The sequence below is a fragment of the Pseudarthrobacter sp. 01T43 genome, from assembly GCF_056398665.1.
Genome location: NZ_JBFTPV010000013.1, coordinates 1 through 56582, shown reverse-complemented (window position 1 = coordinate 56582; position 56582 = coordinate 1). Strand labels below are relative to the sequence as shown.

The following is a 56582-nucleotide window of genomic DNA, read 5'->3' as shown; positions in this document are numbered from 1 at the left end:
GCCTCGGCAGCCCCCGGCACCTGCATCAGAGCCGCCTCCGTGAAAGTTCCCTCGGGTCCGAGGAATGTGTAGATAGCGGCTGACGCGGGCATGGCAAATTCCTCTATGGCGATGGGTGCAGGACGAGTCTCGGCTTAGAGGACCAGCGGCTTGAGACCGTTGTCGGACACCAGCGGCTTGCCCGACTCCAGCCACTGGTCCATGCCGCCAGCAACATTGATCGCCGCGTAGCCCTGTCCGGTGAGCCACTGCGCAGCGCGGAAGGACCGTCCGCCGGTGCGGCAAATGATGTAAAGGTCCTGATCCGGGTCCAGTTCGTCCAGCCGTGCGGGGAGCTGATCCAGCGGAATGTGGAGGGCGCCCTCGGCGTGGCCGGCCACCCACTCGTAATCCTCGCGCACGTCCAGGATGGCCGCGCCCTCCGGAACGTCGTTGACAGGCACGGACTCGAAATCGCTCACGGGATCCCCTTTCGGATGACTATGGTCTCTTCCCAGCCTAACGCCGGCCGCCAGCCAACCCGGCAGGGAACTGGCAGGTTACGCTTCTACATGATCCCGAGGAGGACCCTTGCCTGCTGAGAAGCCCGCCGACTCCCTGAGCGACCTGCACAATATGTCCGCCGTCCAACTGCGGGACTCCCTTCGCTCCGGAGAGCTCTCGGCCCGTGAAACGACGGCGCACTTCCTGGACCGCATCGCCCGGCGGAACCCTCTGCTGGGTGCCTTTATTACCGTCACCGCCGAACAGGCCATGGCCGATGCGGCCGCTGCCGATGCCCGGTACGCCCGGCTTCGGACGAGGTCTTTGGCAGCCGCTGCCGGCGCCGCTGGGAACGGTCTGCCGCTCCTGCACGCCATGCCGCTCGCCTTCAAGGACCTGACCGATGTGGCCGGCGTGGTGACCACCCACGGGAGCGCAGCGCTGGACCACAAGCCTGCGCCCACGGACGGGGCGATTGCTGCAGTCCTGAAGGCAGCGGGCGTGATCTCGCTGGGTAAGACGCAGGTTCCGGAGTTCGGGCTGACGGCCTACAGCGAAAACCGCATCGCCCCGCCGTCGCGCAACCCTCACGCCCCCAGCCGCAGTTCCGGCGGTTCCTCTGGCGGCAGCGCCGCCGCGGTGGCCGCCGGATTGATCCCATTTGCGCCCGGGAGCGACGGCGGCGGCTCCATCCGGATCCCGGCGGCGGCCTGCGGACTGGTGGGGCTCAAGCCGGGCCGTGGGCTGGTGCCATCAGGCGAGAGCTCGGCTGATCCCGCCGGGCTGGTGGTGGCGGGCCCCCTGGCCAGGAGCGCCGCCGATGCTGCCCTGCTCATGGACGCACTGGTGCCCTCCCAGAAAAGCGGCTACCTCGAGGCCGTGGCACAGGACCCGCGTCCGCTGCGGATCGGCCTCAGCCTGGACAGCCCCTGGTCTTCTGCCTTCCCGTTCACGACCGGGCAGGAGGCCCTGACGGCATTGCAGGTGGCCCGCGAGATGCTGGAACATGCCGGGCATGCCGTGACCGACGCCAGCGTCCGCTACGACAACCGTTACCCGGACGCTTTCACCACGGCCTGGACAGCGGCCGTCGGAACCGCCCGGATCAGTCCGCACCGTGAGGCCTTGCTGACCCCGCTCACCAGGACCTTCAGGCGCAGGGCCCAACAACGCAGCGCATCCAAGCTGAACGAATCCCTGGCGTTCCTCCGGCAGTTCACACATGACACCATCACCCAGTACGGGGCCTGGGATCTCATGCTGATGCCTGCCTTGGCGCAGACGCCTCGTCCGGTGGGCTGGTTTACCGGCGCCACCCATGGTGACGAGCGCTGGCCCGCCGCGGCCTGGGCGGGCGACGCCGACGACGACTACCGCAGGCAGTGCGAATTCGCGCCGTGGTCCTCGATGGTGAACGTTTGCGGCCTACCGGCCGTGACCATTCCCGTGCACTGGACCGGCGGCCAACCGGGCGAGGGACTCCCGATGGGCGTCCAGCTGGTTGGTCCGGCGGGGTCGGAGTTACTCCTGCTGCAGATCGCGGCACAGCTGGGTTTCTGAAGTTGGCTTGAACGGCTTGGGGGTGTCGACTCTACGGCCAATCGGGTGGACCATTAAAGGGCAGTCACCTAAAGGAGGCCTGTGATGTGCTATTCATCAAGCAAGGATTTCGGGTGGGGCATCAAGAAGGACGCATCCCGCGAACCCGAGGCGTGCCAGCAGACACCGCCGGACCGTACCGAGCCGCATTACACGGCTCAGGACTTCACCTTCTGGGCTTTCCCGCGTCGGCGGAAGACCCATGAAGCGGAGGAACCTGCTGCTGAGCGCACCAGCGAGAGGGTCTGACCCGTTGGCCACGCCCGCTTGAAGAAAGGCCCCGCCCGGGGCCTTTCCCCTGCCCTGGCCCCCGTCATAGCGCCGCATGGCATCGCCGCAGCGACCACGGCCGGGACCGGCTTACAGAACGCCACGTCAGTGAATTTTGGAGGGAAACTCACACATGCGCGGACAGTACGTACACCAGGCCTCCCTGCTGATGGCCACCGGATCCGATCCCGGGGCACCAGGCGCGGCCATCACCCTTGAACTGTGCGGAAGCTGGGAGCATAAGCCGCCGTGCCCTTTGGCTCCACACCACACAGGCCACGCCCGGGACGGCAACGAGGTCAGGATCAGGGTCGTCTTTGCCGCCGAACCGGCTAAGGAAAATGAGGTCCGCCGCCGGATCGAAAAGGCCCTGGCTGGCGGGTCCCTCACCGGGCCAGGCGGAGTGAAAACGAACTGGACTTTCCGTGACAGCGGGCCCGCTGTGCTCAGCGAGGCGGAGCGGGAGCAGGCGAGGCGGATCGCGGCCCATGCCCCGTCACCGGAAACCTAGTTCTGCTGAACCGAGTCCTGCTGAGCCTGCACTGCTGCAACCTGGTCCGGAAGCCTAATAGCCGTACGAGGAGGTGCGGTAGGCCGACAACCCGAGGATGAGAAGCAGCCAGAATGCGCCATAGCCGAGCAGGCACAGATACCCCAGGACCAGGCCGGTGATGGACATGGCCTTGCCGGAGGGTTCGCGGCCGAGGGCCAGGTGGCCGGTGATGATCGCTGCGAGCTGCGGGATGAGGAACCACCCCAGCAGGACCGAGGAAATACCGCACACCATACTCGCGATGCTCAGGCCCCTGGGCTCGGCCGCCGGCATGCCGTAGTACGCCGGCTGGCCGTATGGGTTGGGCTGGGCGTAGGTGCTCGGCGGACCGTAGGGGCTGCCCTGCTGGGCGTAGGGCGCACCGTACTGCTCTGCAGGCTGGGTGTACGCGCCCGCCCCGGGCTGGCTGTAGGCGCCCGGTCCCGGCTGGCCGCTGCCGTACTGTCCCCCGCTCTTTCCCCAGTCGTAAAGAGGCGGTGCAGGAATCTCCGGGCCCTGCGGCGGCACAAACTGTGGCGGCTCATAGCCGGCCGGTGAATCGCCTGCTCCATGGGCGCCGGGTCCCTGGGAATCCGGGCGCGGTGTGGTCTGGTCACTCATGGTTTTCCCCGTTCGAAGTCTTCGCTTCCCAGCCTACGCCGCCGCGTACCTGCGGTCCGATCGCACTATGAGCGGTCCTATCGTCCTAAATAAGGCATCACGTACACAGCGAAAACGACGAAGCCCACGAGGCACAGCAACCGGCCCATCCCCACGGCAGCCTGCTGTTGGGCATGCGCTTTCCGGCTTCCATAGCCGCTGCGCGCCCCGCTGGGGACGTGCGGGAGCTGCCGCGGGCCGGGCCGGGAATCGCGCCGGCCAGCCGGTGCTGCCGCCGGCCGCTGCGCCATATGCGGCCCCTGCGACACCTCGGGCCGTCGGGGCACATCGGGCCGGCTCGTCGAAGGCACCACACGATGGCTGGTCAATGACCTCAGGGCGGGGCTTTCCGCCTCCGGTTCCTGTGTGAGCTGCTGACTGAGGTTCGCATACAGGCCCAGCACTGTCGCCGTGTCCAGCACCGCAGGCAGGGCCAGGACGGCCTCAACAACGCGTTCGACACCCGCGACCGCGACGTCGGCACTCGTGATGGCGAAGAGGTCCGGCTGACCTGCGAGACAGATCAAGGGGCGGACCAGGCGGCGGTGCGGCGGCGTCATGACCGAGGCGACGGCGGCGCACTGCGCCAGCGCCCCTTCCACCGACTGCGTTCTGGCAAACCGGCCCTGCCACAGGACCCCGGCGGAAACACGGACCTCACCTGTCCAGTTTTTGGCATCCACAACCACCACACCGCCGGGACCCACCAGCACGTGGTCAAGGTTGGCCCTGGGCCTGCCGGGCCAGTGCACGTCGTTGAGGAGAAACCACCCGTGCGGGACGAGCAGGCTGAGATGCTCGGCAACAATCCGCTCGCCAACGGCGCCTTCGTCCCAGGACTGAGTGGCCCGTTCGGCCAGATCCAGTTGGCGTTTAAGTCGCTGCACACGCTCCGCTGCGAGCCTTGACTGCTCGGCCGCGCCGTCCCCTGCCCCCATGACCGGTCCCCTACTTTCTGGCGGTTTTGCTGCCGCATGCGCGACGGCAGTGCTACCGCCGTCGCGCCTTCCTTGCTGACTTTTCCGAACGTAACAGCGGCGGCGGCGGCCGGTATATAGGTACTTTTCGGCTGAGTACTCAGGTTTAACCACTTGTTCATGACATTCCGCGTCACAGGGTCCGGAATTTGGGCCGCGGCGTATTGCCGTCCGCCCGCGTCTGGCATGCTGGTCCCATGGCTAGCCGCGCGGGCACAGTTGCCCAACCCCAGGACCTTGTTGACATCACTGCGCTCCTCGACGCGTACTACGACATTTCGCCGGATCTGGGTGATCCCGGCCAGCGCGTAGCGTTCGGCACGTCGGGACACCGGGGATCCAGCCTCAAGGCGTCGTTCAACGAAAAACACATCGTTGCGATCACGCAGGCCATTGTGGAATACCGCGCCGGCCAAGGCATCACCGGTCCCCTGTTCCTGGCGAAGGACACCCACGCCCTGAGCGAACCCGCGCAGAACTCAGCACTGGAAGTGCTCGCCGCCAACGGGGTCAACGTGCTGGTTGACGCCCGCCACGGCTACACGCCCACACCTGCCCTGAGCCACGCCATCCTCACGTACAACAACAACCGCCAGCCCGGCTCTCCCGAGGCGGACGGCATTGTGGTCACGCCCAGCCACAATCCGCCGGGCGATGGCGGCTTCAAGTACAACCCGCCGCACGGCGGCCCTGCCGATTCCGATGCCACGGGCTGGATCGCCAACCGGGCCAACGAACTGCTCGAAAACGATCTCCGCGGCGTCAAGCGCGTCCCCGTCGCCGAAGCCCTCGCCGCGGACAGCACCGGCAAGTTCGACTTCCTCAGCAGCTACGTTGACGACCTCCCGTCGGTCCTGAACCTGGACGCCATCCGCGAGGCTGGCGTCCGCATCGGCGCCGACCCCATGGGCGGCGCCTCCGTGGACTATTGGGGCGAGATCGCCGAGCGCCACCACCTGAACCTCACCGTGGTGAACCCCACCGTGGACCCGCAGTGGGCCTTTATGACCCTGGACTGGGACGAAAAGATCCGGATGGACTGCTCCTCACCCGCCGCGATGGCCTCGCTCATCAAGCGGATGTCCGACGGCGGCAGTTCAGCCGCGTTCGACGTCGCCACCGGGAATGACGCCGACGCCGACCGGCACGGCATCGTGACCCCTGACGGTGGGCTGATGAACCCGAACCACTACCTCGCCGTCGCCATCGATTACCTGTACCGCAACCGCAGCGGCTGGAACCCGAACTCGGTGGTGGGCAAGACCCTGGTTTCCTCCTCGATCATCGACCGTGTGGCGGAGAGCCTGGGCCGCAAGCTGGTGGAGGTTCCCGTGGGCTTCAAGTGGTTTGTGCCCGGCCTGCTGTCCGGCGAAGGCGCGTTCGGCGGCGAGGAATCGGCCGGCGCCTCGTTCAACAAGCTTGACGGCAGCGTCTGGACCACCGACAAGGACGGCATCCTGCTGGCACTGCTCGCCTCGGAAATCACCGCCGTCACCGGCAAGTCCCCGTCGCAGCTGTACAAGGGCCTGACCGACCAGTTCGGCGCCCCCGTCTACGCGCGCATTGATGCAGCAGCCACGCGGGAGCAGAAGGCGGCACTTGGCAAGCTCTCGCCGTCGGACGTCACTGCAACGGAACTGGCGGGCGAAACCATCATCGCCAAGCTCACCGAGGCGCCCGGCAACGGCGCCTCCATCGGCGGCCTCAAGGTAGTCACGGAGAACGCCTGGTTCGCCGCGCGTCCGTCCGGCACCGAGGATGTCTACAAGATCTACGCCGAGTCCTTCAAGGGCGAGGAGCACCTCAAGCAGGTGCAGGCCGAGGCCAAGGCCTTGGTGGACGGCGTCATCGCCTAACCCAAAAGCAGATGCTCTATCACTTTTGGTCCCCATCCGGGTTGGATAGGGGCCAAAAGTGATAGAGCATCTTGGTTTAAATCAGACGGTGCGGACGACGTCCTCGTAGCTGAACTTGGGCTTGGCTGCGCCCCAGGCACCCTCACCGGCCTGGCCGATGTTGACCACCAGGAAGCTCTTCTGCTCGCCGGCGGGGAAAAGCTGGGCGTCGATGGCGCCGAAATCGGCACCGGTCATCGGGCCGGCGGCGAGGCCGAGGGACCGGACGGCAATGATGAAGTAGCCGGCCTGCAGGTGCGCGTTGTTGTTGCCGGTGGCTGCAGCCAGGTCCGGGGCGGCGTCGTACATGGCCTTCGGCGCGTTGTACTCGGGCAGGAAAGTGTCCCACCGCTCAGCCCAGGCGGTGTCGTAGCTGAGGACGGCAACCAGCGGAGCGGAAGCGGTCTTGGCCTTGTTGCCGTTGGACAGGGCGTCAACGAGCTTGGCGCGGGCCTCGTCCGAACGGACATAGGTGACACGCAGGGGCTGGGAGTTGAACGCCGTAGGGCCGAACTTGGTGAGCTCGTAGATGGCGCGGGCCTGGTCCTCGGTCACCTCACCGGTAAAGGTGTTGGCGGTGCGGGCTTCGGCAAAGATGGCGTCGACGGCGGCTGAGTCGATGACTGCTTCTTCGTGGGCAATAGTCATATGCGTACCTTTCGCTGGGCCCGCTCATCAGGATGATGGCCGGCGGTCTGCTTTCCATAGTTGCAACTTCAAGCGTTCCCGCCTTCTTCCCGTGACGGCACGTGACGTCCAACACAGCCGGACGCGGGGCGGGGCGGCGCGGTATTGTTGCACCGGAAGATTCCAGCCCCAGCGGCAACCCCCTTGAAAGGCTCCCGTCCATGAGCATGCTCGGAATGAAATGGAAGCTGCACGGCACCGGCAGGTCGATTAAGCCCGGCCACGTGGTTGCTCCGGACGAGCGGCTGGCCTGGCCCCTGACCATTGGCGTGGGCATGCAGCACGTGGTGGCCATGTTCGGAGCCACGTTCCTGGTCCCCATCATCACCGGGATGCCGCCGGCCACCACCCTGTTCTTCTCCGGCATCGGCACGCTGCTGTTCCTGGTCATTACCAAGGGCCGGGTGCCCAGCTACCTCGGCTCCAGCTTCGCCTTCATCGCGCCCATCATGGCGTCGCAGCATCAGTTCGGCATCCCCGGAGCGCTGGGCGGGGTGCTGCTCGCCGGCGTCGCGCTGGCCCTGATCGGTGCGATCGTCCAGAAGTTCGGTGCCGGCTGGATCAACCGGCTGATGCCGCCGATCGTCACCGGCGCCATCGTGGCCCTGATCGGCCTGAACCTGGCCCCCGCCGCAAAGATGAACTTCGCCGCCGCTCCCATCACCGCGGTGATCACCCTGGCCACCATCATCCTGGTCAGCGTCCTGTTCCGCGGGATCGTCGGCCGGCTAAGCATCCTGGTGGGCGTGGTGGTGGGCTACGCGGTGGCCATGCTGCGTGGCGAAGTGAGCTACGACAAAATGGACGCAGCCGCGTGGATCGGCCTCCCGCACTTCCAGACACCGGAATTCCATGTGGGCGTGCTGGGTCTTTTTGTTCCGGTGGTCCTGGTCCTCGTGGCGGAGAACATCGGGCACGTGAAGTCAGTGGCGGCCATGACCGGGCAGAACCTCGACGACGTCTCCGGGCGTGCGCTGATGGCTGACGGCATCGCCACGGTCCTGGCTGGCGCAGGCGGCGGTTCCGGCACCACCACCTACGCGGAAAACATTGGCGTCATGGCGGCCACCAAGGTGTACTCGACGGCGGCGTACTGGGTCGCCGGAATCTTCGCGATCGTGCTGAGCTTCTCACCGAAGTTCGGCGAACTGATTGCCACGGTGCCGCAGGGCGTGCTCGGCGGCGCGGCCACCATGCTGTACGGCATGATCGGCATTCTCGGCGTGAAGATCTGGGTCCAGAACAAGGTGAACTTCGCCAACCCGGTGAACCTGACCACCGCCGCCGTCGCGCTGATCATCGGCATCGCGGACTATACCTGGACCATCGGGGAGCTGACCTTCACCGGCATCGCGCTGGGTTCGGCCGCCGCCCTGGTGATCTACCACGGCATGAAAGCCATTGCGAGGGCCCGGGGCACGGTGGCGGAACCGGAAACCGAGCAGGCCAGCCTTCCGCCGGCAGTGAAGGCCGCTCTTAACGCCGCAACGAAACGTAGCCCGAAGAAACGCTGATCAGGCGGCGTGGCCGCCCCCGATGAAGGGCCCCGGGGAACTGCCATAGCCAAACACCGGCCCCGGCTCAGGCCGCTTGGCCGTCAGCGCCTCCTCAGCCGGGTGCCTCAGCTGCCTGACCACCCACGGGACCAGATATTCCCGGGCCCAGATCAGATCCTCGGACCTGGCCGCCTTCCAGTTGCGTGGCAGCGGCGGCCTGGGTACCAGGGGCACCAGCGTGTGCGGTACACCAAGGGCCTGCAGCACGGCGGCCGCAATGGTGTGGTGTCCCAGCGGCGAGAAATGGAGCCGGTCAGGATCCCACATGCCTGGGCTTGAGAGTTCGCGCAGGAACCACAGGTCAACCATCACCGCGTCGTGACGGGCGGCCACGGTGTGCAGGTTCTCGTTGAGGATGGCCACTTTGCCACGGATCTGGCTGAAGACCGGGGTGGCACCCCAGTCAGGTCCGGCGAACATCACCACGGTGGCCCCGGAGCGGGTCAGCTGGTCCACCCCGGCGTCGATCTTTTCTGCCAGCCGATCCGGGTCACTGCGCCGGAAAACAATGTCGTTGCCCCCGGCGGAAAGCGTCACGAGGTCGGGCTTCAGTGCGAGGGCCGGCTCAAGCTGCTGGTCCAGGATCTGGTGCACCAGGAGCCCCCGGACGGCGAGGTTGGCGTAGGCGAAACCAGGCTGGTTAGCACTGAGCTCCTCGGCCACGCGGTCAGCCCAGCCGCGCAGGCCGCCGTCACTACGGGGGTCAGGGTCGCCGATCCCCTCCGTGAAGGAATCGCCCAGGGCCACCAGCCGGTGCCAAGGGTGAAGTGCTGGCTCTGCGGGGGCGCTTGTGGCTGCCTTGTCCTGCTTGCGGGCCTTCATGGTGTACTCCCTGTTTTGTAGGGTCCTTCGTTCAGCGCCGGTGTTTCGACCGTGATGAGTCCGAAACCGGCGCTGTCATGGCGGGGTTCCGCCGTCTCCGGGCGTGAGGCCGCCACGATATTCAAGGCCGTCTGGCGCAGCCCCTGGCTGGTATGCCTTGCTACGGTCCGGAGGTACTGCACAGCGGCCTCGTGGCCGAGCCCGTAGTCGGACATCAGGATGCCGAGGGCCAGGTCCATCAGGACTGCGGAACTCTGGGCTACTGCCAGCTGCGCGCCTGCTTCGGCCCGCGCGGCCACCCGCACCACCAAGCGCAGGGACGTCGCCACCTGCCGTGCATAGCGGCGCACCAGAACGATGTCTTCGCTGCTGAAGGCATGGGGTGTGGCGGCATAGAGGCTCAGCGCCGCATGCCACCCTACGGCAGAGACGATGGGTATCGACAGCAGCGACCGGACCCCGTGGTCCGCGGCAGCACTGGCGTAGCCTGGCCACCGGCGGTCGCGGGCCGTGTCTGCCAGGTGCACAAAGTCACCGGCGCGAAGGGATTCCAGCACGGGTCCGTCCGCGAACGAGCACTGTTCTTCGTCTGCGGCCCTGGCCGCGGCGCTGCCGGCGGCGGCTGTCCGGACTGCTCCGGGACGGAAGAAGGTGACGGCCCAACTGATTGAGCGGACATCCCCGTCCAGGCCGCGCATGAACTCGCCGGTGACCGAAGCAAGGAAGTCCTCAACATCCGTGCTCTCGAACACCACATCCTGGGGGTCGGGAAAGGATTCCCAACCTGGCCCCCTTGGAGTCTCCGCGGCCATGTTCCACGCCTAGGATCGAAACGCGCGGCCCACTGCAAAACCTCTTACTAGGATACGTCCGGAGTTGGTTTCCCGGGTGCGGTTCTACGGCACCAATATGCGGCATCACAAGACGGGCCGGGGGCACAAAAGTGCCGCCCGGCACGAATCCGGACGGCACTTTGCTTCCATAGCTGGCGCCGGGCGAAACCTGGCGGCACTACGGGTCAGCCGGCGTCGAAACTTTCGTCGTCGTCGTTCGGTGATTTCTCCTTGGACAGGTCATTTCCGCTGCCGTCCGGCAGGCCGGCTGCGTCGCCTTCCGGCTCTGAGGAGAACGGCTCCGAGCCCTTCGAATCCGCGTTTGACTCGTCGATTTCGGCCTCTGCCGACGGCACGTCCGCGTCCCCCGGCACGGGCGGTCCGCCCGGTTCGACGCCGGGACCGTTCGAGGCGACTCCGGCATGGCGCTGCTCGTCCGTGCCGCCCATCTCCTGCTCCGCGGTCGGCGAGCCGTATCCGCCCGCTTCCTCTCCCGGTTCCGTGCGCAGGTTTTCCTGACTCATGGTTCCTCCTGTTGTGGATGTGGATGAATCTGACGGGAAAGTATTGAGACCCGGCTGGCCGGCCTTGAAACTATCCCGCCTGTCAGGCCGAGTCCACCGTTCGACACAAGCCATAAGCAACCTTAGCAATCGTTGATCTTGGCGCAACTTCGGCTTAGCTTGGGAGCAAACGGCTTGGGAGCCAACGGCCTGGCGGCGATGCCGGGGGCGAGGAGAAGCAATGTCCGATGTGGAGGACGCCAGCGGCAACTCGGGCCGGAACGAAACCCGGGAAGAGCAGCTTGACCGGAACTGGGCCGAACTGCTTCAGGAGCTCCGGGTTCTGCAGACCGGGGTGCAGATCTTGGCAGGCTTCCTCCTGACGCTTCCCTTCCAGCAGCGCTTCAGGGAACTCGACGGATTTCAGGTCAGCCTCTACCTCGTCAGCGTTGTCGTCGCCGCCCTCACCACCGCCTTCATCCTGCTTCCGGTGAGTGTCCACCGCCGGCTGTTCCGCCAGCGCCTCAAAGAGATGCTGGTGTCAAGCGCCGATACCATCACGAAACTGGCCCTGGCCGGGGTTGGCATGCTCAGCGTCGGGACGACGGCACTGGTGTTTGATGTAACAGCCGGCCGCTCGGCGGCCCTTGCCGCAGGTGGGATCCTGCTGGCGGTCCTCCTGATCCTGCTGATCTATGTGCCCCTTCGACTGAACCGCCGTGCAGAGGGACGCTAATCCAGGCACGTTGATCCAGGGGCGATAACCGCGCGACCCCGCCGAATGCGGCTGAAGGGGACTTCAAACAGTCGGGCTCCCCCGAACCGGCCATGACGAAGGGCCTGCCTCAGGCGCCTTCGAGGACCCGGCTGGTTGCCCACGCCAGGTACTTTGCGGCGTTGGCGACGGCGTCTTCGGGGCTGGCGGCCACATCGAGCAACTGCGCGGCGGCTACTACGCCGTGCCCCGCCAGGTCTTCGGGCGTGACCAGGATCCGGCCCGCCACCACGATCACCGGGATGCCCCGTTCCCGGGCGGCGTCGGCGAGCGCGATGGGGGCCTTCCCGGTCAGCGACTGCGAATCCAACGACCCCTCGCCGGTGATCACGAGGTCTGCGTTGTCGAGGTGCCCCGAGAGGCCGGTAAGTCCCGCGACCAGCGCAAACCCGCCTTCCAGCCGGGCACCGGTAAAAGCAAGGAACGACGCCGGGAAGCCGCCGGCAGCCCCGGCGCCGGGGACGTTGACGTCCCGGCCGGTGGCTTCACGGAGCACGGACGCCCAGTTGCGGAGGCCGGCGTCGAGCAATTCCACAGCCTCCCCATCCGCTCCCTTCTGGGGGCCGAAGACGTGGGCGGCGCCGGTGGTGCCGAACAGCGGGTTCTGCACGTCCACGGCGATCCGGAACGAAACGGAAACCAGGCGCGGATCCAGTCCGGAGGTATCCAGAGCCACCACATCCGCAAGGGATCCGCCGCCCAACGGGACCACGTTTCCGGCGCGGTCCAGGGGCTTCAGGCCCAGCGCACGCAGCGCACCGCTGCCGCCGTCGGTCATGGCCGATCCGCCCAGGCCCAGCACAATCTCGGTGGCACCGGCGTCGAGGGCAGCGGCGATTAACTGCCCGCAGCCGTAGCTGTGCGCCCGCAGCGCGTTGGCCGCAGTGGGCTCCATCTGAGCCAGGCCGGAGGCCTGCGCGGTTTCGATGACTGCGACAGCACCGCCGTCGGCGTGCCTGCGGATGGCCCAGGCCGCACCGACGGGCTTCAGGATGGGCCCGACGACGGCGTTCAGCCGCTCCTCATAGCCAGCAGAAACGGCCGCCTCCAGAGTTCCCTCGCCGCCGTCCGCGATGGGAAACTGGTTGGTATCGGCGTCCGGATAGACGCGCAGGGCCCCTTCCGCGATGGCGGCAGCGGCCTCGGCAGCGGTGAGGGAACCCTTGAACTTGTCCGGAGCGATGAGAATGCGCATGCGCTCAATCATGCCAGTCCCGCGAGGGAAAGCGCTTGCCCGATCCGCTATGCGGACTGGGCCTCCTGAACCGGCGCCTTGCCCTTGAGGACGGCGAAGTAGCCGGGGATCCTGCTGTCCCCGCCAACATCCATCAGTGGATTGGTTTCGATGGTGGTGGCGCCGTCCTCCACGAGCGTCCATCGGTCCGTTGGCATGACGGCAACAAGCTCGTCCGGGCCGAAGTGGCCGGGCATGGGCAGCTTACGGATGGCCAGTTCCAGCGGCGCCGGGATCTTTCGAAGCGAGGCACCCAGGTGCGAGACGTATTCCACCGGGTTTCCGCGAAAGTTCGTCTCTGCCAGGAAGACCCGGCCGCGCCCGCCCACCAGCTGCCGGAGGTTTTCCATCAGGGCAGCCTGATCGGCGGTGCCCAGGACATGGAGTACCCCACGGATGAAGACGTTGGCGTCCGTGGGTCCCGCCAGCCCGGCGCCCGCCCCCGGCCGGGTCATGTCGCATGCCACAAAGCTGACGTTTTTTAACCCTGCCGATTCCTCCCGCGCGCGGGCCACGGCATGATCAGCCACGTCCACGCCGATCACCTGCGGGGAAAATGCCGCCAGGGCGCGGCTAAAGGCACCGTGGCCGCAGCCCACATCCACCACAGGGAGGTCCGGATCGAAGTGGCGTGCCAGTATGTCCCGGTATCCGTTCAACTCGTTGTCAGAGCCGGAATCCCAGAGCACTTCGCTGCTGGTACCGGTACTGGCGATGCCTGCCCAGTACCTGTCCCAGGCAACAGCCCTGTCCTTGGGAGCGGAGCGGGACAGGCTGATGAGCTTGGGCAGGATCAGGTACTTCCGCCAGGCGGAGCGCAAGGGGTTCGAAGGGGAGGGCACCGTTCAAATATAGGCCCCGGCCGTCCCGCGCCTGCGCTGGAAAGCGCGATGGGGTTCAGGTTACGGCTTGCTACCCCTTCAGCAGCCAGGCCGTAGCCTCTTCCCTGGAGGTGAAAAACCGGGTGGGGCAGGGCAGTTTGTTGATGCCGAGGATGAAGTTCGCCAGCACTTTGTCCACGGGCGATGCCCCCAGCAGCGCTATCCGGGACGCCTGGCACGGCCTGCCGAAAACGGCGCGGGCACCGCGGCTGACCTGCGCCGTTGTGGCCATGTCCACCAGCATGGGATAGCGGAGGTCACCACAGAGTTCATTCACGCCGCGCATCGCCGCTTCGGCGTCGGCCTGGGAGATGGACACCGCGCGCGGCCACCTCAGTTGAATGACACCCTGCCCATCCAACGTCAGATCCGCCTTCACACCTTCAGCAGGCTGATTCGTCACGATTACCCTCCGCGGTTCCTAATAAGGGCCAGCTCTGCCCCGTCACCCTACAATGTACTCATTCAGGACTAAACAGTGCTCAGCCAACAGCGAGGGGGACAGGTTGCCACCGGATACACCACACGTAGCAACCGTGCCCTACCTGGCCGTAGTCGCGGACCCGGACTCCGGGCGTCGGCAATTCGTAGCGGCAGCACTGGAAGCGGCGGGCTTCACGGTCCGCGCTGCCGGGACCGCCCCCGCCCTGTCTGCAATTCTGGCTGACGCCAAGCCCTCCGTCCTGGTCCTGGACAGTTCCCTGTCCGATATCGACGCCGCGGCGCCTGTCCTGGCGCTCGTGGACCTGGACAGTCCGGCCGAGGTCAAGGCCGTGGAGCACACCGGCGTCCGGGACTGCATTGCCAAACCGCCCGCGGCCAAGGAACTGATCCACCGGGCCACGGCCCTCATCAACCTGGTTTCCCGCCGGGCGGAGGCACGGCATGAAGCCGAGACGCTGCGCGAACGGCTGCGGCAGGTATCGGCCGCACTTCGCGGAACCAACGATCCCCAGCAGATCGCCGACTTTGTGGTGACGGGTTTCGGTGAGACCTTCGGCGCCGACCGGGTCTGCCTGGCCACGTTCGAGGACGACAGGGTGCCGCTGATCACCGCGCAGTGGCACCGGCCCGGGCTGGCGCCCCTGCCTGCGGCGTTGTTCGCGGCCGCGGAAGAGGACCGCACAGCAGCCGATGTCCTCTGGTCACGGGCAGAGCCCCTGACCGCGAACGGGGCTTTCGTCCCGGGCGGCACTGATGACGTGGAGCTTCCGGCCGGGCTGGCCGCCCTCAATGCGGCAGCATACGTGGCCGTCCCGATGGGCGACGGCAGTTCGTCCCTGGGCATCATCTGGATCGCGCTGCTGGGCTCCCCCCGGGAATGGTCGCGGGCGGAGCTCGGCCTCATCCAGCACGTGGCCGGCAACGCGGCCCATGGGCTGATCCAGAGCCACCTGATCACCAGCCAGCAGCAGGTGGTCAAGCAGCTCCGGGAGCTGGACAAAGCCAAGACCGACTTCCTGGCCACCGTCAACCACGAACTCCGTACCCCGCTGACGTCGATCATGGCGTACCTGGATATGATCCAGGAAAGCACCTCAGACCCGGTGTCCACCGAGGTCCACCAAATGTTGGATATCGTGGTCCGGAATACGGAACGGCTCCGCCTGCTGATCGAGGACATGCTGAGCGTTTCCCGCAACGGCCACGAGCTCAGCCCGCTGCAGCTGACGCCTGTCCGGCTGGCACGGACCCTGAAGATTGTCACCGCCGCACTCACGCCGCTGGCGAAGCTGCAGAACGTCAGCATCGCCCTGGCCCCCACCGCCGATGACCTCGACATCATGGCAGACGAAGTCCAGCTGCAGCAGGTTTTTACCAACCTGGTCTCCAACGCCATCAAGTTCACTCCAGGCGGAGGGCGGATCGACGTCGGCAGCGTCTCCGAGACCGAAGCCGACGGCACCCGCTGGGCAACGGTCAAGGTCTCGGACACCGGGATGGGGATCTCCGAGGATGAGCTGGCCCACGTCTTCACGCGCTTTTACCGGGCCTCCAACGCCATGGCCGGGGCTGTGCCCGGCACCGGCTTGGGGCTTGCCATCACGCAGGACATCGTGGACCGTCACGGCGGCCGCATCGAGGTGGCGTCGCAGCTGGGCCTGGGCACCACTGTCACGGTGAAGCTCCCACTGGACACCCATTCGCCACAGAGTCCCTGAACCAGTCCCTGAACCCCGGAGAGGAGGTCCCCTTGTTCGCCGATGATGACCCCAGGCTGTCCCAACTTCTAGAGGGCATTGTCCGGCTTGCCTCCGGCGACCTCCAGTCCCGGATTGAAGTCTCGCCCGCCCGCGACGAACTTGACGCCATCATCATGGGCACCAATCTCCTGGCCGAGGACCTGCAGATTATCTACGAGGAACTCGAACAGCGCGTTGAAGACCGCACCCAGCTCCTCCACGAGGCGCACCGCGAAATGCAGAAGATGGCCATGCAGGACCCCCTCACCGGCCTCGCCAACCGGTCGGCGCTCCTTGCCGCACTGAAGGCCGCGCAGGACCATGACGTCGCCGGCCAGCCGGTGATCCTGCTCCTTGACCTGGATGCCTTCAAGTCCATCAACGACAGCCTCGGCCACGCCGCCGGAGACCATGTGCTAACGACCGTCGCAAGGCGTATCCGCGGTGCCGTCCGCCGCGGTGACGTTGTCGCCCGGCTCGGCGGGGACGAGTTCGCCATTGTTATGCCTGCCACGGGTGCCGACCAGGCCGCCGTCGTTGGTCAACGCGTCCTGGCCTCCCTTAAAGAACCAATCGTGCTTCCCGACCGGACCATCCGCTGCGCTGCGAGCATCGGGCTCAGCGTCGGGGAGCCGGGCCGATCGCCGGACGACCTGCTCATGGAGGCCGACGTCGCCATGTACGCCTCCAAGGCCGAGGGTCAGAACCGGCTCCACGTGTTCGAGCCCGGGCTCCTTCTTGTCCGCAGGCTCCGCAGCCAACTCCTCGATGACCTCCGGACCGCGGTCAAGGGCGAAGGGCTGGTGCTCCATTACCAGCCCGTGATTGAGCTTGACACGGGCAGGATTGAAGGCGTGGAAGCCCTTGTCCGCTGGCAGCACCCCACCCGCGGGCTCATCATGCCGGACGAGTTCATCCCCCTCGCTGAGGACGCAGGACTGATCTCCGAGCTTGGCCTGTGGGTCCTCACGACGGCGGTGCATCAGCTCCGCTGTTGGATTGACGACGGCCTGGTGGACAGTTCCTTCTCGGTGCGCATCAATATCTCCGCCACCGACCTGCAAAGCCTGCAGTTCATCGAGGATGTCCGCGGGGTGCTTAAGGAAACAGGCGTCCGGCCGGCGCAGGTTGTCCTCGAACTGACCGAAGTGGCGATCGTCAGGGGCAACGAACTGGACCGGTACTCCCTTGGCGGGCTGCGGGGGCTTGGGGTCGGAATCGAGATCGACGACTTCGGGACCGGCTACTCCTCCATCAGCTACCTGCGCCGCCTCCCGGTGGACCGCGTCAAGGTGGACCGGTCGCTGATCGAGGGGCTGGGTACTGATCCCAGCCAACCCGCCCTCGTGGCTGCCGTCCTGCAGCTGGTGCGGGCCTGCGGGCTCGAAGCAGTCTGGGAGGGCGTGGAAACTGCGGAGCAGGCTGAACACCTGCGCAACCTGGGCTGCCTCAGCGCGCAGGGGTACTACTTCAGCAAACCGGTTCCGCCCGAGCAGGTTCCCGGGCTCCTGGCCGGAAGTTCGGCACAGAGTAATAGCGCTTAATCGTTCAGGGGCTGCGCTTTTGGCATGTCCCGATATACCATCTAGTTGGAAACCGATTCTCCGCGGGCAGGAAGATCGGCCTAAATCAGAAGTATCGAATTCCGGAAAGCGCCAGGACATTTGAAAACTAAACGGCCACGGGGCTATTACTTCGTCAACTGGGGGCGTCGCTAATGACAGTTCGCGTGCAAGCATGGGGAGTAATCGCTGCGGTGTTGGCGGACCCGGATCCTGCGGGAGCAGCCATCCGCCAGCGCCTCAGCGATCGCTTGGGCGAAAACCCGGGCGTACCGGAGCGGGCCTTGCTGGAATATCTGCTGGAGCGCCGGCAGATGGATGCTGCGCAGGAGGGCACCCCGGTCACGGCCCGCGCCCTTCAACCTCTGAACGCCGTGCCGCCGCATCTCGTTGAACGGCTGGACTCACTGCGGAGTCTCTCCAGGATCAGCGCCTTGCTGGAGAAGCAAATGTTGATGACTGCTTTCCAGCCCATTTACGGCCTGGACTCCAAGAGTGTGGTGGGTGTTGAGGCGCTGTCCCGCTTTGTCAGCGACGACGGCGCCGGTGCGGCACTCTGGTTTGCCGAAGCTGCTGCGGTTGGACTGGGCGCCAACCTGGAATTCTCAGCACTCGGTTCTGCAGCGCTGGCCGCCGCGAGCCTCCCTGGGCACCTTTATGTCGCCATGAACATCTCGTCCGCATCATGCCTCGACCCGCGCCTGCCGGAATTGTTTGACCATATTGATTTGCCAATAGAGCGAATTGTCCTCGAGTTGACGGACGGAATTCCGGATGACCAATACTCGCATTTCGTTTCCGCAATTACTCCACTGCGGAAACGCGGGCTGAGAATTGCCATCGATGACTCGAACTCCAGCGCCGGCACGCTGAGCCGGATGCTCCATTTGCGCCCCGACTTCATCAAGCTGGGACGAAGCGTCATCAGCGGCGTGGACCAGGACCCGACACAGCATGCCGTTGCCGCCTGCATGGTGGAGTTCGCCACCCAGATCGGAAGCGTCGTGGTGGCGGAAGGCGTTGAAACCGCCGAGGAACTGAAGACCCTGACCGAGTTGGGTTTCAGCGCCGGGCAAGGCTACCTGCTCGGCAGGCCCTCTGTGCGGCCGATGGACTGGGCCGCTTGGGATGCTCCCCTAGACCCGGATGAGTTCCGCCCCCTCGCCGCCGATTCCGGCCGTTCCATCCCAGGCCCCGGCGGCACTGAACGGCGATAACCGGCTGCGCCGCTGAATTGGCGCGACCGCAGCTTTATTGGGTGTCTGGCCCGGCATGAGGTGTCCGCGGCCCGGCAACGCTGCACGACTCAGCTGCCGGGCCACTCGCCCCGCTCCACGAGAACTTGCCTCAGCAGGTCTGCCCGGTCCGTCACGATCCCGTCCACGCCAAGGTCCAGCAGGCGGCGCATTTCGGCAGGATCATTGATGGTCCAAACGTGGACCCAGAGGCCGAGGGCGTGAGCGCGGCGGATGAACCCGGGCGTGACCACACGGATCATGCCCTGCCGCACAGGCACCTGCAACGCCTGAACGTCACGCAACGAGCCCCGGAGCACAAGGCGCAGCAAAGGAACTGGAAGAACAGGGCCAAGCAGAACGAACAGCCCGTTCGTCACCACCCCGGCCGAGGACGCAACCGGCCGGCTGAGCAGCTTCAGCACCGCCCGGCGTCGGCGGTCTGAAAAGCTGGCCACCAGGACGCGGTCATGCGCGCCGTGACGTTCGATGCCTGCGGCAAGGGTGTGCACGGAGCCCCAGTCCTTGATGTCCAGGTTCACCCGCACTTCGGGGAACGCCGTGAAGAGCTCGTCGAACAGCGGCACCGGTTCGAACCCGCCGATCCTGGCGGCGGCCACGTCGGCGGCTGGCAGTTCGGAGATCCGGCCGCGGCCGTCGGTGACCCGGTCCAGGGTGTCGTCGTGGAAGAGCAGCAGCACGCCGTCGGACGTGGTGTGGACATCGGTTTCGACGTAACGGCATCCCAGTTCGACGGCGGCACGGAAGGCAGCCATCGAGTTTTCCAGCCCCTCCCGGGAGAAGCCGCGGTGGGCCAAGGCGATGGGGCGCGGCGGGCGCGAGGCATCACCGGAAGAGTCAAAGTACCGCTCGGTCACGCTGCGAGCGTACCGGAACCTGCCCGCTATGCCTCCTGCGGCACGATCTCCACGCCGTCGCTGCAATGAAGCATCGTACGCCCCAGCCCGCCGTCGAGATTCACCCACACAGAGGTGTAGTCCGGGGTGATGGCGTCCACGAGCCCGCCGGTTTCGTAACCGGGAGTGAGGAGGACGCGCACCCGGTCGCCCTCTTTCAGCGCCTTCCAGTGCGCTGCCGGCTCTGCCGGGCGCAATGCCGCTTCGGACCTGCGTTGGTTGCCGTTCCTTGCCATGACTTCCCCTCAAGCTGTGGATGGTGTATGCCCACGGCCACTCTAGGGGGCGAAAGTTAACGCGAGGTGAGCGTGAGCTGTGAAGAGAGGCTATTGCGCCTGGTCAGGCGCGCCCTACACCGAGCCCGGCGAGCCTTGCCTCAAGAATCTGGGCTACGCCGTCGTCGTCGAAGTGGGGTGCCTGCTGCCCGGCGGCGCGGATGGCGTCCGGGTGGCCGCTGGCCATCCCGTATCCGTTGCCTGCCCAGCGCAGCATCTCGACGTCGTTGGGCATGTCACCGAACGCCACCACATCCGCGGCGTCGATCGAGAGGGACTTGGCGTACTCGGCCAGGGTGACTGCCTTGTTGACGCCGGGAAGGCACAGCTCCAGCATGGCCACGCTGGGTGCGGAGTGAGTGGCGTACGCGAGGTGCGCGACGGCGGGGCGGACCTCGGCGAGGAAGTCGTCCGGAGTGCCCTCCCTGACGATCGCAAGGAACTTCACGACGGCGTCGTCCGCGGTGAGCGTGTCAGCCAGCGGGGCGGGGGTGAATTCGGCCAGCAACTCGCTGGAGCCGTTCTCGATAAAGCCCGGCTCCAGGTGGAACCCGTTGAGGGTCTCCGCGGCGAAAAGCGACGCGGGCCGCAGGGTCTTGATGATCCGACGCGTTTCCCGGACGGCATCAATGCTCAGCGTTTGGGCGGAGACCAGCCGATCCGTTTCGAGGTCCCACACCACGGCGCCGTTGGAGCAGATCACAGTGCCGGTGTGTCCAAGCTGCTCCTGCAGCGGGTGCAGCCAGCGCGGCGGCCGGCCGGTAACAAAAACCAGTTCGACGCCGGCCTCCCGGCAGGCATGGAAGGCGCGGACGGTGCGGTCACTGATTTTTCCGTCGTGCCCCAGAATGGTTCCGTCAATATCACTTGCTACCAGCCGCATTCTCCCAGTCTACGTGGGTCTCTTTTAGGGGCCCTGCCGCCTAAGGGAGCCCCTCCGGAAGGGGGCCGCCGTTGCGGGCAGGCAGCAAGTAGCGGGTGAACCAGCCGGCAGCCAGCTTCGCCGCCTGCGCGAGCGTTCCAGGTTCTTCGAAGAGGTGGGTGGCGCCCGGAATGACCTCCAGCCGGATCAGCACCCGCATGCCGTTCATCGCCGCCTGGTTCAGGCCAAGGACCTGGGTATCGGCCCCGCCGACGATGAGGAGGGTGGGGGCACGGACGGCGGCAAGCCGCGGGCCGGCCAGGTCGGGCCGCCCGCCCCTGGAAACGATCGCACCCACCTGGCCGCCGGCGTCGGCTGCGGCCCACAGCGCGGCGGCGGCACCAGTACTTGCCCCGAAGTAGCCGACGCGCATTGAGGGACCATATTGGGTAGCCAGCCACTGTGTTGCCGCGGTGAGCCGCTGGGCCAGCAACGGAATATCGAAAACGTTCCCGCGGTCCGCTTCCTCCGCCGGGGTCAGCAGGTCCAGCAGGAGGGTGCCCAGGCCTGCACCGTGGAGGACGGAGGCAACGTACTTGTTGCGCGGGCTGTGCCGGCTGCTGCCGCTTCCATGGGCGAAAACGACAACCGCTTCGCAGTGTCCGGGCAGGTGCAGGTCTCCTTGCAGGGTCAGTGCGGCGGCCGGAATCTGCACCACCTGGTCAACCGCCGCGTCCTGCCCTCCGCCGCCGGTGGAATCGCTGGGGAAATCTCCGCTGGCGAAATCTCTTTGTGCAAGTGCGTCCAGCAGCCGCACCACCTCCTCGTCCGCTGTGGGTGAGAAGTCACGGTAATACTGCCCGACTGCCTGGAAATCATGGGCGGAAATGAGGGAGACAACCCGATCCGGTTCAGTCAGCGTGTCCAGCAGGTGTGCCGGGGCCACAGGGACGGCCAGAATTATCGTGGCCGCGCCGAGCTGCCGTGCCACTTGGCAGGCAACCCGGGCCGTTGATCCGGTGGCCATGCCGTCGTCCACGATGAGGGCAGTCTTCCCGGTCAGTTCCAGCCGTGGCCGTGCCCTGCGGTACCGTTCCACCCTGGATTTCAGAAGTGCCCGCGCCTCCCGTTCCACGGTCCGAAGATCGTTTTCCGTTATGCCTGCGAGCGAGATGACACGCTTGTCCAGCACGCGGGCGTTTCCTTCGCCGATGGCTCCCATCGCCACCTCCGGCCGGAACGGGACGCCGAGTTTGCGGACCACAATGACGTCCAGCGGCGCGTTGAGTGCTTTCGCCACCTCGGCCGCCACCGGAACGCCGCCGCGCGGCAGCCCCAAAATGATGACGTCCTCTCCCCGAAACCGGCTCAGCTGCTGCCCCAGCCGCCGGCCGGCGTCGACCCTGTCCAGGAACTTATTCATGCGGACAACTTCCTTGCTTGTACGGCCAGTGGGCGCTATTCCTCCTCCGGAGGAGTTTCCTGCGCAGCGGACCATGACATGGCATGGGCGGAGCCGTCGGCACGGACGAACCGCAGGGCCTGGTGGTTGGCACGGGGACCGGTGGCATGACGGTCCACTGCCTCGTACGCCATGTTGAGGCCGCCGTCGGGAAGCCCGGAAAGCGCAGCGCGCGCATTCGCCCAGGAAAACCGGCTACAGGCCGTTTCGTAGTCCGGCAGGTTGGGGGTGACAGGGAATGTCTGGACGTCCTTGGAGATCCGGGGCCAGCGCGCAGATTGGGTGGTTCCTGGCGTCATGCTCCCATCTGACACCCTGCAGGGTGGCGTAACAAGGGTAGAAAGTCCCCCGGGAAAGAGACGCAATGCGACGCTCTTTGACGCTACGCGACGCTGTGTTGAGCCTTCGCTACGCCCGGTGACCGCCCATGTCCGGACCGTTGTGGCACATCAGGCCCGTCCGTAATCTCTTCTCAACACCTCCGCCAGCAAAGGAAATTTCCCATGAGCACACCCTCGGACAAGAACCCACAGAACCAGCAGGGATCCACCCGGATCGTTGCCGGGCAGTCAGCCACTCCGCAGCGGCGGCTGGGGCTGAAGATCGGCATTGCGGTCGGCGTCCTAGCCTTGATCGGCGGCGGCGTGGCCGTGGCCTCGGCGGTCTCCGGCAACAATGCCGCGGCCCCCGCTGCGTCCGTTGCAGCTCCGGGCAACGCCGCGGCCGAGCTGAAGCTGGGCTACTTCGGGAACGTGACCCACGCGCCGGCCCTGGTGGGTGTCAGCAAGGGGTACATTGCCGGTGAGCTGGGCGACACGAAGCTCAGCACACAGGTCTTCAACGCCGGGCCTGCCGCGATCGAGGCCCTGAACGCCGGGGCCATCGATGCCACGTACATCGGCCCGAACCCGGCCATCAACTCGTTCGTCAAGAGCCGCGGGGAGTCCGTCAGCATCATCGCCGGGGCCGCCGCGGGCGGCGCCCAGTTGGTGGTCAAGCCGGAAATCAACTCAGCAGCCGATCTCAGGGGCAAGACTCTGGCCTCGCCGCAGCTTGGCGGCACGCAGGATGTTGCCCTGCGGGCGTGGCTCTCGTCACAGGGCTACAAAACCAATGTGGATGGCAGCGGCGATGTGGCCATCAACCCCACCGAGAACGCGCAGACACTGAAGCTGTTCCAGGATGGAAAGCTCGACGGCGCGTGGTTGCCTGAGCCGTGGGCGTCCCGCCTGGTGCTGACCGCCGGAGCGAAGGTCCTGGTGGATGAGAAGGACCTATGGGACGGTTCGCTCACCGGCAAGCCGGGCGAGTTCCCCACTACCATCCTGATCGTGAACAAAAAGTTCGCTGCTGAGCATCCGGACACAGTCAAGGCGCTCCTCCGCGGCCATGCCAAGTCGGTGGAATGGTTGAACTCCGCTTCCGACACTGAGAAGGCGAGCGTCATCAACGCTGCCCTCAAGCAGGCTGCCGGCGCAGAACTCAGCACGGATGTGATTACCCGTTCCCTGAAGAACATCGTGTTCACCGCGGACCCGCTGGCCGGGACCTACCAGAAGCTCCTGGCCGACGGCGTGACCGCCGGCACCACCAAGCAGGCGGACATCAACGGCATCTTCGACCTCACCGCCCTGAACGAAGTCGCCGGGGAGAAGACCTCGGCAGCGGGGCTGGGCAAGGAGTAGTGCTAAGACCCGGGCTTAGCGCCGAGATCCCGCCCCTCGATCCGCGTTATTGTTGCTGCCGCTTCACCATCTCAGTGATCCAGACGGGTGCGAACGGTGAGGTGCAATTCGGCGGTGTGGGGTAGTCCTTAAGCACCTCGAGCCGCTCCCCGATGTCCAGGGCGCGGGCCCGGTGCTCGGCGTGCTCAATGCCGATCTGGGCCAGGCAGTGGTTCATCGCCCACTGCAGGCGGTCCGGGGCGGGCTGCATCTCCGCCTCGATGATGTCGAGGAGTCCCGGGAGGTTGAGGCCCTCTGGAGCTTTCGCCACGCGCTCTATGGTCAGGGCCCAGCCGGCACTCGCCACCACCGGATCCGGATCGGCGAACCAGACCACACGCAGCTCCTCGGCGTGCGGGCTCTTCTTCACCACGTAGTTCACCAGCCAATCCTGCACCTTGGGCGTGCGGGCCTGGCGCAGCATGGCGTCCAGCTCATCGCTCCCGAAGGCCTTCGGACGGCAAATCAGCAGCCCCAACAGCCTGGCCGCAGTGTCTCCGGTTTCCCACAGCTCGATTGCAAGCTCCTGCTGCGTCTTCAGCCGCTTGGCCACCGCGCGCAGCTTGCTGAGGTTCACTCCGTGATCGTCGCCGTGCCGGGCATTCACCTCACGCGCCCGGGGATCCTCGAGCCCGGCCAGCTCGGCCATCAGCTCGTCCACCGCTGTTCCGGCTGCCGTCGTCTGGGCCACCTCAGCCTCCTGTCCATAGTGTGCGGGATGATCATCGTGTGCGGGATGTCCATCGTGTGCGGGATTCGCGATCAGCCTACCCGCGCGGGCGAAATCCCGCGCCTTCCGAGCATCCTGGGGGTCGCGGTGGCAGATCCCGCCCTACTCCTCCGGGATGGTGTTCAGTTCCGCGCGGGTCGGCGGGTTGGCGCCGGGGCGTGAAACAGTGACGGCGGCAGCGCGGGAGGCATGTGCCAGGAGTTCAGCAAGGCCCTCGGCCGGGAGCCCGCGGAGGTTCTCCCGGTTCTGCGCGCCGTCCAGGCCGCGGTCCACAATCCCGGAGAGCAGCGCGGCCATAAAGGAATCCCCCGCGCCCACGGTGTCCGCCACCTCTACTACCGGCGCCGGGCATTCCACCTCGCCGGCGGCTGTGATCCCCCACGGACCGTCCGCGCCGCGGGTGACCACCACCATCGCCGGCCCCTCCTCACCGCCCAAAGCCAGCCAGCGCCGGGCCGAGTCCAGCGGGTCGACGCCCGGGTACAGCCACGCCAGGTCCTCGTCCGAAGCCTTCACAACATCCGCCAGGGACGCGAACTTTTCCGCCTGCTGCCGCGCGTACTCAACGTCGGTGATGATGCTCGGCCGGCAGTTGGGATCGAAGCTGATGGTCGCGGAGGTGTGGGCGTGTTCGACGGCGGCCAGCACGTCCGCGGCGCCAGGCGCCAGCATCGTGGCGATAGAACCGGTGTGCAGCAGCGTGGTGCCCTGCAGCATAAAGGGGAGGCGGTCCGCGAGGTGGGGAAGTTCCCAGGCGAGGTCGAACGTGTAGGTGGCGGCGCCGTCGTCGTCGATCAGTGCGGTGGCCACGCTGGTAGGCAGCTCATCCGGCCCCTGCGGCAGCATCACGGAACTCGCGCGCAGGTGGGCGGCAACGGAGTCCCCGTACGCGTCGCGGCCGTAGCGCCCGATGAACTGCACGGCATGGTCCAGCCGGGCAAGGCCCACCGCGACGTTGAGCGGGCTGCCGCCCACGTGGGCTTCGGTTCCGGAGGCGCGCTGGACAACGTCAACAAGGCCCTCGCCGATTACAGTGAGCATGGTCATACTCTGCCAGAGAAATGGCCCCGCACGCAGGTTTATTAGTCATCGCCTACCATGGAGATATGACATCCCACGTCCTGCCGTTGACGGTTGCAACACCCGACGTCGAACACGTTCTCGCAGTCCGGGGAGCCGGCGGGTACCGCCAATACAGGATTCCGGCCCTTACCGTCTCGCGGCAGGGTACGCTCCTGGCGGCCTACGACGGGCGGCCAAACCTCGACGACCTGCCCAATCCGATTGACCTTCTGCTGCGGCGCAGCACGGACAACGGCCGGACGTGGGGACCCCAGCAGGTGGTTCGGACCGGCGTCGGACTCAACGGCTACGGCGATCCGAGCCTCCTGGTGGACATGGACACCGGCCGGATCTTGATGTTCCACGCCGCGGGAACGCACGCGGGCTTCTTTGAGGCGGTGGCCGGAATGGAGCCGGATGACCAGGTCCAGCACTGCGATGTGAGCTTCTCCGACGACGACGGACTGACCTGGCAGCACCGCCGGATCACCGCCGAGCTCAAGCTTCGCCCGCCAACACGCGCCGGCGAACCCGCCATCACGGGAATTTTCGCCGCCGCCGGCCAGGGCATCCAGATCCACGCCGGGCCTTACCGTGGCCGGCTGGTGCAGCAGTATGTGGTCCTGGCCGGCGGCGAAATCATGGCCGCATCTGCGTTCAGCGATGACCACGGCGGGACCTGGAGGCTCGGGGAGCTCGTCGGCGCCGGAACGCACGGGTTCAGCCCCAACGAAAACAAGGTGGCAGCACTCCAGGACGGCCGGCTTCTCCTCCACAGCCGCGGGACACCCCGCCGCCTCGCCGCAACATCCGACGACGGCGGCGCCACCTGGAGTACGCTGGTCCCCGTTGAGGACCTCCCGGACCCGGGCGACAACGGATCACTGCTCCGCTTCGATGGCCTGCCTTCGGTGGCCTCCTTCGCCGGGAGCGGCACCGACTCGTGGCTGCTGGCCACCAACAACCAGGACACGGCTCTGCGACGGAACACCGTCCTCAGCCTGTCAACGGACGACGGACGCAACTGGCCGGCCAAGCTGGTCTTGTGCCCGGGCAGTTCGGCCTATTCGACGGCCGCGAGGCTCCCCGACGGCAACATCGGCGTCCTGTACGAGCGGCAGGGCTACCGGGAGATTGTGTTCGCTTCCGTGCCCGCCGAGCAACTGATCGAGCAACTCACAGCCCAGGCCGCCCGGCCCAAGGTCACCGGCGGGGTTGACGGCGGCAAGGCCATCCCCGGGGAGAACGCCGGGCTGGTGTTCGACATGGAGCTCCGCTCCATCACCCCGGGCCGCCCGTCCGTCTGGCAGAACACCGGCGAGTTCCACGTGATGCCCGCAGGCGGGGACGACTGGGGCGTCCACACGTGGAAGGAAATCGGCCAGGGGTACACGGCCGAAGCCGCCCAGGTGATCGGGACCCGCGAGGCGCAGGACCTGAACTACGGCCCCGTCATTCCGGGCTATAAGGCTGGAGACATCCTCGCCTTCACCGGTCGGGCGCGCAATCACGGGGCCCGGCCGGCCACCGGAGTCCGGCTGTCCGGCCCCGGCGCGGATGCCTTTCCCTCCGCGAACCTCGGCCCCGGTGAGGAAGTCCTCTACTTCACCCCCGGATACACCGTCACCGAGGCGGACGTGGCACAGGGCCGGGCGAACGTGGTGTTCGAACTGACAGCCGGAGGCGGCACCACAGCCGAGCGCCGCCGTCGTGCTTTCCGGTTCGATACCCGCAGCGGCGGCGTCAGCGTGTCCGAGTGAGAGAGCGTCCGGCCAAAGCTGGGTTAAGTGAGAGCTCGGGCGGCGAAAACCTGAGTTAAGTGGGAGAGCGTCCGGGGGAGGCGGCGCTTGACGGGAGGCTGTGATCCGACTTACAGTCATCCTACGAGCTCGGACGTCCTACATCCGATAAACCTTCTGGAATGGCGAGGCTTTTATGAACAACATCACCAAGAATCTGCCGCTGGTCAACGACGCCAGCCGCCGAAACTTCCTCAAGCTGACCGGTGCCATGGGCGCTGCCGCAGCATTCACCGCTTCAGTTGCCGCGTGCGGCAGCCCGGCGGCCACCACCACCGGCAGCGCCGCGAGCGCCGCAGCAGTCAATAAGGACCTCACCATCGAAGCGGGCATCTCCTATGCCCTCTCCACCGGCTTCGACCCGCTGAGCTCCTCCGGCGCCACGCCGATGGCCGCCAACCTGCACATCTTCGAAGGCCTCATCGAACTGCACCCGGCCACCCGCGAGCCGTACAACGCCCTCGCCGCAGCCGACCCCAAGAAGGTCAACGACACCACCTACCAGGTGACCATCCGCGACGGCGCCAAGTTCCACAACGGCTCCCCCGTCACCACCGAGGACGTCGCCTTCTCCTTCACCCGGGTTATGGACCCGGCGAACAAGTCCCTGTTCTCGCAGTTCATTCCGTTCATTCAGGATGTGAAGCCCGTCGATGCCAAGACGGTCGAGTTCACCCTGAAGTACGCGTTCCCCGGCTTCGGCCCCCGCATTTCCGTGGTCAAGGTCGTCCCCAAGGCCTTGGCCACGGACCTCAAGGCCTTCGACGCCGCCCCGGTTGGCTCCGGCCCCTACAAGCTGGTCTCCGCCGTCAAGGACGACAAGATCGTCTTCGAAGCCTTCGCCGACTACAACGGCCCCAAGCCGGCACTGGCCAAGGGCATGAACTGGCTCCTGCTCTCCGACGCCGCAGCCCGCGTCACCGCCGTCCAGTCCGGCCGCGTCCAGGCGATCGAGGACGTCCCCTACCTGGACATCGACGGCCTCAAGTCCAAGGTCAAGGTCGAGTCAGTCCAGTCCTTTGGCCTGATGTTCCTCATGTTCAACTGCAACAAGGCCCCGTTCAACAACAAGCTGGTCCGCCAGGCCCTGCACTACGGCCTGGACAAGGACGCCATCATCAAGAAGGCCCTGTTCGGCAACGCCAAGCCCGCCAGCTCCTACTTCCAGGAAGGCCACCCGGACTACGTCAAGGCCAAGAACGTCTACGGCTACGACGCTGCCAAGGCAGCCGACCTCCTGAAGCAGGCAGGCGTCACCAGCCTCGAGTTCGAGCTGCTGACCACCGATACCGCCTGGGTCAAGGACGTTGCCCCGCTGATCCTCGAATCCTGGAACAAGATTCCGGGCGTGAAGGTCACAGTGAAGAGCATCCAGTCCGGCGCCCTGTACACGGACCGGGTTGGCGCCGGCGACTACACCGTTGTTGCTGCCCCCGGCGACCCGTCAGTCTTCGGCAACGACGCTGACCTGCTCCTGAGCTGGTTCTACTCGGGCGCGACCTGGATGGAGAAGCGCGCTTACTGGACCGCCCCGGAGCGCGCCACGCTGCAGGACCTCATGAACAAGAACTCACAGGCGTCCAAGGACGATTCCAAGAAGATCACCGGCGAAATCGTGGACCTCGTTTCCGAGGAAGTTCCGCTGTACCCGATCTTCCACCGCCAGCTGCCCAGCGCTTGGGACGACAAGAAGCTCAACGGCTTCAAGCCGCTGCCCACCACCGGTATGTCGTTCATCGACGTCGGACGCACCGCCTAAGCAGGTCCCCTTGCGTTGCGGGGCCTGTTCTGCACCCCTGATCCCCCCGGGAACACGCAGAGCAGGCCCCGCACCATTGGAACTGCAGCACCCCAACCAAACCGGAGAACAAATTGGTCACGATATTGCGTCTGCTCGGCCGCAGACTCGCAGCACTGCCATTGATGATCCTGGGCATCACCCTGCTCGTCTTCCTCGTCCTGCAGGCCGCTCCCGGCGACCAGGCCAGCTCCGCCCTCGGCGACGGCGCCTCCGAGGAAGCCAAAGAGCAGTACCGCCAGGAAAACGGCCTGAACGATCCGCTGGTCCTCCAGTACTTCAGCTTCCTCGGCAAGCTGCTGCGGTTCGACCTCGGCGTCACCACCCCGCCGGCCAAGTCGGTGGCCTCCATGATCGGCTCCGCGTTCCCCCTGACGCTGCAGCTGACCTTCCTCGGCGTCCTCATCGCCATCGTCCTGTCCCTGACGTTCGGCATCCTCGGCGCCCTCTACCGAGACAAGTGGCAGGACCAGCTGGTCCGCGTCTTCTCGATCGCCGCGATCGCCACGCCGTCGTTCTGGCTGGGCATCCTGCTCATCCAGTGGTTTGCCCTGGGCACCAACCCCATGTTCCCTTCGGGCGGCATCGCGACGCCGGAATCCGGCTTCGGCGGCTGGCTGAACTCCATGGCGCTCCCCGCCCTCGCGCTCGGCATCCCCGTCTCGGCCTCGCTGATCCGCGTGGTCCGTACCTCCATGGTGGAGGAACTGGACCGCGACTACGTCCGCACCGCCATCGGCAACGGCGTCCCCTACCGCGAAGTGGTCTCCAAGAACGTCCTGCGCAACGCCCTGGTGACGCCGGTGACCGTGCTGGGACTGCGCGTGGGCTACCTGCTGGGCGGCGCCGTCGTGATTGAAATGATCTTCGCCCTGCCCGGCATGGGCCAGCTGATCCTCAACGGCATCACCAACCTGGACGTCAACCTGGTCCAGGGCGTGGTGCTCACCATCTCCGTCACCTTCGTTCTGGTCAACATCGTGGTGGACCTCCTGTACTTGCTCATCAACCCCCGAATCAGGACGGTATAGCTTATGCGCAGCAAGCTAGCTGAACGGCTGAGTGCCCCGGGCATCCGTTTCAAGGCCCTTCCATGGGGCTCCCGCATCGCCCTCCTCTTCCTCATCATGATCGTGCTCGCCGCAGTCTTCGCGCCGGTCATCGCCCCGCACGATCCGCTGGAGACCTTCATTCCGGCCACCCCGCCGGGCGCCGAGCACTTCTTCGGCACCGACCGCCTCGGCCGCGACATCTTCTCCCGCCTGCTGTTCGGCGCGCAGTCCTCGCTGATGATCGGACTCGGCGCCGTCATCCTGGCCATTCTGGCTGGTGCGCTGCTGGGCTCCTTTGCCGCGACATCCAGCAAGGCCGTGAATGAACTGATCATGCGCCTGATGGACATCCTGATGGCATTCCCGGGCATCGCCCTGGCCGCAGTTCTGCTGGCCGCATTCGGCAACACGGTTCCCACCATCATCATCGCGATTGCCATCATCTACACCCCGCAGCTGGCCCGCGTGGTCCGCGCCAACGTGCTCTCCCAGTACGGCGAGGATTACGTCCGTGCCGAGCGCGTGATCGGTGCCGGCCGCTTCTATATCCTGCTCAAGCACATCGTCCGCAACACCGCCGCCCCCGTGCTGGTGTTCGCCACGGTCATGGTGGCTGACGCCATCATCCTCGAGGCCTCGCTGTCCTTCCTCGGCGCCGGCGTCCAGGACCCCGCACCGTCGTGGGGCAACGTGATCTCCTACGGCCGCAACCTGGTCCTGTCCGGCGGTTGGTGGGCCACCACCTTCGCCGGTGTGACCATCCTGCTCACCGTGCTGTCCCTGAATATCCTCGCCGAAGGCCTCACCGACGCCATGGTGAACCCGAAGCTGCGCAAGGCACCTGTTGTTAAGGACGACGACGGATCGGCAGCTGTTGTTGCCGGTGCTGCGGTAAGTGCCGCCGCCGTTGATACGGAGATCGGCACCTCGGTTGCCCAGCCATCGGTGGTGGAAGCGCATGAGCTCGACGGCGTCCGCGCCGCCTACGGCGATGTCCTCACCGAGGAGCACTACAACGAGGCCGCCGTCCTTTCCGATCCGAAGCTGGCCGCGGCGAACCCGCACCTGCTGCTGGACCGGGAACTGGAACTGCTCTCCGCCATCGAGGCCAAGCGCACCGACCGGCTCCCGCAGGTCCCGGCCGATGCCCGCAACGTCCTCGAGGTGAAGAACCTGTCCATCCGCTTCCCGGGCCGCTTCGGCGAGACTGCGATCGTGGACAACGTCTCCTTCACCGTCCGCGAAGGCGAAACCATGGGCCTGGTGGGCGAATCCGGCTGCGGCAAGTCCATCACGTCCCTCGCGGTCATGGGCCTGCTGCCGAAGACCGCCGTGGTCACCGGGTCCATCAAGTTCGACGGCAAGGAACTTCTGGACCCCGCCACCAAGCACAGCAGCGTCAAGGCTTACGAAGGCCTGCGCGGCCAGCAGATCGCCATGGTCTACCAGGACGCGTTGAGCTCCCTGAACCCGTCCATGAAGATCAAGGATCAGATGCAGCAGCTGACCAAGCGCGGCGGCCGCAAGACCCCCGCGGAGCTGCTGGAACTGGTCAAGCTCGATCCGGTCCGGACGCTCGCCAGCTACCCGCACGAGCTCTCGGGCGGCCAGCGGCAGCGCGTCCTGATCGCCATGGCCCTGTCCCGCTCGCCGAAGATCGTGGTTGCCGATGAGCCCACCACCGCCCTGGACGTCACTGTCCAGAAACARGTAGTGGAKCTGCTCAACGAACTGCGCGAACAGCTCGGCTTCGCCATGGTGTTCGTCAGCCACGACCTCGCCCTGGTGGCGTCCCTGGCCCACCGCATCACGGTGATGTACGCCGGCCAGGTGGTGGAATCGGCACAGGCTTCGGAGCTTTTGCAGAACCCCAGGCACGAATACACCCGCGGCCTGCTCGGCGCTGTCCTCTCCATCGAGGCCGACGCCGTCCGGCTGCACCAGATCCCCGGCACCGTCCCGTCCCCGCGCGACTTCGCCGCGGGTGACCGCTTCGCCGCACGTTCGCTGCGGTCCGACGCCGACCCCAACCAGCAGCTGGTCCTGACCTCGGTTTCCTCCGCCGGAGGCGAGTCCGCCGCGGGCGACAACACGGACCACTTCTGGGCGAGCCACCTGAAGGAGGACGCAAAATGAGCGTTTCAACCGGCAAGCCGGCCATCGAGCTTAAGGACGTGAAGGTCTATCACCACGCACGCGGCGGCGGTCTCTTCCGGCCCAACATCGTCAAAGCGGTCGACGGCGTGGACTTCACCATCAGCCGCGGCGAGACCGTGGGCATCGTGGGTGAGTCCGGCTGCGGCAAGTCCACGCTCGCGTCAGTGCTTGTGGGACTGCAGCCGCCGACGTCCGGCGAGGTGCTGTTCCACGGCAAGCCTGCCATCAAGCGGAACGCTGCCATGCGCAAGGAATTCGGCCGCGCCGTGTCCGTGGTCTTCCAGGACCCGGCCACTGCCCTGAACCCGCGCATGACCGTCCAGGACATCCTCACTGATCCCCTGCAGATCCACGGCATCGGCACCGCGGCAACGCGCGCGGCCAAGGTCAAGGAACTGCTGGCCCTGGTGGGCCTGCCGCAGTCCGCGGCCGAGGTCACGCCGTCGCAGGTTTCCGGCGGCCAGCGCCAGCGCGTGGCAATTGCCCGCGCCCTGGCACTGGACCCGGACATCATCGTGGCGGATGAGCCGACGTCGGCCCTGGACGTTTCCGTCCGCGCCCAGGTGCTGAACCTGCTCTCCGACCTGAAGACGCAGCTGAACCTCGGCATGGTGTTCATCTCGCACGACATCCAGACCGTCCGCTACGTCTCCGACCGCATCTGCGTGATGTACTTCGGCAAAATCGTCGAACAGGGCACCGCTGCGCAGGTTTTCGACAGCCCCACCAACGACTACACCAAGAAGCTGCTGGGCGCCGCGCCGAGCCTGCTCCACATCTGACTTTCCCCCTTCACCCAGCAGTTCCAACCAACGGAGTATTACGTGTCCACTCAGTTCCAGGGCGTCATCCCGCCCGTCGTCACCCCCCGCCACGCGGACGGCAGCATCGACACCGCGTCGCTGAAGAACGTCACCAAGCACCTGCTCGACGGCGGCGTGTCCGGCCTGTTCGTGCTGGGCTCCTCCGGCGAAGTGCCCTACATGACGAACGCCGAGCGTGAACTGGTGGTCWGCACSATCGCCGACGCGAACGCCGGGGCCGTGCCGCTGATCGTCGGCGCCAACGAGCAGACCACCACCCGCGTGATCGAGGAAGCCAAGAAGGTCATCGACCTCGGCGCCGACGCCATTGTGGTCACCTCCATGTACTACGCCATCGGCAACGCTGCGGAAACCGAAACCCATTTCCGCGCCATCCATGCCGCCGTCGACAAGCCGATCTTCGCCTACGACGTCCCTGTCCGCACCCACTTCAAGCTCCCCACCGACCTCCTGGTCCGGCTGGGCCGCGACGGTGTCATTGCAGGCGTCAAGGACTCCTCCGGCGACGACGTCTCCTTCCGCCAGCTGCTTCTCGCGGCCAAGGAGATCCCCAACTTCGACATCTTCACCGGCCACGAGGTAGTTGTGGACGGCGCCCTCCTCGGCGGCGCCCAGGGCGTTGTGCCGGGCCTGGGCAACGTTGACCCTGCCGGCTACCGCCGCTTGTTCGACGCCGCTGCCGCCGGGGACTGGGCCGGCGCGGCCCGCGAACAGGACCGCCTGGCCGACGTCTTCGAAATCGTCTACACCCCCAACGGCCGCGTCTCCGGCGGCGCAGCAGGGCTCGGCGCCTTCAAGACCGCCCTCCAGGTCATGGGCATCATCGAATCCAACACCATGAGCGTGCCGATGCTCTCCCTGAACGATGACGAAACCAAGGCCATCCGCACTATCTTGGAACGCAACGGGCTGGTCTAAATCCCAACTAGGTAGCAGTAGATGCCGTTTTGACCCCTGAAAACGGCATCTACTGCTACCCAGATCCCTGTTAGGAAGAGAATCATGCACGCGATTGGTGTTGACCTTGGTGGTACTAAGACGGCTGCCGGGGTTGTTTCGGCGGCCGGTGAGGTGCTGTTTTCGGAGACCATTCCGACGCTGAACCGCGACGGCGGCGACGCGATCCTCGACGCGACGGCTGCGCTGGTTTCTTCGCTCATTTCCAAGGCTCAAGCAGCGGGCCTGGACGTGGCGGGGGTTGGCGTTGGTTCTGCCGGTGTTATTAACGCCGGGCGCGGGGTGGTGGTTTCGGCTACGGACGCGATCCTCGGGTGGGCCGGGACGGAGCTGACGGCTGGACTGGCGGCGCGGCTCGGTTTGGACCCACAGGCGGTGCGGGCGGTGAACGATGTCCATGCGCACGCTCTCGGTGAGTCGTGGACCGGTGCCGCCGCCGGGACGGCCAGTTCGCTCGTAGTGGCCTTCGGTACCGGCGTCGGGGGCAGTTTTGTGCTCGCCGGAAAGCCTGTCCTCGGGCACCGCTACGTGGGCGGGCACGTGGGGCACTTCGCCTCCCCGTACGCGTTTCATGAGGGCGCGGCTGTTCCCTGCGTCTGCGGCGGGGCCGGGCACGTCGAGGCCATCGCCTCCGGGCCGGCCATCCGCGAGTCGTATGCAAGATTGGGCGGGACCTCGCCGGCGGCCGACGCGCGGGCCGTCTTTGCCCTTGCCGGGGCCGGCGACGCGACCGCCATCATGGCTGTGGGCATAAGCGCGGGTGCGGCCGGGCAGGCCGTGGGCGGGCTCGCCAACATCCTGGACCCCGAGGTAGTGGTGGTATCGGGTGGCCTGGCCGACGCGGGAGCACCCTGGTGGCGTCCCATGGAACGTGCCCTCCGCGCCGAACTTCTGCCCGCACTGGCCGGGCTCCCTGTGCTCCCGGCCAAACTCGGCAACGCTGCCGCCATGGTGGGCGCCGCGCGCCTGGTCCTCACTTCCCCGTCCTGACACCATCGTCATACGTACCTCGTCTACCGCCCGCCAAATCTCCAGAGGAAACCGACCGTGATCCTGACCCCCGAAGCCCTTGAAGCCCTCCGCGGCCATCTGATCGTGTCGTGCCAGGCCTACCCGGGTGAGCCCATGCGCGATCCCCGCACCACGGCGCAGCTTGCCGCCTCTGCGGTGATCGGCGGTGCCGCCGCGGTCCGTGTCCAGGGCCTGGCCGATGTGCAGTTCACGCGTGCAGCGGTGGAGGTCCCGGTGATCGGGCTCTGGAAGGACGGGCACGACGGCGTCTTCATCACTCCCACCCTCCGCCACGCTTTGGCGGTGGCCAACGCAGGCGCGCACGTCGTGGCGATCGACGGCACCCGTCGCCCGCGTCCGGACGGGCTGACCCTGGCCCGGACAGCGGCCGGAATCCACGCCGAATCACACGCGCTGGTAATGGCGGACTGCGGCTCTTTCGATGACGCAGCTGCCGCCGTCGAAGCAGGAGCCGACCTGATCGGCACCACCCTGTCCGGCTACACCGGCGAACGCCCCAAAACGCACGGTCCTGACCTGGCGCTGATCGAGCAGATCGCCGCCGCCGGCTTCGGTGTGCCCCTCATCGCCGAAGGCCGACTCCATACCCCGGCGCAGGCCCGGCAGTCGCTGGACGCCGGGGCGTTCGCCGTCGTCGTTGGCACCGCCATCACGCACCCGGCCACTATCACCGGCTGGTTTGCCGAGGCCCTGAAGTGAACCCGCCGCCGAAACAGACGCAGCCGGAACGAGCAGAACCGGAACAGACGCCGACGGACCTGAAACATCAGCGAGCCGCCGGACCCGGGAACTACCTCCTCTCCGGCACCGTCCTGACGGACGGGATGTCCATGGACAACGCAGTCGTGGCCGTCGCTGATGGCCTCATCGCCTATGTTGGCCCGCGCGCAGGCCTGGACGTGTCGCTGACGGATTGTGAAGAACTGGATTTGCCTCCGGGCAGCATGATTCTGCCCGGCCTCGTTGACCTGCATTGCCACGGCGCGGCCGGTGGCGACTTCCCCGCCGGTAACAGCGAACCCGCCCGCACCGCCGTCGAATTTCTGCATCGCAGCGGCACCACCACGCTGCTTGCAAGCCTGGTGACTGCTTCCCGCGAGGACCTGCTGCGGGGCCTGGAGACACTGCGGCAGCTGGCCGAGGAAGGTCTCATCGCGGGCATCCACTCCGAGGGCCCGTTCCTGTCGCACGCCCGCTGCGGCGCGCAGGACCCGCGGTTCCTGCTTGAGCCGGACCTCCACTTCCTGGGTGAGTTGATCGACGCCGCCGGCGGTCACCTGCGGACCATGACCTACGCGCCCGAACTCCCCGGCGCTGACGCGCTGGTGCGGATCCTCGCCGAAAACGGTGTGACGCCGTCGCTGGGCCACACAGATGCGGACGCGCACACAGCGGCGGCCTCCCTCACCGGAGCTGCGGAACTGCTGCATGCCTCCGGGCGGGGACCGGCGCCGCGCCCCACGGTCACCCACCTCTTCAACGGCATGCCGCCGCTGCACCACCGCAGCCCCGGCCCCGTGGCCGCGTGCCTTCGCCTGGCCGGCGCCGGCAGAGTGGCGGTGGAACTCATCGCCGACGGCGTGCACCTGGACCCCGAAACCGTGCGGATGGTGTTCGAACTGGTTGGCCCGGAAAACGTGGTCCTGGTGACCGATTCAATGGCCGCCACCGGGCTGCCGGACGGCCACTACGAGCTGGGTCCGGCCACTGTTTCCGTGAGCGGTGCCGTGGCAAGGCTCAGCGACGGCACCCTCGCCGGCGGGACGGCAACGCTGCTGGACGTGGTGCGCCGGACGATTGACGCCGGGGTAGAACCCGCCGCCGCAGTCCTGTCCGCGACAACCGTCCCGGCAACGATCATCGGCAGGCAACAGGACATCGGGAGCCTTCGCGCCGGGATGCGTGCCGACGTCGTGGTGGTGGACGCCGGCTTTGAGCGCCTTCTGGTCATGCGCGCGGGACAATTGCTGGATGCCTGAGGCCAGCCCGCGAACGCTCATTCGATAATCGCACCGCGTGTTCTAATATGGGACTTCCCGGCCCGTGCGCTGCTGCACGGCACATCTCAACCGCCCAGCACAGGCGGGATGACCGGGCAGACGCGAGGGGAATGGCGCAATGGCCAACGCAGCACAGCCGGGCGAGAAGGCGGCTCCCGCCCATTCTCAGACGCTTTCCCGGGGCATCAGAATGCTTGAAATCCTGAGCGATGAAACGGCGCCGCTCAGCATCGGCGAAATTTCGGCCCGGATGGGCGTGCACCGCTCAATTGCCTACAGAATCCTTCGCACCCTTGAAGACCACGGACTCGTCGCAAGGGACAACGCCGGCGGCATCGTCCTGGGCACCGGGTTGGCCACGCTGGCCCGCGGCGTTGCCCGCGACCTGCAAACGGCGGCGCTGCCGGAGCTGACATCCCTTGCCAATGAACTCGGCACCACCGCATTCCTGGTGGTACTGGACCGCGGGGACTGCACCACACTGACCAGCGTGGAACCGCGGCACAGCCGTGCCGCGGTTCTCCAGCGGCCCGGCACCCGCCACTCGCTGCACGTCGGGGCGCCGGGGCTGGCCATCCAATCCGTCCTGGACGACTCACAGTGGGAGGCGATTTCTCCCGACCAGCCACGCCGCCCGGAAGTGGCTTCGGTCCGCGAGTCAGGATTTGCCGTCAGCCACCACGAAGTCCTGCCGGGCGTGACGTCCGTGGCCGTCCCGCTCAGACTCAGGCAGGGGCTCCAGCCGGCCGCCATCGCGGTGGTTTATCCCAGCGCGCAGCTCCCTCCAGAGCAGGTTGGAAGCTCAGTGAAGGAAGCCGCCCGGCGGATCAGCGAGCAGCTCTACTAGCTCAGGGACGCCTCCAAGCGGGGTGCCCTCAGGGCAGCGAAGAACGCCCCGAGCTCAGCCGTTGACCTCAGCGGCAGGACGTTCGCCACGTACTGGTCCGGCCGCACCACCACCACCGCACCGCTTCGGTCCAGGCCGCGCAGCTCGAAAATATCCGCCTTGGGATCGGTGGCATACACCTTTTCGTAGTCGGTGAGCTTGAATGGTCCCACCTGCGGTTTGAACACGGCCGGAACCGCCCCAATGTCCAGATCGGTGTGTGCCTGCTGGTAGATCACCTTCACGTCGAACCAGGCGTCAGGATCAGCGCCCGACGGCGTCGCCGCCAGGGGTGATTCCGGCGAGTTCGCGATCCACTCGGCGAACTGGTCCGTGGAGGAATCTGTACCCGGGAGAGCCGCGTCCGCGAAGACGTAGATCCGCCACCGGCCATCTGCCTTTGCCTGGTGGCCGAGATGGAGCGGATTCGTGTCGCAGACCCTCACCACAGGTGCAGATTTGAAGCGCTTTCCGATGGGGAAACCAGTGGCCCTCTCCTGGTGCGCTGGCTCAGCGATCAGCATGGAGGGGGCGTACTTGGTCATGAAGCCGTAGGGGAACTCAGCGGTGCTGACGTAGAAGTCCTCAAGCTCGGAGGGGCTTTCGAACTCCTCGGGCTTCTTCGCCATCAGGGTTGACCACTCCTTGTCGAAATCGATAAGGTCCTTCGCAACAATGTGGCGTTCGGCGGAGTACGTGGACAACAGGCTTTCCGGGCTGCGGCCCTCCAGCACGTGCCCGAGCTTCCATGCCAGATTGAAGCCGTCCTGCATCGAGACGTTCATGCCCTGGCCTGCCTTGGCGCTGTGCGTGTGGCAGGCGTCGCCGGTGATGAACACCCGCGGCGTGCGGGTGCCGAGCTGGTCCGGGTGGACGTCGTCGAACCGGTCGGTGAGGCGGTGGCCGACCTCGTACACGCTGTGCCAGGCGACGTTGCGCACGTCCAGGGTGTACGGGTGGATGATGTCGTTGGCCTTAGCGATGATCTGCTCAATGCTGGTCTTGCGGACGGAGCCCCGATCGTTCGCGGGAACCTCCCCGAGGTCGACGTACATGCGGAACAGGTGGCCGCCTTCACGCGGAATGAGCAGGATGCTGCCGCCGTCCTGGGACTGGATGGCACACTTGAGCCGGATATCGGGGAAATCCGTGGTGGCGAGCACGTCCATAACACCCCAGGCGTGGTTGGCCTGGTCCCCGGCCATGGTGCAGCCGATCGACTCGCGCACCTTGCTCCTCGCGCCGTCCGCCCCCACGACGTACTTGGCACGAACGGTGCGCTCCCGCCCTTCGTCGAGCCCGGCTGTATGCGCAAGCGTCACGGTGACGGGGTACTCCCCCTGGCCAACCTCCAGGCCGCGGAACTCGTATCCATAGTCTGGAGACATCCGGGTGGGGGCATTGGCCATGGCCTCGGCAAAGTAGTCCAGCACCCGGGCCTGATTCACGATCAGATGGGGAAACTCGCTGATTCCATGGGGATCGTCTTCCGTGCGGGCAGCGCGTGCGATGCGGGAGGGGTCTTCGGGGTCCGGTTTCCAGAATGCCATCTCGGTGATGCGGTACGCCTCGGCGATGATGCGCTCAGCGAAGCCAAAGGCCTGGAAGGTCTCCACACTGCGGGCCTGGATGCCGTCCGCCTGGCCGATCGCGAGCCGGCCACCCCGTCGCTCCACGATGCGCGTGGTGATGTTGGGGAACTGGGACAGCTGCGCCGCGGCGAGCATGCCGGCCGGCCCGGACCCCACAATGAGCACGTCTACCTCGTCGGGAAGTTCTGCGGGGCGATTGACTCCGACGCCGGCGGCGGGCTGCACCCGGGGGTCTCCGGATACGTATCCGTGGTGGTGGAACTGCACGGGCTTTCCTCACTTCACTGTGTGGGTATCGATCACCAAGGCGGTGTTCTATATGCGAATTTGCCGTTCTCTATTAGAGATGCCGGGGTTGGTCCAACACTGTACGGCAAGGTGATCCGAACAACAAGAGGGTCAATAACCCGTGAAAACAGAGGCTTGACGAAGCCCTCTGCGTACGCAATAGTCATCGTATACGATTTCGTACTTCATGAGGAGACAGCTTTGGAGCAGGTCAACGAGGCCACCATGGCGGCGGCACGCAAGGTCATTGCGGTGCACATCAACTACCCCAGCCGCGCCGCGCAGCGTGGCCGCACCCCGGAGCAGCCCTCGTACTTCCTCAAGCCGGCATCTTCCTTGAGCACCGGCTCGGCAGGTGCCCCTTCAACGGTGGAGCGGCCGGCCGGATGCGAACTGCTCGGCTACGAGGGCGAGATTGCCCTGGTCATCGGCAAGGCCGCCCGCCGCGTCGGCATCGAGGACGCCTGGCGCCACGTTAAGTGGGTCACGGCCAGCAATGACCTGGGCGTCTACGACCTCCGCTACGCCGACAAAGGCTCGAATCTCCGGTCCAAGGGCGGGGACGGCTTTACCCCCATCGGTCCGGGACTGATCGCGGCAGATGACGTTGACCCCGCCAACCTCCGTATTCGCACCTGGCACAACGGCGAACTGGTCCAGGACGACACCACCGAAGACCTCCTCTTCCCGTTCGCGCGGCTGGTGGCGGACCTGTCCCAGCTGCTCACCCTCGAAGAAGGGGACATCATCCTCACCGGCACCCCGGCCGGCGCCTCCGTGGCCAAGCCCGGTGACGTGCTGGAGGTAGAGGTCTCTGCCGGTGACCTCACCACCGGCCGTCTGGTCACCTCCGTGAAGGAAGGCACGACGGCGTTCGCCGACTTCGGCGCCCAGCCCAAGGCTGATGACACCCAGCGCGAGGAGGCGTACGGTTCGCGGGAAGCGGCGGGTTTGGCACCCGCCGAAGCGGCCGCCGTCGGGCCTCTCCTCTCCCCCGAACTGAAGGCCAAGCTGGAGAGCGTCGCCACCGCCACCCTGTCCTCCCAGCTGCGCAAACGCGGCCTCAACAACGTCAGCATCGACGGCCTGCAGGCCACCCGCCCCGATCGGCGCGTTGTCGGCCTGGCCCGGACCCTCCGGTACGTTCCCAACCGTGAGGACCTCTTCAAGACCCACGGCGGCGGCTTCAACGCCCAGAAGCGTGCCATCGATTCCGTGAACGAAGGCGAAATCCTGGTGATGGAGGCCCGCGGCGAGAAGGGCACCGGGACCATCGGCGACATCCTCGCCCTGCGCGCCCAGGTCCGGGGGGCCGCGGCGATCATCACCGACGGGGGCGTCCGTGACTTCTCCGCCGTGGCCGTGATGGACATGCCGACCTATTACGCCAACCCGCACCCCGCCGTCCTGGGCCGCCGCCACATTCCTTGGGATTCGGACATCACCATCGCCTGTGGCGGCACCACCGTTCAGCCGGGCGACATTATCGTGGCCGACTCCGACGGCATCCTGGTGATCCCGCCCGCCATCGCCGAAGAACTCGTTGAGGACTGCATCCAGCAGGAAAGGGAAGAGTCCTTCATTTACGAGATGGTCCAGGAAGGCAACAGCGTGGACGGGCTCTATCCGATGAACGCCGAATGGCAGGCCCGGTACACGGAATGGGAAGCAGGTAAAGCCAATGACTGAGACTGCACTGACTGAAACGGCAACGGCCGCCGGCAGCAAGTCCCAACAGGCCTACGAAGCAGTCAAGGCCCGGATTGTGGGAGGCACCTACACCCCCGGCTACCGGCTGGTCCTGGCCGGCCTCGCCAAGGACCTCGGCTTTAGTGTGGTGCCGGTCCGTGAGGCCATCCGCCGGCTCGAAGCCGAGGGCCTGGTGAAGTTCGAACGCAATGTGGGCGCCACGGTGTCCGGGATCGATCCCACCGAGTACCTCTATACGATGCAGACCCTGAGCATCGTGGAGGGGGCCGCCACCGCGCTGTCCGCCCCGCTGATCGATCCTGCGGCGATTGCCCGTGCACGTGCGGTGAACGAGGAGATGCGCGAGTGCCTGAAACACTTCGATCCTGTCCGCTTCACGCAGCTCAATCAGGACTTCCACAGCGTCCTCTTCGAACACTGCCCCAACCCGCACATCCTGGACCTCGTCCACCGGGGCTGGAACCGACTGGCTGCACTGCGGTCCTCGACGTTCCGGTTTGTCCCCGGCCGTGCCCACGATTCCGTGGACGAGCACGAAGGGATCCTCCGGCTCATCGAGTCCGGCGCCAGCGCCGACGACATTGAAAAAGCCGCCCGCCACCACCGCGCCGCCACCCTGGACGCCTACCTCGCCCAGGCTCAACCCCTCCCATAAAGCAACTAAGGAAACAACAATGACGTTCACTGCCGCAGAAGCCAGCACGCATTACGTGCCGCAGGACCTGCCCACCCACATCCAGCACTTCATTAACGGCGAATTCGTTGATTCCGTGAACGGCGCGACTTTCGACGTCCTGGATCCGGTCTCCAACACGAACTACGCCACCGCCGCCGCCGGCCAGAAAGAGGACATCGACCTCGCCGTCGCCGCCGCCCGCGAAGCCTTCAAGAACGGCCCGTGGCCGAAGATGAAGCCCCGCGAACGTGCCCGGATCCTGAACAGGATCGCTGACGCCGTCGAGGCCCAGGAAGCCCGCCTCGCGGAACTGGAAACCTTCGACACCGGCCTGCCCATCACCCAGGCCAAGGGCCAGGCACTGCGGGCCGCCGAGAACTTCCGCTTCTTCGCGGACCTGATCGTGGCCCAGTTCGACGACGCCATGAAGGTCCCCGGCTCGCAGATCAACTACGTGAACCGCAAGCCGATCGGCGTCGCCGGGCTCATCACGCCGTGGAACACCCCGTTYATGCTCGAGTCCTGGAAACTCGCCCCTGCCCTTGCCACCGGCAACACCGTGGTGCTCAAGCCGGCCGAGTTCACGCCTTTGTCTGCGTCACTGTGGGCGACCATCTTCAAGGACGCCGGGCTGCCTGACGGTGTGTTCAACCTGGTCAACGGCCTCGGTGAGGAAGCCGGCGATGCGCTGGTGAAGCACCCGGACGTTCCGCTGATTTCCTTCACCGGTGAGACCACCACCGGCCAGACGATCTTCCGCAACGCCGCCGCAAACCTCAAGGGCCTCTCCATGGAACTCGGCGGCAAGTCACCCTGCGTGGTGTTCGCCGACGCCGATCTCGACGCCGCCATCGACTCCGCCCTGTTCGGCGTCTTTTCGCTCAACGGCGAGCGCTGCACCGCCGGCTCCCGCATCCTGGTGGAACGCGCCATCTATGACGAGTTCTGCGAAAAGTACGCCGCCCGTGCCAAGAACATCGTGGTGGGCGATCCCCACGACCCCAAGACCCAGGTCGGTGCGCTGGTCCACCCGGAGCACTACGAGAAGGTGGCCTCGTACGTGGAAATCGGCAAGTCCGAAGGCCGCCTGCTGGCCGGCGGCGGCCGCCCCGAGCACCTGCCCGAAGGCAACTACATCGCACCCACGGTGTTTGCCGACGTCGCACCTGACGCGCGGATCTTCCAGGAGGAAATCTTCGGACCCGTGGTGGCCATCACCCCGTTCGAGAACGACGACGAGGCCCTCGCCCTGGCGAACAACACCAAGTACGGGCTCGCAGCATACATCTGGACCCAGAACCTGACCCGGGCGCACAACTTCTCGCAGAACGTGGAAGCAGGCATGGTCTGGCTCAACAGCCACAACGTCCGCGATCTTCGCACCCCCTTCGGCGGCGTCAAGGCCTCGGGCCTGGGCCACGAGGGCGGGTACCGCTCCATCGATTTCTACACCGACCAGCAGGCCGTGCACATCACCCTCGGCACCGTCCACACCCCCAAATTCGGCGCCTAGCCACCACCACATGCAGCCCAACTAGGTAGCAGTAGATGTCGCTATGAGCGCTCAAAACGACACCTGCTGCTACCTAGTTGGGTCCGACAAACCCTTTCAAAGAAGAGAGACCACCATGACCGACTTCATCCCCACCCCCACCGTGCCGGCACCGGACATTGTGCGCTGCGCTTACATGGAAATCGTGGTCACCGACCTCGCGAAATCGCGCGAGTTCTACGTGGACCTGCTGGGCCTGCACGTCACCGAGGAAGACGAGAACAACATCTACCTTCGCTCCCTTGAGGAGTTCATCCACCACAACCTGGTGCTCCGCAAGGGACCCATCGCCGCCGTCGCCGCGTTCGCGTACCGGGTGAAGTCCCCCGCCGAGGTGGACGCAGCGGAGGCGTACTACCGCGAGCTGGGCTGCCGGGTGGAGCGCCGCAAGGAAGGCTTCACCAAGGGCATCGGCGATTCCGTCCGGGTGGAGGATCCGCTGGGCTTCCCCTATGAGTTCTTCTACGACGTGGAGCACGTGGAACGCCTCACCCAGCGCTATGACCTGTACTCCGCCGGTGAACTGGTCCGCCTGGACCACTTCAACCAGGTCACCCCGGACGTCCCGCGCGGCCGCGCCTACCTTGAGGATCTGGGCTTCCGCGTCTCAGAAGACATCAAGGATTCCGACGGCGTCACATACGCCGCGTGGATGCACCGCAAGCAGACCGTGCATGACACCGCCCTGACCGGCGGCAACGGCCCGCGCATGCACCACGTCGCGTTCGCCACGCACGAGAAGCACAACATCATCCAGATCTGCGACAAGATGGGCGCCCTGCGCATCAGCGACCGGATCGAACGCGGCCCCGGCCGGCACGGCGTGTCCAACGCCTTTTACCTCTACATCCTGGACCCGGACGGCCACCGCATCGAGATTTACACGCAGGACTACTACACCGGAGACCCGGACAACCCCACCATCACCTGGGACGTCCACGACAACCAGCGCCGCGACTGGTGGGGCAACCCCGTAGTGCCCTCCTGGTACACCGAGGCATCCCTGGTCCTTGACCTGGACGGCAACCCGCAGCCCGTCATCCAGCGCACCGACGCCTCCGAAATGGCCGTCACGGTCGGCGCCGACGGGTTCTCCTACACCCGCAAGGACGGTGCCCCGGAAGGGGATAGGACCGGCTTCAAGCTCGGAGCGCAGCTGTAGCCATGCTGGATGCCAAGACGATTGAGGCCATCGCGGACGAACTGCTGGAGGCCGGCAGGACCCGCACCCCCGTCAAACGCCTGACGTCACGCTACCCGGAGATGACGGTGGAGGATTCCTACGCCGTCCAGCAGCTGTGGCGTCGACGGAACGAGGAGGCCGGCCGGACGCTGGTGGGCCGGAAGATCGGCCTCACGTCCAAGGCGATGCAGGCGGCCACCGGCATCACCGAACCGGACTACGGCGCCATCTTCGACGACATGGTCCTGGAAACGGGCTGCTCGGTGGAGTGGGACAAGTACACACATCCGCGGGTGGAGGTGGAGCTCGCGTTTGTCCTGAAGGGCGCGCTCAAAGGACCCGGCGTGACGATTTTCGATGTCCTGAATGCCACCGACTACGTGGTCCCGGCCCTCGAAATCCTGGATTCACGGATCGAAATGGAGGGCCGGACCATTGTGGACACCATCTCGGACAACGCCGCGATGGGCGCCATGGTGATCGGCGGAAACCCGGTCAGGCCCGACGCCGTGGACCTCCGCTGGGTCTCCGCGATCCTCTACAAAAACCAGACCGTCGAGGAAACCGGAGTCGCCGCGGGGGTCCTGGACCACCCGGCCAACGGGGTGCACTGGCTGGCTAACAAGATCGCTGCCCACGGCGACAGCATGAAGGCCGGCGACATCATCCTCGCCGGGTCCTTCACCCGGCCCATGTGGGTCTACAAGGGTGACACCGTCCACGCCGACTATGGACCGCTGGGAGTTGTCACATGCCGCTTCGACTAGAAGACACCTTCCGCGACGCCCTCGCCGCTAGAGGCCGGCCGCTGGCCGGGATGTGGGTGTGTTCCGGCAGCCCGCTCGTGGCCGAGATCTGCGCAGGTGCCGGCCTGGACTGGCTGCTGGTGGATGCCGAGCACAGCCCCAACGGGCTTGAGTCCATCCTCGCCCAGCTCCAGGCCGTCCACGGCTACCCGGTCCACCCCCTGGTCCGGCCGCCGGTGAACGACACCGTGGTGATCAAGCAGTATCTGGACCTGGGCGTGCAGAACCTGCTGATCCCCATGGTCAACTCGACGGCCGACGCGGAAGCTGCAGTGGCGGCCACCCGGTACCCGCCCCAGGGCGTCCGGGGTGTGGGATCGGCCTTGGCGAGGGCCGCCCGCTGGAACCGGGTCCCGGACTACCTCGCCCGCGCCGGGGAAACCATCAGCGTCACGGTGCAGATCGAGTCGACGGCGGCTGTTGACCACGTGGAAGACATCCTCGCGGTGGACGGCGTGGACGCGATCTTCCTGGGCCCCTCGGACCTCGCCGCTTCCATGGGCCTGCTGGGACAGCAGGAACACGCCGAGGTGCGCGCCGCCGTCGAACACTGCCTCTCGGCTGCGAAAGCTGCCGGTAAACCCGCCGGCGTCAACGCGTTCAACCCCGCCACTGCGCAGCATTACCTCGATAATGGCGCCGCGTTCATCCTGGTCGGCGCCGACGTCGCCCTCCTCGCCCGCGGCTCCGAAGCCCTCGCGGCGCAGTTCATCCCGGCAGCCGAACCGGCCAAAACCAAAGCCAGCTACTGACAATTCTCTAAGGACTTTTCCGATGACAGTTACTTCTGCGCTACCCCCTGCCCTTTTTCAGGCCATCCCGCCCGAGCGCGAGGCCGCGCTCCTCGCCTCCGTGCCCACCGGCCTGCTCATCGGCGGGCAGTGGGTGGACGCGTCCGACGGCGGCACGTTCGACGTTCACGATCCCGCCACCGGGGAGGTGCTCGCCACCCTCGCCTCGGCCACCAGCGATGACGCGGTTGCCGCGCTGGACGCGGCCGACGCCGCCCAGGCGTCCTGGGCGCGGACGGCACCGCGGGTGCGGTCCGAGATCCTGCGCCGCGCCTTTGATCTGGTGACCGAACGCGCCGAGGACTTCGCACTGCTGATGACCCTGGAAATGGGCAAGCCGCTGGCGGAGGCCCGCGGCGAAGTCACCTACGGCGCGGAATTCCTGCGCTGGTTCTCCGAAGAAACCGTCCGCGACTACGGCCGCTACCTCACCACACCCGAAGGCAAAAACAAAATCCTGGTCCAGCACAAAGCCGTCGGACCGTGCCTGCTCATCACCCCCTGGAACTTCCCGCTGGCCATGGCCACCCGCAAAGTGGCCCCCGCCATCGCCGCCGGCTGCACCATGGTCCTCAAACCCGCCAAACTCACCCCGCTCACCGCCCAGTACTTCGCGCAGACCATGCTCGACGCCGGCCTCCCCGCCGGAGTCCTCAACGTGGTTTCCTCTTCATCGGCTTCGGGGATTTCCGGGCCCCTGCTCGCGGACCCGCGGCTGCGGAAGGTCTCCTTCACCGGTTCCACCCCCGTGGGGAAGCGCCTCATGGCCGACGCCGCGCAGAACGTGCTCCGCACCTCCATGGAACTCGGCGGCAACGCACCCTTCATCGTGTTCGAGGACGCCGACCTCGACAAGGCGGTAGAAGGCGCGATGGCCGCCAAGATGCGGAACATGGGCGAGGCCTGCACCGCCGCCAACCGCTTCCTCGTCCACGAATCCGTCGCCGCCGAGTTCACCCAAAAGTTCGCCGCAGCGATGGGCGCCCTGGCCACCGGCCGTGGCACCGACCCCGCCACCCAGGTCGGACCCCTGATCGACGCCGGCGCCCGCGACGACGTCCACGCCCTGGTGAGTGCCGCCGTCGACGCCGGGGCGGTAGCCGTCACCGGCGGCGCCCCCGCCGACGGGCCCGGCTACTTCTACCCGCCCACCGTCCTCGCCAACGTCCCTAACGACGCCGCGATCCTCGGGCAGGAAATCTTCGGACCGGTCGCCCCGATCACCACGTTCTCCACGGAGGAGGACGCGATCAGGCTCGCCAACGCATCAGAGTACGGCCTCGCGTCCTACCTCTACAGCCGCGACTTCAACAAGCTCCTCCGCGTGGCCGAACAGATCGAATTCGGCATGGTCGGCTTCAACGCCGGCGTCATCTCCAACGCAGCAGCCCCCTTCGGCGGCGTCAAACAATCCGGACTCGGCCGCGAAGGCGGCACCGAAGGCATCGCCGAATACACCACCACCCAATACATCGGCATCAACGACCCCTACGCATCCTGACTTCCAGTCCCCCTACAAGCGGGCTACACCGTTGTGCCCCGTAAGAAATGAGAAAACATGAGCGCTCTTGCGCCTGCACAGCGCAATTCGGCACGGGATAACCGCCGGGTCGCATTTGCCACCATCGTCGGCACTACCGTCGAGTGGTACGACTTCTTCATCTATGCCAACGCCGCCGGCCTGGTCTTCGCCAAGCTCTTCTTTGAACCGGCGGGCAATGACATCGCACTGCTGATCTCCTTCGCGTCAGTTGGCCTGAGCTTCCTGTTCCGGCCCCTGGGTGCGTTCCTGGCCGGACACTTCGGAGACCGCCTTGGACGCCGTGCAATGCTGGTCATCACCCTGATCCTGATGGGTGCGGCCACTACCCTCATCGGCGTCCTGCCCACCTATGAGACCGCAGGCCTGGCAGCACCGGTTATGCTGCTCGTCCTGCGAATCCTGCAGGGCATCTCGGCCGGCGGCGAATGGGGCGGCGCCGTCCTGATGGCCGTGGAGCACGCTCCTCGGTCCAGGCGCGGCCTGTTCGGCTCGTTCCCGCAGCTCGGAGTCCCCCTCGGCATGCTGCTCGCCTCCGGTGTCCTCACATTGATGTCGGGCGTCGTCTCCCCCGGCGCCGCCTTTGCTGAATGGGGCTGGCGTGTCCCCTTCCTGCTCAGCTTCGTGCTGATCATCGTCGGTTTTATTGTGCGGCGCAGCGTGGACGAAAGCCCGGTCTTTGAGCAGATTGCCAGCCGCAAGCAGCAGACCCGCGTCCCCATCCTTGAGCTGTTCAAAAAGCACTGGCTGCTGGTCATCCTTGCCGCCCTGGTTTTCGCGGGCAACAACGCCGCAGGCTACATGACCACGGGCGGCTACATCCTCAGCTACGCCACCGCCCCCAAGGGGCTGGCCATGGACCGCACCTCAGTGCTCCTTGCCGTCACGGCCTCAGCAGCCATGTGGTTCGTCTTTACGCTCCTTGCCGGATACCTTGCCGACAGCATTGGCCGCAAAAAGACCTACCTGATCGGCTACGCCGCCCTGATGGTCACGTTCTTCCCGCTCTTCTGGCTCATCAACACCGGAAACATTTGGGCCATGCTGCTGGGACTGGCGCTGTTCAGCGTCGGGCTGGGCCTGACGTACGGTCCGCAGGCCGCCCTCTACAGTGAGCTCTTCCCGGCATCCATCCGATTCTCCGGAGTTGCCATCTCCTACGCCCTGGGCGCGATCATCGGCGGCGCCTTCGCCCCGACCATCGCCACCGCCCTTGTTCAGGCGACGGGAACCACCATGTCCGTCTCCGCCTACCTGCTGATTGTCGCCCTCATCTCGACGGGGGCGGTGCTGGTAATCCGCGAACGGAAGGGGATTGATCTGGGTATCGACAACCAGGCCGAGCAGGAAGTGGGCGCTACGATCTTTGACAAGCGGACTCCTGCGAAGGTTGATGCCTAAGCCCCGCGGCTCTGAGCAGGCATGGCATCTGGATTAGAAGGGCGCGCCCCGAGCAGCGCGCCGGTGCGGAAGCAAACCCCTGGACCTTAGACGCCGGCGCGTGCACCCGCCACCCGGACGGCCACCTGGCCGCTGCCCGGTGCCAACTGCGAGGCGGCAGCCTCGTCGGCCACCACGGTAACGTGGGGGTGCCGCTGCAGGACCGACGCCGGGCAGTCGGCGGTGACGGGGCCGTTCAACGCGGCGGCGAGAATGCCGGCCTTGTCCGCGCCGTTGACTACCAGCAGCAGGTGGCGGGCCTCCATGATGGTGCCCAGGCCCTGGGTGATGCAGCGGAGCGGAACCTCGTCCGGCGTGCTGAAGTAGCGGGCGTTGGCCGCACGGGTGCGCTCCGTGAGGACCTCCACGCGGGTCCGTGAATCCAGGGCGGAGCCAGGCTCGTTGAAGGCCAGGTGCCCGTTGTGGCCGATGCCGAGGATCTGCACGTCGATGCCGCCTGCTGCGGCGATGGCGGCGTCGTAGTCGGCGGCAGCCCGCTCGGGGTCCGCGGCGCTGCCGTCCGGCACGGCGACCTTGGCGGGGTCCAGCTGAAGCCGTTCAATCACCTCGCGCCGGACAACCTCGGCGTAGCTTTCGGGGTGTCCGGCCGGCAGGCCCACATATTCATCGAGGGCGAAGCCACTGACGCGGGACATGTCCACCGTGTGGCCTGCGAGCGCCGCGTAGATGGGCAGCGGTGAGCCGCCCGTCGCCAGGCCCAGGACGGCGTCGGGCTTGCTGCGGATGACGGCTGCAAGGATGCCGGCGGCAACGGAACCGGTGGCTGAGGCGGTAGGCACGACGAAAATTTCCACAACAAAGGCACTCTCTACGAAATTGGGCAGGACTGATTGCGCCCGGAGTGCGGGCGGTGTGACTGGAAGGTCGAGGCGGCCTGGCTAACTGGCGGCGACGTCCTTGAGTTTCGAGCGGATGCCATCAAAGTGGCGCTGCAGGCGTTCGGAGGCCAGTGCTTTGTCCTTGTTGGCCACGGCCTCGTAGATGTCCCAGTGGTCCTGGGTCTGCTGCTCGAGGTTGACCGGACCGGTCCCGAGGGCCAGGTGGATCTTGCGGTACACCTGCCAGAACACGTCCATCAGGTTGATCAGGAGCTCATTGTTAAGGGGCGCGTACAGGCGGCGGTGGAACTCGGCGTCGTGCACGTACAGGAGCTCGCCTTTCTTGGCTGCAGCCTCCATCGCTTCCATGGTGGTGCGCAGGTCCGCCAGGTGCTCGTCCGTGAGGAGGTCGATGGCCGATCCGATGAGCCCTGATTCGAGGGCCTGCCGTACGTCGATGAGCTCCATGGCTTCCTCGCCCTTATGGCGGAGGGACAGCCGGCCGCGGAAGGTCAGGCCGGACACCAGGGCGCTGAAGTTGTTCGGTGCCACGAACATGCCGAACCCGTGGCGGATTTCAATGACACCGAGGGCCTGCAGTACCTTCAAGGATTCACGGACGGTGTTACGGCCCACGCCAAGTTCGGCGGAGAGCTCGCTTTCAGTGGGCAAGGCATCGCCGACGTCCAGGCCGCGCTCCAGGATGAGGTCCATGATCCGGGTCTGCAGGGCATGCGAACGGAGCTGCGCGCTGAAACGGGCGGGCGATACTTCTGGGGATGCGGTGGCCACGTGGTCTCCTCCTTGCCGCGCCGAGGTGCGACGACTTGTCTTACTCCCCTAGCCTACAGGACATGGGACATCCAATGTCTAGAAGTGACAAGCCAATTTATGCAGTTCTTACCCACTGGGGACGAATCTAACCCAGAAGGGACCGAACCAGCTCGCGGCACGTCCGGTACGCCGGGGTTTTCGGGTCAATGAGGTCGAAATGGTCGCCGGGTACGCTGACCAGGCGCGTCACCATATGGGCCGCCGTCCCGGCGTCGACGTAAGACTCGGACTGGCTCCGCGGGACGGTGTCGTCGTCCGCTGCGTGGACCGCGATGACCGGGACTGCCACCGGGAGGGTGGTCATGGGGTCCGTGTATCTGTGGCGCTGGGGATATTTCGACGACGGTCCACCCAGCAGGTTGACCACCGCACCGTTGCTGAGGTTCAGCTGCTCCGCCTCGGAAAGGTTGAGGAGTCCGGACTGGCTCACGACGCCGGTGAGGTGGACCGACGTCGCATCTTGCCGGCGCGTTACCTGGCTGTCCATCTCCGGAAGACCCAACTGGGCGAGCTTGCCCCTGCCCGCAGCCCATGCGGCGAGGTGCCCGCCGGCTGAATGGCCCAGCGCCACCACCGGCCCCAGGTTCAGGGAGTGCACGGCGGGAAGGTCCTGCAGTTTGTCGATTCCCGCCAGAACGTCGATGAACGTGTTCGGCCAGCCGCCGCCGTTGCCGGCCCGCCGGTATTCAAGGTTCCAGGCGGCCATACCGTGCGCTGCCAGGTCCTTGGCGATCGGTTCCCCAAGCTCGGCGCCGTACTGCGAGCGCCAGTAGCCGCCGTGGATCACCACCACCACGCCGTTGTGTTCTTCCCCGGCCTGCAGCTCCGGCAGGAAGAGCTCGCCCCACTGGCTGGGGTCCCCGCCGTACTGGTATTTGTGCCGCTTCACCGCATCTCCCCTATCACTGCCGGAATCGCCGTCCGTATCGGCGCCGGGCGAACACGCCGCCACCGGGCCTCCGGTTGCCGCCACGGCCGCGCCCGCCAAGGTGCGCAACACCAACGTTCGACGCCGCAGCTCAGTCATGTGCCGAGCCTACAGCTTTGGGACAAGGGAATTTGCGCTCTTGGATGAGGGCAACGACGTGGCCGCGGGCCGCCTCATGATACATCGCCCCAACAGCCCGCGGCGGTGTCCAATGAGCGTAGTGTCGGTAGTAGGAGATTTCGGGTGGTGATAAGGGGTCCGGGGTTGAATACTCGGGCCGTGCGCGCAGAGAGCGCACAGCCGTCAGCCGGGCCCGGCGACTCCCGGCGTTGCATGGAATCAAGGCCGTATGGCCGAGAACGACGCTCTCCCGTCAGCGGAAAAGTTGCAGGACCTGATTCTTGAGAGTTCAGGCTTTACCGAATTTCTGCTGGGACTGACAGCCATTTCAGCGTCCTTGCTCGGCGGTAACGCGCCGATGCTGTGCGCCATCACGGTTGAACGGAGACGGGGCCGGCAACAGTGGCCAGCAGCTCGGAGGAGGCCCGCATCCTGGATGAACGCCAGTACGCGTTCGACGACGGCCCCTGCCTGACTGCCTTGAGGCAGGGCCATACAGTCCTGATTCCCAACCTGCAGACGCGCAGGCTGTCGCAGACGAGGGAATCCAGACCATCCTGCTACTCCACCGATGTTGATGCGTTTGGGCCGGAAACGGTGTCCGCCGTCGAAGAGCACGCTGCGTCGTTGTCCAGAATCCTGCGCCTGGCCATGCGGGTGCACGCCGCGGAGCCCTACCCGGAGCATCTGAGGACGGCCCCTGCGGTCACGGGCAATCGTGGACTCGGCAATTTCGTTGATCATCGTCCACAACCGGTGCGGCCGGGAGGCGGCCGTCGAACTCCTTCAGCTCGCGTCGCGCAGCAGCAACCGACGTCTGCATGACATCGCGCAGGACATCCTGCAGCTCACATCCGGCATACCTGTAGTCACCGGGGGTGGAGACAGTAGATCGACGGCGGACTGAACGTAAAGGAGGTGCCCACGTCCCAAGAGATTGATATACGGGAATTCGAGTACGGGGATGGCCGGGCAGAAAGTCTGGTGGAATTCGTGCTCCAGCTCCAGGATCTCATCCTGGACAGCTCAGACGTCCGCGACTTCCTCACGGATATGGCCTCGATCATCACCGCACGGCTCACGGTCAACAGGAACCATATCTCGTGTGGCATCACGGTGATCCGGAACAAGCGCTCCATTACCGTGGCCAGCAGCGATCCCGCGCCCGGACTCTGGACGAACTGCAGAACACCTTCGGCGACGGGCCCTGCCTCACTGCGCTTCGGACGGAAACCATGATTTACGTCCCGGATCTGGGAACGGATCCTCGCTGGCCAAAATACAACGTTGCTGCCCGCAGCGAAGGCTTAGGATCCATCCTTGCGACGCCAATGCACCTCCGGACATCCGCGGAGGCCGTGGTGAACCTGTACTCCCCCGAAAGGCACGGGTTTTCGGATTACGGCATCGAGGCAGCCGAAAGCCTCGCCGGCACGGCTGCGAAAGCTTTGGATCTGGCCCTGGACATTGCGCAATTGCGCGACGCCCGTAAAGACCTCTCCGCCGCCCTCAAATCTCGCACCGTCATAGACACTGCAATCGGAGCCGTCATGGCGCAGAACAGGTGCAGCCACGACGCCGCGTTCCAGATATTGGTCAAGGCATCCAGCCACCGCAACATCAAACTGAAGCAGGTCGCGGCCGGCATCGTTTCGTCCACATCGGGTGAACGGAAGGTTCGCACTGCATACGATGAATAGCCCGAACGGTTGGAATCGTGACGCCCGGGGAGCACAGCCCGGCAGAAAGCGTACGCTTTATCTGAAGCGCTGAGCAGTCAAACACAGGTTATCCGGCCCACCGGAGGCCAGCCACGCTGAATGGCCGGAGGCAGAACGAATGATCAAGAAGTATCCCCTGGATGAACTGTCCACAGCCTTGGGCAGGATCATGGGGCTCCTCCTCACCGAAGAAAAGGTGGACCGCGCCGTCCAGCACCTCTCCCGTGCCGTCAGGGACTCGATCCCGGGGACCATGGGCGCCGGGGTTTCCATCCTCGACCCGAATGCCCGCCCGGTCAGTTCCGGGTCTACAGACACGGTTGTTCAGCGCGCTGACGCGCTCCAGTATGAGTTGGTTCAGGGTCCGTGCCTGACGGCGTGGGCCACCCAGGAAAGCGTCCTCATCCGTGACGTCGCAACGGACGGCCGCTGGCCGAACTGGAGCGCCGCCGTCGTCGGTATACCGCTCCGGTCGGTGGTCAGCACACCACTGATCGCTGACGGGGAGGCAATCGGCGCCATGAAAATCTACGCCGCGGCCCCGCACGTCTTCGAGGACGCCACCACAGCCTTGATGGACCTTTTCGCGGCGCCCGCAGCAACGCTCATCTCGCACATCCAAACTGCCGAAACTGCCGAACGCATCAGCGAGAAACTTCAGGCCGCCCTCTTCAGCAGGGATCTGATCAATAGGGCCTGTGGTGTACTCATGGAACGCCACAAGCTCAGTGAGGACCAGGCCCTTCAGCAGCTGATGCGCGAAGCCCGCACGTCGCGCACTACCCTCGGCGAAGTGAGCGCCGCACTCCTGGCAGGGGCCTCCCCTGATCCGCATGGAGGCCCAAGTGATGGGCTTCGATAGCAGGGAACCGGAGCAGCGCCGCGGGCTTCAAGCCGCACTGACGGCGGCACAGGTCATTTCCGGTGACCTGTGGCTCTACTATTTCGGCATCGGCGGGGCGGTGGGCGAGTACGAGGTGGAGGCATACATTCAGGGGCTGCTCTCGCTGCCTCAGCTCCAACGGGACCTTTTAGCCTTGGCCGCCAACGAACTTTTCGCCGACCACAATGGCCCACGTGCGCCTTACTCCGACGAGATCGAAGCCGTGGACCCGCCGGCCACTGAGGCCTCCGAGCAGCGCCGGACGCTCACTTAACGCTTCTTTTGACCTTCCCGTCCCTCTCTCACTTTCCTCAGGAAAGTGAGAGAGGGGTAGGTCAAAAAGTCATATTAGTGAGAGAGCGTTCTTTAGTGTGCTGGGCGCCGGCCCCGGTGGTGTTTCCACCCAATCGTGCTGTGACCTTATTAGCGGCTGCCGCGCAGGATTCGCCAAGGTTCTGCAGCCGCTCCTGGGAGACGCGGAACCGTGGGGCGGGGATGAGGACAGCTGCCACAACATAGCCGCGGTGATCGTAGACGGGGGCGGCAACGCCAACTTCATCCAGCGAGCTCTCCCCGTAATTGACGGCCCACCCGCGGCGGGAGTCGTCCTTGAGGCGGACCAGGTAGCCGTCGAGGCTGGTCTCATCCACCCCTGCGTACGTGATGGCTCCGCTGAGTATGAGTGAGCGCACACGTTCTTCCGGTTCCGTTGCGAGGAACACCTGGACCGAGGCGCTCAGCGCGTCGTTGTAACGCGCCCCCAGCGGGGTGGTGTGTTTGATCTGGTGGCGGCTCGCGATCTGCTCCACACAGATGGACTGGTTGCCCTCCCACATCATCAGGGCACTCGTCTCCCCCGTCAGTTCGGTGAGCTCACGGAGAACCGGATAGGCGACGCGGCGCTCCTCCAGTTCGGCCAGCAGCGGCCCCGCGACGGCGATCAGCCCCAATCCGAGGCGGAAACGGCGGGTGTCCGCATCCCGCTCCACAAGGTTTTCCTGTTCAAAGGTGGCCAGGATTCGTGACACGGTGCTTTTGTGCAGGCCTACCCTGTTCGCAATTTCCGTGACGCCCAGCAAGGGTTCGTCGGCGGTGAAGGATCGCAGGACGGCGATGGCGTTAACAATGACCGAGGCACCCTTGGTATCGGCCTTGCCGTTAACATCGGTGCCGTTGGTGTCACTGCTGTTGGTGTCACTGGGAGCTGGTGTGGTCATGGTGCTCACTATCATTGCGCATAGTCCGCGGAAAGCGGCGCCGCAGCCAGCGCGGCGCCGCTTTCCTGCTTAGTACCCGGAGGGCTCAACCAGCGGTTGTCAGGCTCCGATGATGTTGTGTTCGGGGCCGAAGGGGAACTTGGTGATGTTTTCGGCTCCGTTTTCGCCGACCACGAGGATGTCGTGTTCGCGGTAGCCGCCGGCGCCGGGCTGGCCGTCCAGGACGGTGATCGGTGAT

At 66.0% G+C, this 56582-nt stretch carries 56 protein-coding genes and 1 pseudogene (1 of these 57 running past the window's edge); 33 read left to right on the top strand and 24 right to left on the bottom strand.

The annotated features are described in order from the left end of the window. Both pheA and AC1DIM_RS12970 read right to left on the bottom strand, forming a co-directional pair. A protein-coding gene (gene pheA, locus AC1DIM_RS12975; RefSeq protein WP_477710898.1) for a prephenate dehydratase crosses the window boundary here: on the bottom strand, positions 1–92 show its beginning. The gene continues 889 nt to the left of window position 1, outside the view; the window shows 92 of its 981 coding nt (coding positions 1–92); the start codon lies at positions 90–92; its stop codon lies off the left edge, out of view. A gap of 42 nt (positions 93–134) precedes the next feature. After that, positions 135–461, bottom strand: a complete 327-nt coding sequence (locus tag AC1DIM_RS12970) for a rhodanese-like domain-containing protein (protein ID WP_477710897.1) — start codon at positions 459–461, stop codon at positions 135–137. A gap of 154 nt (positions 462–615) precedes the next feature. On the opposite strand from AC1DIM_RS12970, the gene AC1DIM_RS12965 reads away from it, so the two are divergent. The 3 genes from AC1DIM_RS12965 to AC1DIM_RS12955 all read left to right on the top strand — a co-directional run bounded on the left by AC1DIM_RS12965 (position 616) and on the right by AC1DIM_RS12955 (position 2863). Further along, positions 616–2043: an amidase gene (locus tag AC1DIM_RS12965; protein ID WP_477710965.1), complete on the top strand. Its 1428-nt coding sequence runs from the start codon at positions 616–618 to the stop codon at positions 2041–2043. A gap of 84 nt (positions 2044–2127) precedes the next feature. Then, positions 2128–2331, top strand: coding sequence for a hypothetical protein (locus AC1DIM_RS12960; protein ID WP_477710896.1), 204 nt, complete (start codon positions 2128–2130; stop codon positions 2329–2331). Positions 2332–2485: 154 nt separating this feature from the next. After that, positions 2486–2863, top strand: a complete 378-nt coding sequence (locus tag AC1DIM_RS12955) for a hypothetical protein (RefSeq protein WP_477710895.1) — start codon at positions 2486–2488, stop codon at positions 2861–2863. 54 nt (positions 2864–2917) lie between these two features. Here AC1DIM_RS12955 and AC1DIM_RS12950 read toward each other — a convergent pair whose 3' ends face one another. Together AC1DIM_RS12950 and AC1DIM_RS12945 are read right to left on the bottom strand one after the other, a co-directional pair. Further along, on the bottom strand, positions 2918–3505 hold the full coding sequence (locus AC1DIM_RS12950; RefSeq protein ID WP_477710894.1) for a DUF4190 domain-containing protein: 588 nt from the start codon (positions 3503–3505) through the stop codon (positions 2918–2920). Between the two features lie 77 nt (positions 3506–3582). After that, positions 3583–4482: a nuclease-related domain-containing protein gene (locus tag AC1DIM_RS12945; protein WP_477710893.1), complete on the bottom strand. Its 900-nt coding sequence runs from the start codon at positions 4480–4482 to the stop codon at positions 3583–3585. A 236-nt stretch (positions 4483–4718) separates the two neighbouring features. Here AC1DIM_RS12945 and pgm point away from each other — a divergent pair, with 236 nt between their 5' ends. Then, positions 4719–6377: a phosphoglucomutase (alpha-D-glucose-1,6-bisphosphate-dependent) gene (gene pgm / locus AC1DIM_RS12940; RefSeq protein WP_477710892.1), complete on the top strand. Its 1659-nt coding sequence runs from the start codon at positions 4719–4721 to the stop codon at positions 6375–6377. Between the two features lie 81 nt (positions 6378–6458). On the opposite strand, the gene AC1DIM_RS12935 is transcribed toward pgm, so the two are convergent. After that, positions 6459–7064 (bottom strand): malonic semialdehyde reductase, encoded by a 606-nt coding sequence (locus tag AC1DIM_RS12935; protein WP_477710891.1) that lies wholly within the window; start codon positions 7062–7064, stop codon positions 6459–6461. A gap of 200 nt (positions 7065–7264) precedes the next feature. Here AC1DIM_RS12935 and AC1DIM_RS12930 point away from each other — a divergent pair, with 200 nt between their 5' ends. Then, on the top strand, positions 7265–8617 hold the full coding sequence (locus tag AC1DIM_RS12930) for a uracil-xanthine permease family protein (protein ID WP_477710890.1): 1353 nt from the start codon (positions 7265–7267) through the stop codon (positions 8615–8617). Here the strand turns inward: AC1DIM_RS12930 and AC1DIM_RS12925 are convergent, their stop codons facing one another. The 3 genes from AC1DIM_RS12925 to AC1DIM_RS12915 all read right to left on the bottom strand — a co-directional run bounded on the left by AC1DIM_RS12925 (position 8618) and on the right by AC1DIM_RS12915 (position 10838). Next, positions 8618–9481, bottom strand: a complete 864-nt coding sequence (locus AC1DIM_RS12925; protein WP_477710889.1) for an SGNH/GDSL hydrolase family protein — start codon at positions 9479–9481, stop codon at positions 8618–8620. Next, positions 9478–10293 carry a GAF domain-containing protein gene (locus AC1DIM_RS12920; RefSeq protein ID WP_477710888.1) on the bottom strand — a complete coding sequence of 272 codons (816 nt, stop codon included), beginning with the start codon at positions 10291–10293 and terminating at the stop codon, positions 9478–9480. Before AC1DIM_RS12920 ends, AC1DIM_RS12925 begins: the two co-directional genes overlap by 4 nt. 206 nt (positions 10294–10499) lie before the next feature. Continuing rightward, complete coding sequence (locus AC1DIM_RS12915) at positions 10500–10838, bottom strand: hypothetical protein (protein ID WP_477710887.1); 339 nt, start codon at positions 10836–10838, stop codon at positions 10500–10502. Positions 10839–11058: 220 nt separating this feature from the next. Between AC1DIM_RS12915 and AC1DIM_RS12910 the strand changes: the two genes are divergently transcribed. Continuing rightward, a complete protein-coding gene (locus AC1DIM_RS12910) occupies positions 11059–11553 on the top strand; it encodes a DUF6328 family protein (protein ID WP_477710886.1) in 495 nt (164 codons plus the stop codon). A gap of 109 nt (positions 11554–11662) precedes the next feature. On the opposite strand, the gene AC1DIM_RS12905 is transcribed toward AC1DIM_RS12910, so the two are convergent. From AC1DIM_RS12905 to AC1DIM_RS12895, 3 genes are all read right to left on the bottom strand, one after another. Next, complete coding sequence (locus AC1DIM_RS12905) at positions 11663–12787, bottom strand: glycerate kinase (protein ID WP_477710885.1); 1125 nt, start codon at positions 12785–12787, stop codon at positions 11663–11665. 47 nt (positions 12788–12834) lie between these two features. Then, complete coding sequence (locus tag AC1DIM_RS12900) at positions 12835–13668, bottom strand: class I SAM-dependent methyltransferase (protein ID WP_477710884.1); 834 nt, start codon at positions 13666–13668, stop codon at positions 12835–12837. Positions 13669–13738: 70 nt separating this feature from the next. After that, positions 13739–14110 (bottom strand): DUF7793 family protein, encoded by a 372-nt coding sequence (locus AC1DIM_RS12895; RefSeq protein ID WP_477710883.1) that lies wholly within the window; start codon positions 14108–14110, stop codon positions 13739–13741. A 133-nt stretch (positions 14111–14243) separates the two neighbouring features. Between AC1DIM_RS12895 and AC1DIM_RS12890 the strand changes: the two genes are divergently transcribed. The 3 genes from AC1DIM_RS12890 (at position 14244) to AC1DIM_RS12880 (ending at position 18669) form a co-directional block, all read left to right on the top strand. Continuing rightward, on the top strand, positions 14244–15869 hold the full coding sequence (locus AC1DIM_RS12890) for a sensor histidine kinase (RefSeq protein ID WP_477710882.1): 1626 nt from the start codon (positions 14244–14246) through the stop codon (positions 15867–15869). Positions 15870–15901: 32 nt separating this feature from the next. Further along, on the top strand, positions 15902–17434 hold the full coding sequence (locus AC1DIM_RS12885; protein ID WP_477710881.1) for a putative bifunctional diguanylate cyclase/phosphodiesterase: 1533 nt from the start codon (positions 15902–15904) through the stop codon (positions 17432–17434). A gap of 185 nt (positions 17435–17619) precedes the next feature. Next, a complete protein-coding gene (locus tag AC1DIM_RS12880; RefSeq protein WP_477710880.1) occupies positions 17620–18669 on the top strand; it encodes an EAL domain-containing protein in 1050 nt (349 codons plus the stop codon). Between the two features lie 89 nt (positions 18670–18758). Here the strand turns inward: AC1DIM_RS12880 and AC1DIM_RS12875 are convergent, their stop codons facing one another. The 5 genes from AC1DIM_RS12875 to AC1DIM_RS12855 form a co-directional block, all read right to left on the bottom strand. Continuing rightward, the gene (locus tag AC1DIM_RS12875; protein ID WP_477710879.1) at positions 18759–19565 is read right to left on the bottom strand and encodes a glycerophosphodiester phosphodiesterase family protein; all 807 of its coding nucleotides are present in this window, start codon (positions 19563–19565) and stop codon (positions 18759–18761) included. Between the two features lie 26 nt (positions 19566–19591). Continuing rightward, positions 19592–19840, bottom strand: a complete 249-nt coding sequence (locus AC1DIM_RS12870) for a hypothetical protein (protein ID WP_477710878.1) — start codon at positions 19838–19840, stop codon at positions 19592–19594. Positions 19841–19943: 103 nt separating this feature from the next. Continuing rightward, on the bottom strand, positions 19944–20762 hold the full coding sequence (locus AC1DIM_RS12865; RefSeq protein WP_477710877.1) for an HAD family hydrolase: 819 nt from the start codon (positions 20760–20762) through the stop codon (positions 19944–19946). A 40-nt stretch (positions 20763–20802) separates the two neighbouring features. Beyond that, on the bottom strand, positions 20803–22164 hold the full coding sequence (locus AC1DIM_RS12860) for a phosphoribosyltransferase family protein (protein ID WP_477710876.1): 1362 nt from the start codon (positions 22162–22164) through the stop codon (positions 20803–20805). Positions 22165–22199: 35 nt separating this feature from the next. After that, positions 22200–22502, bottom strand: a complete 303-nt coding sequence (locus tag AC1DIM_RS12855) for a hypothetical protein (RefSeq protein ID WP_477710875.1) — start codon at positions 22500–22502, stop codon at positions 22200–22202. Between the two features lie 204 nt (positions 22503–22706). On the opposite strand from AC1DIM_RS12855, the gene AC1DIM_RS12850 reads away from it, so the two are divergent. Next, a complete protein-coding gene (locus AC1DIM_RS12850; RefSeq protein ID WP_477710874.1) occupies positions 22707–23888 on the top strand; it encodes an ABC transporter substrate-binding protein in 1182 nt (393 codons plus the stop codon). A 46-nt stretch (positions 23889–23934) separates the two neighbouring features. On the opposite strand, the gene AC1DIM_RS12845 is transcribed toward AC1DIM_RS12850, so the two are convergent. After that, positions 23935–24576, bottom strand: coding sequence for a DNA alkylation repair protein (locus AC1DIM_RS12845; protein ID WP_477710964.1), 642 nt, complete (start codon positions 24574–24576; stop codon positions 23935–23937). 183 nt (positions 24577–24759) lie between these two features. Beyond that, positions 24760–25698, bottom strand: coding sequence for a carbohydrate kinase family protein (locus AC1DIM_RS12840; protein ID WP_477710873.1), 939 nt, complete (start codon positions 25696–25698; stop codon positions 24760–24762). 65 nt (positions 25699–25763) lie between these two features. Between AC1DIM_RS12840 and AC1DIM_RS12835 the strand changes: the two genes are divergently transcribed. From AC1DIM_RS12835 to AC1DIM_RS12790, 10 genes are all read left to right on the top strand, one after another. Further along, a complete protein-coding gene (locus tag AC1DIM_RS12835) occupies positions 25764–27479 on the top strand; it encodes a sialidase family protein (protein ID WP_477710872.1) in 1716 nt (571 codons plus the stop codon). A gap of 175 nt (positions 27480–27654) precedes the next feature. After that, entirely contained in the window at positions 27655–29277 is a 1623-nt protein-coding gene (locus tag AC1DIM_RS12830; RefSeq protein ID WP_477710871.1) for an ABC transporter substrate-binding protein, read from the top strand. A gap of 113 nt (positions 29278–29390) precedes the next feature. After that, positions 29391–30347, top strand: a complete 957-nt coding sequence (locus AC1DIM_RS12825) for an ABC transporter permease (protein ID WP_477710870.1) — start codon at positions 29391–29393, stop codon at positions 30345–30347. A 3-nt stretch (positions 30348–30350) separates the two neighbouring features. Beyond that, complete coding sequence (locus AC1DIM_RS12820; protein WP_477710869.1) at positions 30351–32504, top strand: dipeptide/oligopeptide/nickel ABC transporter permease/ATP-binding protein; 2154 nt, start codon at positions 30351–30353, stop codon at positions 32502–32504. Continuing rightward, the gene (locus tag AC1DIM_RS12815) at positions 32501–33307 is read left to right on the top strand and encodes an ATP-binding cassette domain-containing protein (RefSeq protein ID WP_477710868.1); all 807 of its coding nucleotides are present in this window, start codon (positions 32501–32503) and stop codon (positions 33305–33307) included. The genes AC1DIM_RS12820 and AC1DIM_RS12815 overlap by 4 nt, the downstream gene beginning before the upstream one ends. Before the next feature lie 42 nt (positions 33308–33349). Beyond that, complete coding sequence (locus AC1DIM_RS12810; RefSeq protein ID WP_477710867.1) at positions 33350–34267, top strand: dihydrodipicolinate synthase family protein; 918 nt, start codon at positions 33350–33352, stop codon at positions 34265–34267. A gap of 84 nt (positions 34268–34351) precedes the next feature. Next, complete coding sequence (locus tag AC1DIM_RS12805) at positions 34352–35296, top strand: ROK family protein (protein ID WP_477710866.1); 945 nt, start codon at positions 34352–34354, stop codon at positions 35294–35296. 57 nt (positions 35297–35353) lie between these two features. Beyond that, positions 35354–36037, top strand: coding sequence for an N-acetylmannosamine-6-phosphate 2-epimerase (locus tag AC1DIM_RS12800; protein ID WP_477710865.1), 684 nt, complete (start codon positions 35354–35356; stop codon positions 36035–36037). A 59-nt stretch (positions 36038–36096) separates the two neighbouring features. Then, a complete protein-coding gene (nagA, locus tag AC1DIM_RS12795; RefSeq protein ID WP_477710963.1) occupies positions 36097–37317 on the top strand; it encodes an N-acetylglucosamine-6-phosphate deacetylase in 1221 nt (406 codons plus the stop codon). A gap of 139 nt (positions 37318–37456) precedes the next feature. Further along, positions 37457–38185, top strand: a complete 729-nt coding sequence (locus AC1DIM_RS12790; RefSeq protein WP_477710864.1) for an IclR family transcriptional regulator — start codon at positions 37457–37459, stop codon at positions 38183–38185. Here AC1DIM_RS12790 and AC1DIM_RS12785 read toward each other — a convergent pair. Next, complete coding sequence (locus AC1DIM_RS12785) at positions 38182–40083, bottom strand: FAD-binding monooxygenase (RefSeq protein WP_477710863.1); 1902 nt, start codon at positions 40081–40083, stop codon at positions 38182–38184. The genes AC1DIM_RS12790 and AC1DIM_RS12785 overlap by 4 nt on opposite strands. A 246-nt stretch (positions 40084–40329) precedes the next feature. Here AC1DIM_RS12785 and AC1DIM_RS12780 point away from each other — a divergent pair, with 246 nt between their 5' ends. The 8 genes from AC1DIM_RS12780 to AC1DIM_RS12745 all read left to right on the top strand — a co-directional run bounded on the left by AC1DIM_RS12780 (position 40330) and on the right by AC1DIM_RS12745 (position 49763). After that, positions 40330–41793, top strand: a complete 1464-nt coding sequence (locus AC1DIM_RS12780) for a fumarylacetoacetate hydrolase family protein (protein ID WP_477710962.1) — start codon at positions 40330–40332, stop codon at positions 41791–41793. Next, positions 41786–42469, top strand: a complete 684-nt coding sequence (locus AC1DIM_RS12775; protein ID WP_477710862.1) for a GntR family transcriptional regulator — start codon at positions 41786–41788, stop codon at positions 42467–42469. Before AC1DIM_RS12780 ends, AC1DIM_RS12775 begins: the two co-directional genes overlap by 8 nt. A 19-nt stretch (positions 42470–42488) precedes the next feature. After that, entirely contained in the window at positions 42489–44003 is a 1515-nt protein-coding gene (gene hpaE, locus AC1DIM_RS12770) for a 5-carboxymethyl-2-hydroxymuconate semialdehyde dehydrogenase (RefSeq protein WP_477710861.1), read from the top strand. A gap of 115 nt (positions 44004–44118) precedes the next feature. Then, entirely contained in the window at positions 44119–45204 is a 1086-nt protein-coding gene (gene hpaD / locus AC1DIM_RS12765; protein ID WP_477710860.1) for a 3,4-dihydroxyphenylacetate 2,3-dioxygenase, read from the top strand. Between the two features lie 2 nt (positions 45205–45206). Then, a complete protein-coding gene (hpaH, locus tag AC1DIM_RS12760; RefSeq protein WP_477710859.1) occupies positions 45207–45992 on the top strand; it encodes a 2-oxo-hept-4-ene-1,7-dioate hydratase in 786 nt (261 codons plus the stop codon). After that, positions 45977–46783: an aldolase/citrate lyase family protein gene (locus AC1DIM_RS12755; RefSeq protein ID WP_477710858.1), complete on the top strand. Its 807-nt coding sequence runs from the start codon at positions 45977–45979 to the stop codon at positions 46781–46783. Before hpaH ends, AC1DIM_RS12755 begins: the two co-directional genes overlap by 16 nt. Positions 46784–46805: 22 nt before the next feature. Continuing rightward, positions 46806–48323, top strand: coding sequence for an NAD-dependent succinate-semialdehyde dehydrogenase (locus tag AC1DIM_RS12750; RefSeq protein WP_477710857.1), 1518 nt, complete (start codon positions 46806–46808; stop codon positions 48321–48323). A 57-nt stretch (positions 48324–48380) separates the two neighbouring features. Beyond that, entirely contained in the window at positions 48381–49763 is a 1383-nt protein-coding gene (locus AC1DIM_RS12745; RefSeq protein WP_477710856.1) for an MFS transporter, read from the top strand. Between the two features lie 86 nt (positions 49764–49849). Here AC1DIM_RS12745 and AC1DIM_RS12740 read toward each other — a convergent pair whose 3' ends face one another. The 3 genes from AC1DIM_RS12740 to AC1DIM_RS12730 form a co-directional block, all read right to left on the bottom strand. Next, complete coding sequence (locus AC1DIM_RS12740; RefSeq protein ID WP_477710855.1) at positions 49850–50617, bottom strand: glucosamine-6-phosphate deaminase; 768 nt, start codon at positions 50615–50617, stop codon at positions 49850–49852. Positions 50618–50701: 84 nt separating this feature from the next. Then, positions 50702–51433 carry a FadR/GntR family transcriptional regulator gene (locus AC1DIM_RS12735; RefSeq protein WP_477710854.1) on the bottom strand — a complete coding sequence of 244 codons (732 nt, stop codon included), beginning with the start codon at positions 51431–51433 and terminating at the stop codon, positions 50702–50704. Positions 51434–51560: 127 nt separating this feature from the next. Beyond that, a complete protein-coding gene (locus AC1DIM_RS12730) occupies positions 51561–52364 on the bottom strand; it encodes an alpha/beta hydrolase (protein ID WP_477710961.1) in 804 nt (267 codons plus the stop codon). 877 nt (positions 52365–53241) lie between these two features. Here AC1DIM_RS12730 and AC1DIM_RS12725 point away from each other — a divergent pair. The 5 genes from AC1DIM_RS12725 to AC1DIM_RS12705 all read left to right on the top strand — a co-directional run bounded on the left by AC1DIM_RS12725 (position 53242) and on the right by AC1DIM_RS12705 (position 55401). Beyond that, entirely contained in the window at positions 53242–53430 is a 189-nt protein-coding gene (locus AC1DIM_RS12725; protein WP_477710853.1) for an ANTAR domain-containing protein, read from the top strand. Positions 53431–53441: 11 nt separating this feature from the next. Then, positions 53442–53762, top strand: coding sequence for a hypothetical protein (locus tag AC1DIM_RS12720; RefSeq protein ID WP_477710968.1), 321 nt, complete (start codon positions 53442–53444; stop codon positions 53760–53762). Then, positions 53696–54223, top strand: coding sequence for an ANTAR domain-containing protein (locus tag AC1DIM_RS12715; protein WP_477710960.1), 528 nt, complete (start codon positions 53696–53698; stop codon positions 54221–54223). Before AC1DIM_RS12720 ends, AC1DIM_RS12715 begins: the two co-directional genes overlap by 67 nt. A 139-nt stretch (positions 54224–54362) precedes the next feature. Then, a complete protein-coding gene (locus AC1DIM_RS12710; RefSeq protein WP_477710852.1) occupies positions 54363–55106 on the top strand; it encodes a GAF and ANTAR domain-containing protein in 744 nt (247 codons plus the stop codon). Further along, entirely contained in the window at positions 55093–55401 is a 309-nt protein-coding gene (locus tag AC1DIM_RS12705) for a hypothetical protein (protein WP_477710959.1), read from the top strand. Before AC1DIM_RS12710 ends, AC1DIM_RS12705 begins: the two co-directional genes overlap by 14 nt. 61 nt (positions 55402–55462) lie before the next feature. Here the strand turns inward: AC1DIM_RS12705 and AC1DIM_RS12700 are convergent, their stop codons facing one another. Both AC1DIM_RS12700 and AC1DIM_RS12695 read right to left on the bottom strand, forming a co-directional pair. Then, positions 55463–56344, bottom strand: coding sequence for an IclR family transcriptional regulator (locus AC1DIM_RS12700; RefSeq protein WP_477710851.1), 882 nt, complete (start codon positions 56342–56344; stop codon positions 55463–55465). Between the two features lie 99 nt (positions 56345–56443). Continuing rightward, positions 56444–56582 (bottom strand): annotated as a pseudogene (locus AC1DIM_RS12695) (creatininase); the annotation flags it as partial.

Bases quoted from the DNA above. Each gene is read 5' to 3' on its own strand.
- AC1DIM_RS12965 (WP_477710965.1), top strand. From the start codon at position 616: ATGTCCGCCGTCCAACTGCGGGACTCCCTTCGCTCCGGAGAGCTCTCG.
- AC1DIM_RS12960 (WP_477710896.1), top strand. From the start codon at position 2,128: ATGTGCTATTCATCAAGCAAGGATTTCGGGTGGGGCATCAAGAAGGAC.
- AC1DIM_RS12955 (WP_477710895.1), top strand. From the start codon at position 2,486: ATGCGCGGACAGTACGTACACCAGGCCTCCCTGCTGATGGCCACCGGA.
- AC1DIM_RS12950 (WP_477710894.1), bottom strand. From the start codon at position 3,505: ATGAGTGACCAGACCACACCGCGCCCGGATTCCCAGGGACCCGGCGCC.
- AC1DIM_RS12945 (WP_477710893.1), bottom strand. From the start codon at position 4,482: ATGGGGGCAGGGGACGGCGCGGCCGAGCAGTCAAGGCTCGCAGCGGAG.
- pgm (WP_477710892.1), top strand. From the start codon at position 4,719: ATGGCTAGCCGCGCGGGCACAGTTGCCCAACCCCAGGACCTTGTTGAC.
- AC1DIM_RS12935 (WP_477710891.1), bottom strand. From the start codon at position 7,064: ATGACTATTGCCCACGAAGAAGCAGTCATCGACTCAGCCGCCGTCGAC.
- AC1DIM_RS12930 (WP_477710890.1), top strand. From the start codon at position 7,265: ATGAGCATGCTCGGAATGAAATGGAAGCTGCACGGCACCGGCAGGTCG.
- AC1DIM_RS12925 (WP_477710889.1), bottom strand. From the start codon at position 9,481: ATGAAGGCCCGCAAGCAGGACAAGGCAGCCACAAGCGCCCCCGCAGAG.
- AC1DIM_RS12920 (WP_477710888.1), bottom strand. From the start codon at position 10,293: ATGGCCGCGGAGACTCCAAGGGGGCCAGGTTGGGAATCCTTTCCCGAC.
- AC1DIM_RS12915 (WP_477710887.1), bottom strand. From the start codon at position 10,838: ATGAGTCAGGAAAACCTGCGCACGGAACCGGGAGAGGAAGCGGGCGGA.
- AC1DIM_RS12910 (WP_477710886.1), top strand. From the start codon at position 11,059: ATGTCCGATGTGGAGGACGCCAGCGGCAACTCGGGCCGGAACGAAACC.
- AC1DIM_RS12905 (WP_477710885.1), bottom strand. From the start codon at position 12,787: ATGCGCATTCTCATCGCTCCGGACAAGTTCAAGGGTTCCCTCACCGCT.
- AC1DIM_RS12870 (WP_477710878.1), bottom strand. From the start codon at position 19,840: ATGGCAAGGAACGGCAACCAACGCAGGTCCGAAGCGGCATTGCGCCCG.
- AC1DIM_RS12865 (WP_477710877.1), bottom strand. From the start codon at position 20,762: ATGCGGCTGGTAGCAAGTGATATTGACGGAACCATTCTGGGGCACGAC.
- AC1DIM_RS12860 (WP_477710876.1), bottom strand. From the start codon at position 22,164: ATGAATAAGTTCCTGGACAGGGTCGACGCCGGCCGGCGGCTGGGGCAG.
- AC1DIM_RS12855 (WP_477710875.1), bottom strand. From the start codon at position 22,502: ATGACGCCAGGAACCACCCAATCTGCGCGCTGGCCCCGGATCTCCAAG.
- AC1DIM_RS12850 (WP_477710874.1), top strand. From the start codon at position 22,707: ATGAGCACACCCTCGGACAAGAACCCACAGAACCAGCAGGGATCCACC.
- AC1DIM_RS12845 (WP_477710964.1), bottom strand. From the start codon at position 24,576: ATGGCCGAGCTGGCCGGGCTCGAGGATCCCCGGGCGCGTGAGGTGAAT.
- AC1DIM_RS12840 (WP_477710873.1), bottom strand. From the start codon at position 25,698: ATGCTCACTGTAATCGGCGAGGGCCTTGTTGACGTTGTCCAGCGCGCC.
- AC1DIM_RS12835 (WP_477710872.1), top strand. From the start codon at position 25,764: ATGACATCCCACGTCCTGCCGTTGACGGTTGCAACACCCGACGTCGAA.
- AC1DIM_RS12830 (WP_477710871.1), top strand. From the start codon at position 27,655: ATGAACAACATCACCAAGAATCTGCCGCTGGTCAACGACGCCAGCCGC.
- AC1DIM_RS12815 (WP_477710868.1), top strand. From the start codon at position 32,501: ATGAGCGTTTCAACCGGCAAGCCGGCCATCGAGCTTAAGGACGTGAAG.
- AC1DIM_RS12805 (WP_477710866.1), top strand. From the start codon at position 34,352: ATGCACGCGATTGGTGTTGACCTTGGTGGTACTAAGACGGCTGCCGGG.
- AC1DIM_RS12790 (WP_477710864.1), top strand. From the start codon at position 37,457: ATGGCCAACGCAGCACAGCCGGGCGAGAAGGCGGCTCCCGCCCATTCT.
- AC1DIM_RS12780 (WP_477710962.1), top strand. From the start codon at position 40,330: ATGGCGGCGGCACGCAAGGTCATTGCGGTGCACATCAACTACCCCAGC.
- AC1DIM_RS12775 (WP_477710862.1), top strand. From the start codon at position 41,786: ATGACTGAGACTGCACTGACTGAAACGGCAACGGCCGCCGGCAGCAAG.
- hpaD (WP_477710860.1), top strand. From the start codon at position 44,119: ATGACCGACTTCATCCCCACCCCCACCGTGCCGGCACCGGACATTGTG.
- hpaH (WP_477710859.1), top strand. From the start codon at position 45,207: ATGCTGGATGCCAAGACGATTGAGGCCATCGCGGACGAACTGCTGGAG.
- AC1DIM_RS12755 (WP_477710858.1), top strand. From the start codon at position 45,977: ATGCCGCTTCGACTAGAAGACACCTTCCGCGACGCCCTCGCCGCTAGA.
- AC1DIM_RS12750 (WP_477710857.1), top strand. From the start codon at position 46,806: ATGACAGTTACTTCTGCGCTACCCCCTGCCCTTTTTCAGGCCATCCCG.
- AC1DIM_RS12745 (WP_477710856.1), top strand. From the start codon at position 48,381: ATGAGCGCTCTTGCGCCTGCACAGCGCAATTCGGCACGGGATAACCGC.
- AC1DIM_RS12710 (WP_477710852.1), top strand. From the start codon at position 54,363: ATGATCAAGAAGTATCCCCTGGATGAACTGTCCACAGCCTTGGGCAGG.
- AC1DIM_RS12705 (WP_477710959.1), top strand. From the start codon at position 55,093: ATGGGCTTCGATAGCAGGGAACCGGAGCAGCGCCGCGGGCTTCAAGCC.
- AC1DIM_RS12700 (WP_477710851.1), bottom strand. From the start codon at position 56,344: ATGACCACACCAGCTCCCAGTGACACCAACAGCAGTGACACCAACGGC.